This is a genomic window from Komagataeibacter saccharivorans, assembly GCF_004348195.1.
Classification (GTDB): domain Bacteria; phylum Pseudomonadota; class Alphaproteobacteria; order Acetobacterales; family Acetobacteraceae; genus Komagataeibacter; species Komagataeibacter saccharivorans.
In genome coordinates, this window is sequence record NZ_CP036404.1 from 2,955,001 (window position 1) to 3,012,230 (window position 57,230).

The following is a 57,230-nucleotide window of genomic DNA, read 5'->3' on the forward strand; positions in this document are numbered from 1 at the left end:
GGGTGAAAGGCCAATCAAACTCGGAAATAGCTGGTTCTCCGCGAAATCTATTGAGGTAGACCGTCGAGTATTACCCCGGGGGGTAGAGCACTGGATGGGCTAGGGGGGCCCAAAGCCTTACCAAACCTAACCAAACTCCGAATACCCGGAAGTATGAGCTCGGCAGACAGACAGTGGGTGCTAAGGTCCATTGTCGAGAGGGAAACAGCCCAGACCACCAGCTAAGGCCCCTAAATCGTGGCTAAGTGGGAAAGGATGTGGGGATTCCAAAACAACCAGGAGGTTGGCTTAGAAGCAGCCATCCTTTAAAGAAAGCGTAATAGCTCACTGGTCTAATAGAAACCCTGCGCCGAAAATGTAACGGGGCTCAAGCCACGTGCCGAAGCTGTGGGTGCATTCTTTGAATGCGCGGTAGCGGAGCGTTCCGTAGGTCTGTGAAGGAGACGGGGTGACCCTCTCTGGAGATATCGGAAGTGCGAATGCTGACATGAGTAGCGACAAACAGTGCGAGAAACACTGTCGCCGAAAGTCCAAGGGTTCCTGCGCAAGGTTAATCCGCGCAGGGTGAGCCGGCCCCTAAGGCGAGGGCGAAAGCCGTAGTCGATGGAAACCGGGCAAATATTCCCGGGCCTGCCAGAAGTGACGAATACAATATGTTGTCGGGTCTTATCGGATTGATCCGGCTTTTGGAGTATTCCAGGAAATAGCTCTGGCATATAGACCGTACCCGAAACCGACACAGGTGGACTGGTAGAGAATACCAAGGCGCTTGAGAGAACGATGCTGAAGGAACTAGGCAAATTACTTGCGTAACTTCGGGATAAGCAAGACCCGTCAGTGGGCAACCATCGGCGGGTGGCACAGACCAGGGGGTAGCGACTGTTTAGTAAAAACACAGGGCTGTGCGAAGTCGAGAGACGACGTATACGGCCTGACGCCTGCCCGGTGCCGGAAGGTTAAGAGGAGGTGTGCAAGCACCGAATTGAAGCCCCGGTAAACGGCGGCCGTAACTATAACGGTCCTAAGGTAGCGAAATTCCTTGTCGGGTAAGTTCCGACCTGCACGAATGGCGTAACGACTTCCCCGCTGTCTCCAGCATCGGCTCAGCGAAATTGAATTCCCCGTGAAGATGCGGGGTACCCGCGGTCAGACGGAAAGACCCTATGAACCTTTACTGCAGCTTTGCAGTGGCATCAGAGACATTCTGTGTAGGATAGGTGGGAGGCTTTGAAACCGGGGCGCCAGTTCCGGTGGAGCCATCCTTGAAATACCACCCTGACTGTTTCTGATGTCTAACCGAGGCCTGTTAGCCAGGTCCGGGACCCTGCATGGTGGGCAGTTTGACTGGGGCGGTCGCCTCCCAAAGTGTAACGGAGGCGCGCGATGGTGGGCTCAGGCCGGTCGGAAACCGGCTGTCGAGTGCAATGGCATAAGCCCGCCTGACTGTGAGAGTGACAGCTCGATCAGAGACGAAAGTCGGCCATAGTGATCCGGTGGTCCCGCGTGGAAGGGCCATCGCTCAACGGATAAAAGGTACTCTAGGGATAACAGGCTGATCTCCCCCAAGAGTCCACATCGACGGGGAGGTTTGGCACCTCGATGTCGGCTCATCACATCCTGGGGCTGGAGCAGGTCCCAAGGGTTCGGCTGTTCGCCGATTAAAGTGGTACGTGAGCTGGGTTTAGAACGTCGTGAGACAGTTCGGTCCCTATCTGCCGTGGGTGTTGGAGACTTGAGAGGATTTGTCCCTAGTACGAGAGGACCGGGATGAACATACCTCTGGTGCACCGGTTGTCGCGCCAGCGGCACAGCCGGGTAGCTAAGTGTGGACGGGATAACCGCTGAAAGCATCTAAGCGGGAAACCCACCTCAAAACAAGGTCTCCCCAAGGGCCGTGATAGACCATCACGTCAATAGGCCAGGTGTGGAAGCGCAGTAATGCGTGCAGCTAACTGGTCCTAATCGCCCAATAGGCTCATTCCATCGCCCCCTCAAAAGGGCAACACACATGCACAGCAGTCATCCACTCTTCAACACAATAACAAAAACGCACCAACCCATCACATCCTCTCCCCATACCGGGGAGACTGGATGACCTGGTGGCTATGGCGGGGAATGATCCACCCGATCCCATCCCGAACTCGGCCGTGAAATGCCCCAGCGCCTATGATACTGTGCCTTAAGGCACGGGAAAGTCGGTCGCCGCCAGGTCTTCCAGTCTCCCCAAACAACCGCGGGGTGGAGCAGCCCGGTAGCTCGTCAGGCTCATAACCTGAAGGTCATAGGTTCAAATCCTATCCCCGCAACCATACGTATCCGTCTGAAAAGACTAAAGAAAAGCCACCCTTACGGGTGGCTTTTTTTGTGCCTGAATCACTCCGCAGGATGCACATAGGATGCAAATGGGAGTGAAAGCGCAGCGTAGGTTGGGCTGATTTCACGTGTGCGTGAACGTGGGAGCGAGGTTCTTTAGGCGGTCCGGTCAGACTCGAACCGCAATGTCGTGAGCAAAGTTTTGGCCAAGAGCTTCAGTTGTGATCGACGCCATACGATATCCGTTCGCCGGGTTGCTCAGATAGGCAAGGTAGGCACCGGCACAGCCGCCATCGCTCCCATCAAGATCGGCGCGATCGCTCACGACGAGGCCTCGTTGTCTTAGACCCGGTTCGAGCAGGCGAAGGATATCCAGATAGAGCCCTTTCGAGGCATCAAGCAGGATCAGGTCGATTGGCTGCGGCACATCGCGGGCAAGCGTAATCATGGCATCTCCGATGCGGATATCGACCAGATCAGCCAGCCCGGCCTCGTGCAGATTGGCTGCTGCGCTTGCGGCTTTCTGTGCGACAAACTCTGTTGTCACCAGCCGCCCGCCGCCGTTATCTCTTAGGGCGGCTGCCAGGAAGAGTGTTGAAACCCCGAACGACGTGCCAAACTCAACAATATGTCGGACACCGCTGCTGCGTGCCAGCACATAAAGCAGGGCGCCAAACTCAGGTGTGACTGGCATTCTGGCCTCAGCCATGGCCTGATAAAATCCGTGTTCTCCATCATGGTTCAGTCCTGCGGACTGCGCTTCTGCACGTCGAAAGGGATCCTGTTCAATGGTCTCGGAATAGAGACGTTCAAGAACCCGCTGGATAGCTGGTGTGAATTGTGGACGAAAGAGGTGATCGGTCATGGTAACTCCACAGACAAGACTGGATGCAGATAAAAATAATCCGTCGTTTTGTGCTGGCGTTACTCGCATTTTCACTAAAGATACCGACCTCGCTCTGGCTCCACGGAAATGGCCGCGTCAGGCACGTTCGCGAGCGACGATGGACGCCATTCTGGAAGCGACTGCTCTGCTTCTGGAGGAAGGCAAATCCTGCAGCACTAACGCTATTGCGGAGCGTGCGGGTGTTGGAATTGCTACCCTCTACCAGTATTTCGATGGCAGGGACGGGGTCATCGCGGCGCTCAGCCGTCAGGTGCGGGCAAGGCTGGCGCACACTGTCACCTCAGCGTTGGAGACTGCGTGCGACCAGTCATTGCGCGAGGGAGTGCGCTCTCTGGTTCTCGCCGCAGTTCAGGCTGACCGGGAGCGTCCGCTTCTCGCCTCGCGCTTGGATGAAATTGAAGCGAAACTGCCTCTCGAGACAGACCATCGCCGTATCATGACTGAACTCTGTACAGCGATAACGACGTTTCTTGAGCACCAGAATGTTGCCTTTGGCGGGAGGGCACGAGCTCTTGCAATTGATCTCTGCGTCATTGCAGGCGCGCTCATCGACGTGGCTCGGAGACACACTGGGACGATAGAGGCAGATCAGTTGGCTCGTATCATAAGGCAGTTGATGGCGGTCATTCAGGCCGAGTAGCCGGACCAATAATCCCGATCACGGCTAAGCGCAGTAAGTCAGAGACAAGAACGTCTGCGAGCAGAAACCACAGAGAGCCACATTCGGAACTGGTCGACCGGAAAGAGCAAAAATCTCTGGCCCCGTTGATCGTGCGGGATGCCGTCGTCAGGAAAATCTGATGAGGCGGTGAAGGAAACTGGCGCTATGACGGACGACGAGTGAAGTAAAAATGGTGGCGTGTCGCGTCGGTCCAGATCTGAATATGGCATCCGACAAATCGGGGAGGCTCTGGCATCATGAAATCTTATCTGTTTCCGATCCTGGGCAGTATCGACGATATGGTCCAGCAAGAGAGGCAGATGCCTACACCTGCTTATGGGCAGGTTCTGGTCAGGATGCGCGCGGCATCGCTGAATTATCGGGATCTGACCGTCGCCAGAGGACGGTTGCCCCGTGCCAAAACAGTCGATCTCATGCCGCTTTCCGATGGTGCCGGAGAAGTTGTAGCTATTGGCGATGGCGTGACGCGACATGTGGTGGAAGATCGTGTGGCGGGCCTGTTTTTTCAGGGCTGGGTCGGCGGTGCGCTATCAGAACGGATGGCGGCCTCGGCGCTTGGTGGTCCGGTTGATGGGGTTCTGACGGAATATCGCCTGTTTGATGAGGATGGCCTGATCGAGATTCCAGGCCACCTGTCGATCTGCCCACTGTATTGGGCACGGTCAGCAGCAAATTCTCTTATGATCTTTTTCTCCGGTTCAGTCTCATGAACTTGACGCCCGATCAAATATCTGAAGTGCTGTCTGATCCTCAAAATCGTGAAAGAATTAAGGCGTTTCTGGATAGGTTCTCTCTGCTTATATCGGAAAGGGCAGGTGTTTTATGAGTATCGTGTGAAACACCGGAGCCGCCTTATTACGCTGTTATTTTTACATCAGTAAGGACAGAGACTTCCGACGGGTATGACGAAACTGCTCTGAAAATGATAAGACAGGCTGATAGTCCGGATACGACGTCTTTAGTTCTGCTCTATAACCCTGCGAATATTCCAGAGCATGCGACGGCGTAGCAATCCGCTGACGGGACGGATCAGAAACCAGTAAGGCGTAAAGCATCGTCTGGCCTTGTCACTGAGGCAGAGAACACGTGTTTTGGTTATGAGGCGACACCTGCTCCTGCTGATGGGCGCGACAGTAAAGCCAAGAACCAGTTTACAGATATCTCCCTGTTTTGTGGCTATGAAAGCATCGGCAGAGGGAAGGGAGGAAAGTCCATAATCAGCACGCCAGAATGCTCCCGCCAGACCATAGGCAAGTGTGTGTTCCGTACGGGCCAGAAGGGTAAAATCATCCAGATCCAGTGGTGGGGCTGACAGGTGCTTTAACAATCGTCCTGGAAGTTCTCGTAGGGAGATAACCTGGCGTATAAGCGGGTCATCCTGAACCCGATAGTCTGCGATGGTATTAAGAATATCAGAAGGCTGACCGTGAATGGTTATCGCGTGATGTTCGGAAAAATTGTAACGGGGGAGGAAATAATCAAAGACGTCTATCAGGACCTTATCATTGCCAGGTGATGATGTGGACATTCCAGAGGGCCTCTGTTCAGTGGAAATTGCGAGCTTTGATAAATATGTGCTCATCGCCAGACACTCTGCCACATCGTATGCCTGTGGAAGACCGGTTCCCGACGTCCGCCAGCAATATTGACAGATCGCTGATCTCCTTAGCCACGAGATGCACGACGTCTCCTTCTTTCTGCAGCATGCCTTTCACGGCCAGCATCTGCCCGCCCAGCACGACGCGCCGGTTGGCGTCGAACATGTCCGGCCAGATGATGACGTTCATGTTGGCCGTCTCATCCTCCAGCGTCATGAACACCACGCCTTCGGCGGAGCCGGGCCGCTGCCGGACCAGCACCAGTCCCGCCACGTTCACGCGTTTCCCATCCTTGGCATTCAGGGCATCCCGACAGGTTACGATGCCCTGTTCCCGTAACTCTTCACGCAGGAAGGTAACGGGATGGTCTCGTAGACTTAGGCCAAGCCGGTTGTAGTCCCGCACCACCTCTGCCCCATCGCGCATGGGCTGCAGAAGCACATCCGGTTCTTCGGCCTCCCGTGTCACCTGAGCTGCGGCAAACAGAGGGAGTGGTTCATCGCGCAGAGCTTTGATCGCCCACAGAGCCTCCCGGCGTGCCAGTCCGAGCGAGGGCCGGAAGGCGTCGGCCTCGGCCAGATGGGTGAGGGCTGCCGCTTTGACACCCGCCCGACGCCATAGATCATCGACCGATGTAAAGGGTCGGGAGGCTCGTGCGGCAACAATGCGGGCCGCATCGTCATTGGCCAGCCCCTTCACCAGACTCATGCCCAGCCGCACGGCGAGCATCCCATCGGGCCTTTCCGGTCCTTCCAGTGTGCTGTCCCAGCGCGAGGCATTGACGCAAACGGGCCGGATTTCCACGCCATGTTCCCGCGCATCGCGGACCAGTTGCGCCGGGGCATAGAATCCCATTGGCTGCGAGTTCAGAAGTGACGCCAGAAACACGTCCGGATGGGTGCATTTCATCCAGGACGACGAATAGGCCAGAATGGCGAAACTGGCCGCGTGGCTCTCGGGGAATCCGTAGGAGCCAAAGCCTTCGAGCTGTTGATAGATCCGTTCTGCAAATTCTTCCGGGTAACCGTTGGCGCGCATTCCTTCGATCAGACGTGTCTGGAACTGTGAGACGGTACCGGTATTTTTGAACGTCGCCATGGCCCGACGCAACTGATCGGCTTCGGCGGCGGTAAATCCGGCACAGATCATGGCTACCTGCATCGCCTGTTCCTGAAACAGCGGGATGCCAAGCGTTTTTTTCAGAACCTTTTCCAGTTCCGGGGTGGGATACTCTTCCGGCTCGATCCCCTCGCGGCGACGCAGATAGGGATGCACCATATCCCCCTGGATTGGTCCGGGCCTTACGATCGCGACTTCAATGACGAGATCATAAAAGACGCGCGGTTTGAGCCGTGGCAGCATGGACATCTGCGCCCGGCTCTCGATCTGGAACACGCCGATGGTATCGGCCTTGCGGATCATGGCGTAAGTGCGCGGATCTTCGGCCGGAATGCTCTGGAGCGTGAACTGCTGGCCCTTGTGTTCGGCCAGCAGGTCCAGCCCCTTTTTCATGCAGGTCAGCATGCCGAGCGCCAGGATATCGACCTTCATGAAGCGCAACGCGTCAATATCGTCCTTGTCCCACTCGATAATCTGGCGGGCCTCCATCGACGCAGGCTCAATGGGCACAAGCTCATCCAGCCGGTCATGCGTCAGCACAAATCCTCCGGGGTGCTGCGACAGATGGCGGGGCACGCCGATCAGGCAGCGGGCCAGATCCAGCGTCAGGCGGATGCGCCGGTCGGACAGATCAATGCCGCTGTCAGTCAGGGCGTCATCGTCCAGCTTGCGCCCCCAACCATGAATCTGGCCTGAGAGTGTGCGGATCAGGTCTTCCGGCAGACCCATGACCTTGCCGACATCGCGCAAGGCCCCTTTGGCGCGATAGCGGATCACCACGGCCGTCAGGGCCGCGCGGTCACGACCATAATGCTCATAGACCCACTGGATGACCTGCTCACGGCGTGCGTGTTCGAAATCCACATCGATATCCGGCGGTTCGCCCCGTTCCTCGGAGACGAAGCGTTCGAACAGCAGGGAGTTACGGGCCGGATCAATGGCGGTGATGCCGAGCACGTAGCAGACCGCACTGTTGGCAGCCGAGCCGCGTCCTTGGCAGAGAATGTTCTGACTACGGGCATAGCGGACGATGCTGTTCACCGTGAGGAAATAGGGCGCGTATTCCATGCGCCCGATCAGACCCAGTTCATGGTGCAGACTTTTGCGAACCTCGCCCGGAATCCCTTCGGGATAGGTGCAGGCTGCGGCCTCCCATGTCAGGGTTTCCAGAGCCTGCTGGGGCGTCTGACCGGGCACGGACACTTCATCGGGATACTGGTAGGCCAGATCGTCGAGTGAGAACTGGCAGCGCTCCACGATCTGCATGGTGCGGGCGACCGCTTCAGGGTAACGGCTGAACAGCCGGGCCATCTCCTGCGGTGGCTTGAGATAACGGTCGGCATGACGTTCGCGGACGAACCCGGCCTCGTCGATGGTCGTGTTGTGCCGGATGCAGGTGACGACATCCTGCAGGATACGCCGGTCATGGGTGTGGAACAGCACGTCATTGGTCACGACGGTTGGCACACGTGCCTGATGCGCCAGGTTGGCAAGCTCATACAATCGCATCTGGTCATTGGGACGGCGTAGCAGGGTGAGCGCCATGTAGGCCCTGTCGGCAAAGACGTCCTTCAGCTTGCGCAGATGCAGCGCGCAGGCCTCGTCCGCCGTGTCCGGGATCATGACGACAATCAGGCCTTCACCCCAGGCGACCAGATCCTCCCGGAGCAGATGGCATTTCCCTTTCCCGGCACGGGCCTTGCCGAGGGTCAGCAGGCGGCAAAGACGGCCATAGGCAGCCCGGTCCATTGGGTAGACCAGCACGGGCGGGAAATCCGCCAGATCGAGACGGCATCCCACAACAAGGCGGAGCCCGATCTCTTTTGCCGCGACATGGGCCTGCACCATCCCGGCCAGAGAGTTGCGGTCACAGATGCCCAGTGCCTCGATGCCAAGGGCCTTTGCCTGCGCAAACAGTTCGATCGGGGAAGACGCCCCGCGCAAAAACGAGAAATAGGTCGTCACCTGCAGTTCGGCGTAATGCGGTGCCGAGGTGCTCATCCGAAAATCCCGTGCAGAAACCAGCCCTGCGAGCCGGTCTCGCCGTGCTCACCATCACCGGCACGGTAAAGCCAGAAGCGCTCGCCGCTCGTGTCCTCCACCCGGAAGTAATCGCGGGCGATGGTCAGCTCGGCGTCATTTTTCCACCACTCGCCAAAGACCCGCTCAGGCCCGTCAGCGCATTTCACTTTCCGCTGTACGCCCCGCCAGATGAAGAACAAGGGCGGCTGGTCCGGCAGTTCCGCCATGGCCTGCACCGGTTCCGGTCGTGCCAGCAGCCGGGTGGGTCGAGGCCAGTGCTCCGGCCAGTCCTTTGTCTCCTCAGGGGCCAGGGCAGGCACGCGGCAGAAGGAGCGTTCGGGCAGATCGCTTTCCACCGGGGCAAAACGATACAGCGCCTGCATGCCGACACGGTTAGCCAGCGTGTCGATCAGGTCGGACACATCGGCTTCTTCCTCGGCGATGAGGGAGGAGACCGTCTGCCGTCGGTCCATGGGTTCTGCTAGGGACGCGATCAGCACCATGCGCTCGATGCCGAACCCCGGATCGATGGTCTCGATTTTCTCGCACAGCAGCCGCGTCAGGCGCTGCACGTCGCGTACCGGCATGGCCGTTGCTATGCGGATCGCCTCGGTGCGGCTGTCCACCCGATGCAGCAGCAGATCGAGGCGGCGCACACCCTGCCCACGTTTGTCCAGCCCCTGACAGAGCAGCGGCACCAGTTTGCCAATATAACGGGCGATGGTCTCGGCAGCGCCAATGGGTTCGGCAAAATTGCGGCTGACCTCGACTGGATCAACCGGGCGGACTGGCACGATGGCTTCTCCGATGCGCCCGAACGCCTGATCCAGCCTGCGGGCGATGTCGGGGCCAAACCGCAAGGCCAGCGGCGCACGGGGCATGGCGGCCAGCGGTCCGATGCGCGACACACCCAGTGTGGCCAGACCTTCGATAATGGTGGGTGGCAGGCGCAGCGCCTCAAGGGGAAGATCGGCCAATACAGAAGCGGTGTTACCCGGCGGCACGACGGCAATCGGTGCCCGGCCATAGCGGGCGATTGCGTGCGCAGCGCCCCAGGTGTCCGCCACCACGGCCTTTGCCCGGAACCCGGCTCCCGCCATGCGGTGGATCATATCCTTGAGCATGGGAAGTTCGCCACCATGCAGGTGATCTGTCCCGGTTGTGTCCAGAACCAGCCCGTCCGGCGCATCGACCGCTACAATGGGCGCGATCCGGTGCTGGAACCACAGGGCGAGTTTTTCCAGCCCTCGCCGGTCGCCCTCGGGATCGGCATCCATCAGCACCAGATCGGGATACAGTGCCTGAGCCTTGGCGACCGGCGTGCCGGGGCGGAGCCCCATCTTGCGGGCGGCCAGATCAACAGACAGCAGAACCCGGCGTCGTCCTTCCCGTCCGACAAGCGCCAGCGGCGTCTCAGGCGCGGGCGCGTCTGGCCCAAGTCGTTTCCTGATCCGGTCGGTCGGCCAGAGTGGCAGGTAAAGAGAGACGACCCTTGCCATCACAGGCCTCCACTTCAAAATCAGCACATTCGCCTGCGCGGGCGCGGATCAGTTCCAGCAGCCAGCGGGGACGGCCCACACCGGGCACCGGCAACGGTACGGAAGGCAGGACGGACACCCGCCAGCGGGTGACGGAAGCTGTGGGCTGGCCGAAATCCGCCGCATCCGTCTGCCGTCGCCAGCGGCGGATGGCGATGCCAAGCGAACCAGACGTCTCGGCGGCCAGTTGCAGACGGCGGGATGCGGTCATGGACAGGCGGGCGACCTCGGCGACAACGGCTCCGAGGCCGCCATGTCGCAGTCCTTCCTCGAAACTGGCCAGCACATCGACGTCCGAACTGGCCTCGACAAAAATGGTTCGCCGTGCCGACAGCCCGACCTGTTTCAGGGAGGGGGCGAACACATCCTGACGGGTGACGATCCAGAGCACCTTGCCGCGCGTGCGGGCCGCAATCCCGGCGCAGAAGTGGCCGGCCGCCGCACTGTGCAGGGCGTCATTGCCTCCGCCTGCCACTTCATGGAGGGCACCGAGCGCGAGACCGCCACCCGGCAGACGGGCGTCGATCTCGCGCACACCGAAAGGCAGCACCGTGCGACGCCGGTCGCTATGACCTTCGAGACGGCTGATCGCGGCCCGTAGCGTCTCCAGCCCAGGTTTTTTATGGCTTTCAGCGATCATGTCACGGCTCGACGTTCCTTGTGCAGGCAAATTTCCTGATTATATGTCCCCGTTTTGTTCCATTCATGCTACGCAAGTCAATGCAAATTCGCTCCGTATCCGGCATGCTGGTGTCCGATGTCGGATCAGTATCGTTGATGAAAGTGCGCTAAGGAATTGAATCCAGAACCTTCTCCCGCTTCGGGCAGCGACGGTTGTCCGTGTCCGCCATCCCGCCCGCAAGTCGGTCGATCCACAATCAGCCATCCGGATTGAGCATCACTTCGACAATCGACGGATTGTCGAGATGCCCGGCAATCGCTCGGACCGAGCGTGGTGCGCAGCATGCACTTGCCTCGGGTTACGGCTTCAGAACGGAAAGGAACGAGGGTCATCTAAACCCCGCGATTGGCCTCCCGAGGGAGGCGATGGCTCAGCGGGGTTGATTGGAAAGAGACATGAACACGGGAGCGCAACAAGTATCTGGGGATCGTAGGGCGCTGGGATAGAAGAACTTGCATAGGGGTATGTTGCCGTTTGGGCGGTGACGGGACGAAAGGGCGCTGCTAGGTTTTCTGGAATCGACCACCACACGGATCTGCGCCCGCATGAGCAAAGCCTTCATTGCCGCCGTTCTTCAGGACTCCCTCGACCGCACGGGCGTGGCCGCCACAAAGGCCGCCGATGACTTGGTTGGGGTCATCGTGAAGCAGGAGGGCGGGTTCACCCTACCGTCCTTCGGGAAGTTCACCATCCACAAGACCAAGGCCCGTAAGGCGCTCCTAAACACTGAAACGGATAAGCAGAGTTTAAAAGCGATTACAGCAGGAAAGCGAGCAGTTTGATTCCTGACACCGACCTCAAGAATATCGATCCCAAGATGCCGACTTGTGCTTCATCTGCTGCTCATGTTCACAGCGGCGTACCTATTCCCCCGGTTACCCGAGTCAAATTATTCAGCCCAGACGACTGGGAGGCGTTTGTCGAAGAGTGGGCAAATTCTCTCAAGGAAGAATATGTCAAGGTGCGGCGGTTGGGTGGATCGGGCGACTTAGGCGTGGACATTGTCGGTTTCGGCTCAGCAAAAGGTTTCGAAGGCGTTTGGGATAATTACCAATGCAAGAGATACGATCATCCGTTGAGGCCAAGCGATATCTGGGTTGAGATCGGTAAAATAATTTATTATTCGCACCAGGGAAAATATATACCTCCACGCCGCCATTATTTTGTTTCTTCGCAAGACATCGGAACTAGTCTCGAAAAGCTTTTAAACAAACCGACCGACCTGCAAGATCAGGCAGAAATAAATTGGGATAAGTATTGTAAAAAAGGGATTACGGCTACCTCTCCACTTCCATTGACCGGCATACTAAAGGAATATTTTGATTCCTTCGACTTTTCGATCTTCTCCTCTCGCTCACTTGTTGAGTTGATCGAAGCCCACAAAAAGACCGGCTTTCATGCCATTCGGTTTGGCGGAGGACTTCCGCAACGCCCCAATCCTGTGCGTCCACCAGAGAAGCATACATACAATGAAAGCCGATATATCCGGCAGCTTCTCGACGCTTATGGCGACCATATAGATGGTGGTATTACAAAAATTAAAAGCCCAGACGATCTGGATGCGCACGATATTCTTAAGCGAGACTACCTTCGTCAGCGTGAGAGATTCTATCACGCAGAATCCCTAAGAAATTTTGCCCGGGACACCGTCCCCGAAGGTACGTACGACGCTTTGCAAAACGAAATTTATCATGGGATCGTCGATGTCTGTGAAAGCGGCTATGACGATGGCTTCGAACGCATGAAGGCGACTGTTGCGCAAGCGTCAACAGTCGCTGCAACTTCAAATCCGTTGGTTTCGGCAGTCAAAACGCAGGATCGCCAAGGCATCTGTCACCAGCTTGCCAACGACGACCGCCTGACTTGGGTGCAAAAAAAATGAGCAGCCCGGTAACCCTGAACCCGTTTAACAGCGCACTTGAAACCGGTGTCCGTTCGCTCGCTATCCTTGTTGCCGCGTTTCCGGTCGCATTTGATCTGCAACGCCTTGTCGAGATGGACTACTTGGTTGTCCATTCTGGAGATGCAGACGGGCCTGAGAGCTTGCATGCGCCGCTACCGCTCCGAACTGGAGAACTTCTTATTCGAAGGAGCCTAATAGAAAAAGGCCTGATTCTGATGATAAGCCGAGGACTTGTAAGCCGCTTTCCGGCTGATGACGGCTTCAACTATATCGCAACGGAAACTGCAGGTCCGTTTGTCTCGTCACTTGCCGCAGATTATTCGCGTCAGCTTAGAGAAAGGGCCGAGTGGGTAGTGGAGCGATTCCAAGATGTTGGGACTGAAGAGATCCGGCGTATCACGCATCGCCTGTTCGAGCGGTGGTCAAGCCAGTTTCAACCCATTCAACAACTGGGACCTCGCTAATGGCTGACTGCTACCTTCAGCTTCGTAAAATCACGTTCAAAGGACCAAAGGCAGGTGTCAGCCTCGGTTTCACTTCCGGCGTAAATGTGGTCTGCGGTGCATCTGATACAGGGAAATCCTTCTTGGCCGAGTCAATCGATTTTATGCTCGGCGGTTCAAACCTACGTGAAATACCAGAGTGGTCAAGGTACGGAGAAATCGAGCTCGACTGCCATGTGACCGATGGCGAAAATTGGCGTTGGCGTCGATCAATATCTGGCGGAAACTTTAAGCTAATTGATCTTAACAATCCTGAATCAAGTGAGAAAAACTTAAATCAAAACCATTCTCACGGAAAAATCGACAACCTTTCCGGGTTTTTGCTCGAGAAGCTCGGCTTGCTTGATAAGCGTATCCTCAAGAGTAAAACTAAGGGGACCACCCAAAGTCTCAGCTTTCGGAATCTGGCACGTCTTATTATTGTCCAAGAGGGAGAAGTCCAGCAGCGAGGTTCTCCATTCTGGAGCGGCCAATACACGACAAAGACTGCCGAACTAGCAACGATCAAGCTGCTGCTCACTGGCGTAGATGATTCCGCGGTCGTTTCTTCCATGGATCCGGGCCCAGACAATACGAAACAGATCGCTCTTATCGAGGAGTTACTGACAGATCTCGCTACCGAGATAGCCGACCTTGACGAGGATCAAGAGGCGCTATCTTCTCAACTTGACCGACTTGAAGTTTCGATTGGAGCTCTCAATGAATCTTTAAATGCTGCGCAGCGCCAGCTGGATAATCTGGTAATCCAGCGGCGGAAGGCGTTTGAAGAACAGCATGCTATATGTGGACGCCGCGACGAAATTTCTGAATTGCTTGCCAGATTCAATTTGCTGCAGAAACACTATTTCGTGGACATTGATCGACTTACCGCTATTCATGAAAGCGGATCGATGTTCGCATATGTGGAGGCCATACCGTGCCCGCTTTGTGGTGCTGCTCCTGAGTCTCAGCATATGGACGAAACGTGCGATGGTGATGTTGAGGCCATTGTTGCAGCAGCTGCGGCTGAAATTGAGAAGATCGAACGACTGAAGAACGAACTTACTGCCACGGTAGAGGACTTGCGCCGCGAGGATGGGGATCTGAAAATCTTGTTGCTGAGCAAGGACACCGCTTACCAGGAACTAAACAAAACGATCCAAGAGAGCGTGGCCCCAGAAGTAAGCGGTACACGAACTTCATTTGCTGAGCTCGTGGAGGAACGCGCGAGCGTCCAGAGAGCAATCGATCTCTTCGCAAGACGAGAAAAACTGGAAGCGCGCCGACACACACTAATAGATGAAAGTAACACAGGTGTTGAAGAAATAGAGTTGACTTCTGGTATTCCAGAATCCGTTTCTCACTCATTCTCCAAGAAGATTTCGTCCATTCTTGAAGCATGGAATTTTCCAGGAGAATGTCTCGTCTATTTTGACAAACAGACCGCTGATTTTGTTATTGACGGCAAACCTCGAGGCAGCCGCGGCAAAGGACTGCGCGCCATAACACATGCAGCCGTTACAATTGCTCTTCTTGAATACTGCCAAGAGAACGGCCTCTCGCATCCGGGATTCGTCGTTATTGACTCACCCTTGCTCGCTTATTTCAAGCCTGAGGGTGACGATGATCTCGTATTGAGAGGAACCGATCTTAAGGAAAAATTTTACGAATATCTAGTTCAGCATCATAGTGCTGAAAGCCAAGTCATCGTTATTGAGAATTTGCACCCGCCAACTGAAATTCAGCCTTGTTTATCAATGACGGTATTTACTGGAAACCCAAAAGATGGCCGATACGGGTTTCTATAGAGCGATCTTTTCTCGCAATCGAACGGAGTTGGGCAGAGAAATTAATCGAGATCATCGGCGGAGAGCGGATTAATGTGCCCTGATATAATACTGTAAAATATCTTGGAGGTGCAAACCATCCTCAAGGCTGCAGTCGCCTTCATGTCGGTCATTTAATGCATAGATGCGTCAAATGGAGAGCGTACATCACTGGTAACCCTCCAAAGGATACCAGTTAGGATCACCCAAAAAATTACCTAAGTTTGCAGATTGTTCGTATTTCTAAAATTTTTGAGTGAACTCAATCTGGGATAGTATGGCGTCAATCATCTACAGATGCAAAACAGAGTCTTTGCGCTGAAATTTAGACGCCAGTATTAATTCATATTCGAATAATTTAATAATTATATTCATATACATTCTGAATGCTGCATCCAACATAACACAATTTATTGAAAATATAGATATGCTAAATGGGGCAAAGGACTCAATTTAAAGAATTGATAATTTGAAAAAAATGCAGGATAATTAAAGAGAGGTAGCTCTACTTTGCCATTCATGGGGGATGCCGATTTACGGTAGAGGAGATTTACGGGTTGTCACGTCTTAATGATTTTTTGAAAAAAAATAATATTGCTGTTAGCTCGGAGCTTCCAATAGTTCACACCACTCAAGGATTTAACCTTCAAAGTATTATGGGTTCTTCCGAACTTGCTCCAACACCATGCAATATCTTCGAAGGCGAAGATTTAAATTATTTTTTTTATGGAAAGCCATCATATAAATCTGCGGGGGACTTTGGACAATCTAAGCAGTGGGAAATGCCTATTTGCTTTCTCCTATCGCCTTCAGCGATCTCCAATATAAAACGCATCTACCCCTTTGATAGTGGTGCTTTTTTATCGGGTCGTCACCCAGATTATATTCGAAAGATGGGTATATCAGACTTTGAGGCAGCTCCATCTCCTGATACTCCGCGTAGAATTATTGGAGCATTTTTTGATAGTATTGATGATTTTTTTCGCCTAAAGCCGAAGGATGAGGATAAATTTAAAACAGAGTTCTCGTTAAGTCTTTTGGATGCTCAGGTTTTGGCGCTACGTGAGTTGGCTGGAGATACATCTTTGGCGACAATAGACGATAGACGTTTCGCTGTTGAGATTCAGAGTGATCAAAAATTAACTTTGAATGCTAGTTCGGTCGAGGCGGTTGTTATCTCTGATAGTTACTTCAGCATCGAAGAAGTGCGTAATTATATTACTGATATTCTGCAAGCCGAAATCATCATGTATTCCACTTACAGTTTGGCCGCGGCAGATCATACAGCACTAATTTACGACAAGGTTTGCCAATACCTATCTCATAAGGACGTTCTATGACGGTTTGGAAGTGTATCGGCGCTTTAAGCGTTACCAATAATCTCACTGCATTTAGCACGCCTATCTTTTTTTCCGGTGATGATGAGTTGCCTCACGCGCAGAGTGTAGATGAAAATGGAAACATCAAGAATATGTTTCCAATTCCTGCAGGCTACCTTAACACCATGAAGAAGCTTCCATGTGAAAAAGAACTGACCATCTCGGTCGGTGGTGAGGAAATTTTTGGATTTTTTATAGAACCTGACTGTCCGTTTTTTGGATCCGGTCAAGACTTAGAGGATTTCCTACTTAGCAACATTGAGGTCATCAAGCAATCACCCGTGGCATATCTCTCGGCGGTTCGATTTCTGGGACTCGGGGTTGAAGATGAAATTCATGCAATATGTGAAGTGGGGAATCTAATTAATAATGGGTATGTAAGAAAAGCTTTTATCAGTTTTGAACAATTCTGCGTCGGAAAATCAGAACAGACGAAGAATATTGAGAGTCTTATCGAGCAACTTTCCCAGAGTGGTAACTTTGCCACTACGCACACTATTATTGAAAAATTAATGAATCTGCAGGAATCGTTCGAGAGTCGCCATTTTAAGCAGGCATTACGTGCGTGCTTAAGTAATAATCAAGTGCATTGGATAGCTGGAGATGCAGATGTTAAGACATTTGTTAACTTTATTATAAATAATGGTCGGCTTAAGTTAACTGAGTCTGCACGCTCGACACTCTTTGATTAGATGGCATGAGGTTATAATCATTTTTGTGTCGGATAATTATCTATTTCCTCGTCCACTTACTCGAGGAAAAACACATGTGGATTTTTATAACGATTTTCATACTCGGAGAAGGCTTGTTTGACGCTCCTGCCTAGCCGTAGGTGTTTATGGTAAAAGATGTGGCACATAAGTGCGGCATTGTAAAATGAAGGGTCTTTGATCGGAGAAATATAATAATCGCATCGTGTGGCAGCTTTAAATTCTTTGCGCGGTGTCTTTTGACCTGAGAGGCAAGCCGTTGAGACAACGGTCTTTCCAGAGAGATTAAGACCAGCCGAAGCAATTTCTTCCATCGTTATGTGTTTCTCGTCAGGCGTCCAGAACCCAATAAATTTTTTTCGTTTCTTGTTAGGGCGTGTCGTCAGTTAAGCAGGATGATGATTGAGGCGAACTGCACGGCTGCGAGGAAGGTCGATTTCAGTTTATCGTAGCGGGTTGCGATAGCGCGAAACTGCTTGAGTTTATTGAAGAACCTCTCAACAAGGTTCCGTTCGCGGTAGAGAGAAAAATCGGTTTCCCGTCGTGTCGTTCTGTTGCGTTTTGGCGGGATGACCGGGGTAATCCCGCGCTGTATCAGCCGATCGATCAACCTGTCCGCGTCATACGCCCTGTCAGCAAGGAAAGCATCTGGGTCGATGTTTTCCAGAAGCGGTTCCGCCTGGGTGATATCGGCATCCTGTCCCGGTGTGATGTCGAGTTCCACCGGATTACCCAGAGCGTCGCAGATGGCATGGATCTTTGTAGTCAACCCGCCTCGTGATCGTCCGATGGCCTGATCCGTGCCCCTTTTTTGAGAGCTCCGGCACTATGCTGATGCGCCCGGACAATTGTGCTGTCGATCATCATGTATTCGTTGTCGTGATCAGCGGCCAGATAATGAAATATCCGTTCGATGACGCCGCTTTCACACCAGCGGCGCAGACGCCGGTGCACGTTTTTCCAGTCCCCGAAACGGGCAGGAAGGTCGCGCCATGGAATGCCCGCGCGATAGCGATACAGCACCGCCTCCACGAACAGACGGTTGTCCGCCGCAGTGCCGCCGACATAGCCTTCTCGACCGGGAAGAAGATCCTTTATCCGCTCCCACTGGTCATCGCGTAAACTATAGCGCCGCATCTGTCTGTCTCCCCCAAAAAAACGGGAAAACAGTCAACACACGCAGACACAAAGTACAACCCTCACGTGCCACACTCAGGGCTTAACTGACGACACGCCGTAGGGGGCTTTCTTAGGTACCCATGTGTCGCAATGTGAACTACATCGGCGACTGTGGGCACCGACGATAGCAGTTCCAGAAACTGCGTTTTTGTGCGCACAGAATGATAGTGGTTCGCAACGCCCATAAGGTTGAGCATATGACGGATAAATTTTCCTTCAGAGCCAGGGTCTTCCCCTTTGTCTTGGCAATCGATAATCAACACCGAACGCCTCGCCTCTTGCTGTTTCTGTCCGGACATATTCAATTCCTTATGGGCGTTTAAAATGAAGCCGCGCTCAGGTGCTTGTATATTAAACACGGCGGTCCTGATTTGAAAACCGGTCGAAAATGTTCGGCAGTCCTGCGCGCCAACAGGCTGTCCAATACTGTCTTCGATGGCATCGGGCACATCTTTGACGTAATATGCCATCTGTTCCACCTGAAACAATCTTACTGCCCCATAACACCATCCGTTCCATCGGTCTCATTAAGATGGGACCCTGTATATAAGTATACATGTTCATTACTATAAGTAATAAAGTAATTCCGGCGCTCTGAATGTCGACATATGAAAGTATATTATTAATACATACCGAGATGTCAAAAACATAGCCGTGCCGCATGAGTTTCTTGAACATGGACCATAATGTAAATGGTGGCTTTTCTTATCTCGGCGTTTGAAAACTGACCTTCCGCCCCCTCCTAATTGTCGACATTTTCTACCGGAAAAGCGGGGGCGGGTTTGTCTCGGTGTAGCTGTCAGAGTCAGAGGGCTGCGCGGAATTTCGTGACGGGTTGAGAGGGTAGGGGAAAGTCTCCTGTCCGCCCGTCATGGAGTTTTTCGCCATGGCGACCGCCATTCCCAAAATTACCCTGAGTTCCTCTCGTGATATCCCGTTCAACCGGCTGGTCCTGTCCCAGTCCAACGTGCGGCGGGTAAAGGCCGGCCTGTCGATTGAGGAACTGGCCCGCGACATCGAGCGCCGTGGGCTGTTGCAGAGCCTGAACGTCCGTCCCGTTCTCGACGACACCGGGGCCGAGACCGGCACTTACGAAGTCCCTGCCGGCGGACGGCGCTTTCGCGCGCTCGAACTGCTGGTGAAGCAGAAGAAACTGGCGAAGACCGCCCCCGTGCCCTGCGTCGTGCGCGAGGCCGGATCGGCCATTCTTGCCGAGGACGACTCTCTGGCCGAGAACGTCCAGCGCGTGGCCCTGCATCCGCTGGACCAGTTCCGCGCCTTTCGCGACATGCTGGAGAAGGGCATGTCCGAGGAGGAAATCGCAGCAGCGTTCTTCGTGGCGCCCGCCGTGGTCAAACAGCGCCTGCGCCTCATGACCGTGTCCGACAAACTGCTTGAGATATACGAACAGGATGGGATGCGGCTGGAACAGTTGATGGCCTTTTCCATCAGTGACGACCATGCACGGCAGGAACAGGTCTGGGAGATCGTGGCCCAGAGCCATAACCGTGAACCTTATGTCATCCGCCGCATGCTGACGGAGAAAACCGTGCGGGCCTCGGATCGTCGCGTGCGCTTCGTCGGACTGGACACCTATATTGCGGCCGGTGGTCCTATCATGCGCGACCTGTTCGAAGCGGATGACGGTGGGTGGCTGCAGGATCCCGCCATTCTGGACCGGCTGGTCATGGAAAAACTGCAGGCTGCTGCGGAGGACATCCGTGCCGAGGGCTGGAAATGGGTCGAGACCGCCCTGTCATTCCCATGGGGCCACACACGACATTTCGCGGAGATCAATGGCACTGAAGTGCCACTGACCGATGAGGAGACGGCCCAGCTTGACGCCCTGCGTGCCGAGCAGGAAACCATCGAGGCTGAATATGCCCAGGCCGATGAATATCCAGACGAGGTGGATGCAAGGCTGGGCGAGATCGAACAGGCCATCCTTGCCCTGGAGGAACGGCCTCTGGCGTTCGATCCTGCCGACATGGCGCGGGCCGGCGCGTTCGTCAGCCTCGACAGTAATGGCACATTGCAGGTTGAGCGGGGCTTCGTGCTGCCCGAGGACATGCCGACCGAGCCAGAGGAGGTCGATGACGCCGGCGGTGCCGATGGATACGATTATGCTGCGTATGACGGACAGGATGAACGTCTTGCTGATGATGGCGGCGACGGGGGCGGGGAGGGCAACAGCATTTCTCCCGACTTTGAGCCCGAGGAGGAAGACGGGATCAAGCCGCTGCCTGACCGGCTTCTCACCGAACTGACGGCGTGGCGCACGCTGGCCCTGCGGGATGCGGTCGCCAGCAATCCGCATATCGCCCTGACCGAATTCCTGCATACGCTGGTGCGTAATGTTTACTGGCAGACACCGGGTGCCGACTGCTTGGAAGCCTATGTCCGCGAAATCGCGCTGCGGGTTCATTCCTCCGACATGCCCGGCAGCCTGCCGGCCCATGCCCTTCGCCAGCGCAATGAGGGCTGGAAGCACGATCTGCCGGAAGACGAGGACGCGCTGTGGCACTGGATCGACGGGCTGGACAACACCAGTCGCATGGCCCTGCTGGCCCATTGCCTGTCCTTCGGCATCAACGCCTTGCATGAATCGTCTTATGGTCCGTCTCTGGCACGCAGCGTCCGGGAGCGGCTGGTCCGCGCCAACCGGCTTGCCACTGCGCTCAGGCTCGACCTGGTTGAGGCGGGCTGGCAGCCCACGGTCGAGAACTATCTCGGTCGGGTGACCAAGGCCCGCATCCTGCAGGCGGTGCGGGAAGCACGCGGCGATGAAGCGGCCGCGCGTATTGCGCATCTGAAAAAGCCCGAGATGGCGCGCGAGGCCGAGCGGCTGCTGGAAGGATCTGGCTGGCTGCCCGAGGCGTTGCGCACGGTGGGTGGCGCAGGGCAGACGCCTGTTGAAACAGTGACGGCAGGCGAGGGCGTGGAGGCTATCGCCGCTGAGTAAACTTCATGGGATTAGGAACTTTGAGACAGCGGCTTCCGGTGCCCGGAAGCCGCTTTTTTTCATGTCCGACATCCCGGAAAGAGGGAGAGGGCGGCTTCGCCTTCTGTGCCGAATAACCGGCATAGAGGAGAGTTTTCCATGACCACGACCACCATCCTGCCCCCTGCGTCGGGAGTGTCCTGAAGTCTGTGTATCTGGCCTGGCCCATGAGTTTTCAGATACTCAAGCGGCGAAGCGCTCGCCAAACATTATGGCGAACTGGTTGCGGGCTGCAAACCATTCCCGCACATTCCGCCCGTCTTTCTCAAAGTTGCGGATCGCCAGGTAGATCAGCTTTGCTGCGGCATCGTCAGTCGGGAACGAACCGCGCGTCTTGATCGATTTGCGGATGACCCGGTTCAGGCTTTCGATGGCGTTCGTCGTATATATGATCTTGCGGATCGCCGGATCGAAGGCAAAAAACGGGATCACTTCGGCCCATGCCCGGCGCCATGCCGGGGCGATTGACGCGTATTTCCCGGCCCATTTCTCCTCGAACTCATCGAGCTCTGCGGCTGCCAGGTCAGCGGTTGCGGCCCCGTAGATCCGGCGCAGGTCGGCAGCCACGGCCTTGCGGTCCTTCCATGAGCAGAAGTTCAGGCTGTGGCGGACCAGGTGGACTATGCAGGTCTGAACCATCGCCTCGGGAAAGGCGGCGGTGATGGCCTCGGGAAAGCCTTTCAGCCCGTCCACGACCGTGATCAGGATGTCCTGGATGCCCCGGTTTTTCAACTCGTTCATGACCGAAAGCCAGAATTTGGCGCCTTCATTCTCGGCGATCCAGAGCCCCAGAACCTCGCGCACCCCCTCGCGGGTGACACCGAGGGCGACGTAAACCGCCTTGTTTTTAACGGTCCGGCTGTCAGCATCGCGGATCTTTACCCGAAGGGCATCGAAGATCACGATGGGATACATCCGATCCAGCGCCCGGCCCTGCCACTCCCGGACCTCGTCCAGCACGGCATCGGTGACGCGACTGATCAGGTCAGGAGAGACCTTCAGGCCATAAAGATCAAGCAGATGGGTCTGAATGTCCCGGACAGTCAGACCGGCGGCATAGAGACCGATGATCCTGTCATCGATCCCGTCAATTCGGGTCTGGCCCTTCTTTACAAGCTCTGGTTCGAAGCTGCTGTCGCGGTCGCGCGGCACCGTCAAAGGCAAGGCACCGTCCTGGCCTTTGAGCACTTTGGTCGTGGAGCCATTCCGCCGGTTCGACTGGCCCGGCGGGGCAGCCTTGCCTTCCTCATAACCCAGATGCGCGGTCAACTCCGCACCCAGCATACGCTCCATGAGCCGAATTTTCAGCTCCTTCAGCAGACCGGCATCGCCGAGCAGGTCTTCAGGACGCTCCACGTCCGTCAGCAGTGCGTCCAGGATTTCTCTCGAGATGGTCATTCATGCTTCCTTTCGGGACAGCATGGACCAGATCAGTCATACACAGAAGATCGGACACTCTCCCTGCGTCCCGTGGCGCCGCGTCCGGCGGCTTCCGGATTGATCCCTCCCGTGGCAAGCGCAATGCTCGTGTATCGTCCGAATGGTTCTTGCGCCTCGATGATGAGCGCTACCTGTCGCTGTCCGACCTGCATGCCGCGACCCTGGCGCGGGCAGACCGCGCCACGGCCCGCACTGTGGAAAGCCGCGCCATTCGCGTCGAGGCATCCCGCGACAATGCCGAACGCCTGACTTTGACCGTGCCGGGGCAAAGCGAGCAGGTTTCACCGACACACTGGTCGTTCGGCCAGATGTGCAGCCTTGTTGGCGCACCGTCGTCCTACCTGCGCAATCTTCCCGCTCCACTGGCGGCGATCAACCTGCAGCACGGCCTGCTGTCGCACCGGGCCGAACTGATCAAAACACTGGAGACCGAGGGCGGCCGGGTTGAACTCCGGGCCGTGACCGGTCCAGATTATGGTCGCATCTGGGACCATGAACTGGTTGGTGCGGTGCGCAAGATCGCTGGGGATGGCACAGGCGATACAAACTGGAAGGTGCCCGGTGTGATTGACTGGGCGACCATGACCCATAATCCGTACGTGGACATCACCAAGGAAACCACGACGCTCTACGCATCTGATCGCGACGTGTTCCTGTTCCTTGTGGACGATACGCATCCGATCGAGGCTGGACGGCTGCCCAACGGCGACCCCGATCTCTATTTCCGGGGTTTCTATGCGTGGAATTCCGAAGTTGGCAGTAAAAGTCTTGGTATTGCGTCATTCTATCTGCGCGGGGTGTGTCAAAATAGAATGCTCTGGGGCGTGGAAAATTTCGAACAGATCACGATCCGGCACAGCAAGTTTGCGGCCTCGCGTTTCGTGCATCAGGCCACGCCAGCGCTACGGAATTTCGCCACGGCCAGCCCGGCCTCGTTCATCTCTGGCATTCAGGCCTCGCGCCGGACACTCGTTGCAAAAACAGACGATGACCGTGAAAGTTTCCTGCGTCGTCGTGGGTTCTCCAAACCGGAAACTACAAAGATCATCGAAACCGTGCTGCACGAGGAAGGGCGCAAGCCCGAGAGCGTGTTTGACTTCGTGCAGGGGATAACGGCACTGGCGCGGACGAAGACCAACCAGGACACACGGCTCGATCTTGAGGGCAGGGCGCGCAAGCTGATGGAGAAGGTCGGATGAAGCCGGCCATCATCAGAAACCGGCGTGGTGGGGAAGGGGCGGCGGACAAGGTCCGCCGCCTTTTGCCCGTCGGCAGGTCAGTCGTTCAGGCTGTCCTTCAGCGCCTTGGCAGGGGTGAAGGCCAGCTTGCGCGAAGCCGCGATCTGGATGGTCGCCCCCGTGGCCGGGTTGCGGCCTTCACGGGCGGCGACCTCTTTTACCTTGAACTTGCCGAAGTTCGGCAGGGTGATTTCATCACCCGCTTTCGCAGCTTCGGTCATCGCCTCGATCAGGGCGTCCAGCACCTTGCGGGTATCGGTCTTGCTCGTGTCGGTGGTGGTGGCGATATGATCGACCAGGTCGGCAATCTTCATGATGATGTCCTTCGTCCTCTGTCGGGCCTGTGCCCGTTGCCTGTGCCGTTACGGGGGAATCATGGCGGCATCAAGCCTGCAGGGAGGGTGCAATGACAGACGCGCATGCATGGGACGCTGGCGATCTGGCCCGCAGGCTGGCTGAAAACGCCGAGGCGGTGTGTCGTCATTATCTCTCGACCGGGCGACGGCACGGCAATTACTGGCTGGTCGGCGACGTTCATAACACTCCCGGCCGCTCACTTTATGTCCGCCTGCATGGGGGACCGGACGGGCGCGGGGCCGCCGGGCGCTGGACGGATGCCAGTACCGGTGCGTTCGGCGATCTGCTTGACATCATCCGCGATTGCCTCGGGCTTCTTGATTTCCGTGATGTCGCGGACGAGGCCCGTCGTTTCCTCAGCCTGCCACAACCGGCACCACGACTGGCCTCTGACCGTGGCCGTTCCCATGCGTTTGGCCACGATGCTGCCCCGCAGGCATCAGGAACCGCTGATTCCGCACGACGGCTCTGGGCCATGTCTCGTCCGATTGCCGGCACACTGGCGGAAATCTGGCTGCACCATCGTGACCTTACCCGCCTGACGGACCTGCCCTCGCTGCGTTTCCACCCAGACTGCTACTACCGCGCCGATGCCGACAGTCCGCCCGAGACCTGGCCCGCGATGATCGCCGCCGTTACCGACCTTGATGGCACTTTGACCGGCATGCATCGCACCTGGCTGGCGGCGGACGGGCGCGGTAAGGCACCGGTCGAACATCCGCGTCGCGCCCTGGGCGGGTTGCTCGGCCATGCCGTGCGCTTCGGGGTGGCGTCCGATGTGCTCGCTGCCGGGGAAGGCATCGAGACGGTCCTGTCGCTGCGGCAGGTTCTGCCCGATCTGCCACTGGCCGCCTGCCTGTCCTCGGCGCATCTCGCCGCCATGGTGTTTCCGTCCATGCTGCGTCGCCTCTACGTGCTGCGCGATGATGATCCCGCCGGAGACCATGCGGTAGCCACCCTGGTGGCCCGGACGCAGGAGGCCGGGATCGAGTGCCTCGTGCTGTCACCGCGTCTGGCGGATTTCAACGATGATCTGCGTTATCTCGGGCGTGGCGCGATGCGGGCGATCCTGCATCCGCAGCTTGCCCCGCAGGACGTGGCGCGGTTTCTGCATCCGGTCACGCACTGAGGCGGGCCGGGAAGGGAGCGTGCGGGTCATCGTCGTTTCCTGCCGTGGGGGGCTGTCCTGTTTCCGGATGAGGCGCGCCCGCGGCCTTTTCTGGAGGGGAGCGGGCGTCAGCCAGGCTGGGCCTGCAATGGCGGAGCCGGCTATTTTCCGCCGCGCGTGCCGCGCTTTGCATCGCGAAGCAAAATAGCCGTCTCCCTGCCATCCTCCACTGCGTTCCGGCCGCGCATTGCGCGGTTCCGGTCCGGCCTTCGTCTGCCGCTTTCCGCCCCCGGAAAGGCCGCGAGGGGCGCGGCCAGAACCGGAGGACAGACTCATGACCCGCACACAGGATGATTTCGAACCCGCCCACGCCACCTCTTCCACCGCCCATGTGCTGGCGGAACTCCAGCTCTACGGCCACCGTCCGTTTGAGGACGAGCCAGACGCGAGGCCGCTGCCCGACGCCAGCCAGATCGGGGGCGCGGTGGCTGACATCTTCGATGCCCTGTCAGCCACTCTGACCGACACCCGGCTGGAACCCGATCTCGAACCGCTGCTCTGGTCCACCGTCAACGTCTTTCACCGCATGGTCGGGCAGGTGGAGCGCGATCTCGACCGCAACGAGGCGGCGCAGAAACGCAGCCAGCAGGAACAGGATGGCAGCGAGATCCGTTCGGTGGAACTGGAACGCCTCATTGCCGAGGGGCTGACCCTGCTGGAGCGACGCAACGCGTACGAGATCTTCCGCGACCTCGCCTGCGACCAGTTCGAACGCCTGACGATGTCGCCCTGGCGCCCGCGTTCAGGCTCGCTGGTCAGTCGCAGCACCCTGACGGCGTCGATGATCGACAGCCGCGATTTCCTCAACGCCCGCCGCAAGGCCGAAACCGAACTGCTTGTGCCTCCCGGACCAAAGGTCGCGGTCACCGGCGGGCTCGATTTCGAGGACCATCACCTGATCTGGAGCCGGCTGGACAAGGTGCGCGAGAAGCACCCCGACATGGTGCTGCTGCATGGTGGTTCACCGAAGGGGGCGGAATTCATCGCCTCCCGCTGGGCCGATCATCGCGAGGTCGCGCAGATCGCCTTCAGGCCCGACTGGAACCGGCATGGCAAGGCGGCCCCGTTCCGGCGGAACGACGCCCTGCTGAAAGTCCTGCCCGTCGGGGTCATGGTGTTTCCGGGATCGGGCATTCAGGACAATCTGGCTGACAAGGCCAAACAGATGGGCATCCCGGTCTGGAGGTTCCACAGGGAGGCTGGCGCGTGAGCGCCAGCCGGATTGTCCATGACGGCGATGGTGTCAGCCCGGAAGACGGGTTGGCGCACTTTCCGTTTTCAGGCCGCCAGTTCCGTCCCGGCGCTGGCCGTCTCCGCAAGGGCATGGCGCACAATCTGTGTCCCGCCATGCAGGCCCAGTCCTCCCATGATGAAGGCCACGATGATATCGGGCCATCCCGTGCCGGTGCCAAAAACACCCAGTGCCGCCAGCAGTACCGCCAGATTGCCGATGGCGTCATTGCGCGAGCAGATCCAAACTGAGCGCATGTTCGCGTCCCCACTGCGGAAGCGGTACAGCATCAGGGCGACACCCCCATTGGCCAGCAGCGCCAGGCCGCCGATCAGGCCCATGGTTTCGGCATGTGGCAACGTACCTGACCAGGCGTGCCACAGCGTGTTGCCCAGCACCCAGAGGGCGAAGACCAGCATGGTGGCGCCTTTGAGCATTGCTGCCCGGCTGCGCCACGCCAGCGCCATGCCCGTGACGGTGAGGCTGATGGCGTAATTGGCGGTGTCTCCGAAGAAGTCGAGCGCATCCGCCTGCAGGGAGGCGGAACCCGCCATGACGCCGGCGACGATCTCGGTCAGGAAAAATCCGCCATTGACGATCAGGGCGATCCAGAGTGCTCGGTGCCAGCGACGGGCATCGTGACCGGTCGAGGGAGAGACGGAACTCGGGCAGCAGGAGTCATGACAGCAGGGCATGGCGACACTCTCGCAAAAGACGACGAGCACCCCATATCCACCCTGTAGTCACTACAGGGTCAAGAACTTCATGACGCAGACATATACGATCGGGGAACTTGGACGCCTGACGGACACGAAGGTCGAGACCGTCCGGTATTATGAACGTGTCGGACTGCTGCCGCATCCACCCCGAAGCAGTGGCAATTACCGCGTTTACGATGACGCGCATCTGGGGCGTCTCGGCTTTATCCGTCGGGCGCGTGAACTTGGGTTTTCACTGGACCAGGTGCGGGAACTGCTGGATCTGGCCGGGCAGACAACCCGGTCCTGTGAAGAGGTGGACGAGATTGTTCAGGCGCACGTCACGGATATAGAGCGCAGGATTCATGATTTGCAGACACTCCGGCAGGAACTGACACAACTCCTTGCGCAATGCCAGCATGGGAAAGTCGCCGAATGCCGGATTATCGGGGCGCTGCAGCCTTATGCGGACAGGCCGACGGCTGGGTAACGCCGAACTCCCCCCATCCAGCGCGTCTCACTGGTGGAAATTACATCCTTTATCACCCGGTAGGCCCCGACCGGAGAGACTGACGGGATGGGTTCAGGTGTTGTCTCCGTGCGCCTGCGGGTTTGGTCCAGTGGGAATGAAAATACCCTGCTTTCGTCATCGGTGACATGGCCGGGACATCCATGGCGAAAGAGGGATCGTCCAGACGGCTTCGATGGAGCGCACATGTGCTGGGGGCGGGGCCATGCGACGCGGCGCGAACGTGCCCATAAACAGGCGCGGATGATGGGCATCATGCCGGATTGGCTGTGGAAACGACCAGCAGCTTTTGCAGAACCCTTTAGCGGGCAGAGACAATTTCGCTCCAGACAGCACGGTCCCACCTTCATGGACCGGTCATGCCGGCATCGTATCTCCATGGGGCTGGCGGGTCCGCATACCATGGCCTCTGTCGGATGGCTGATCTAGCCGAAGACCGGCTGCGCCTCGATCGGCTGGCCGCAACGGCGTGCCAAAACTTTCTTCCCCTGACGGCTGCGCCGTCATTCCTCGCGAGCCAAGGAAGTTCCGGCCCTGCCGTCCTCCGCTGCGCTGCGGCCCCTGCGGGGTGCTCTGCCGCTCGCCTCCGGCTGGTCGATCGCCATCGAGGCCACGGTGGTCGCGGCCCGATAACAGCATGGAGATACGACAATGGCTAACATCGGTTCCTTCAAGAAGGTGGGCGAAGGCTTCGAAGGCGAAATCGTCACCCTGGCCCTGCAGGCCCGCAACGTCCGTCTGGTGGCGGAAACCAGCCGGGCCAACGACAACGCCCCCAACTACCGCGTCTACCTCGGACGGGTTGAACTCGGCGCCGCATGGACCCGTCGCTCCAGCGAAGGCCGCACCTATCTGAGCCTGAAGCTGGACGATCCTTCCTTCGCCGCCCCGATCTTCGCGAACCTGTTCACCGACGAGGAAGGGGAAGGCTACACCCTCATCTGGACCCGGCCCCGCAGCCGGAACGGGGAGTAAGCTCCTCACCATCAACCCCGCCCGGTCTCCCCGGGCGGGGCCTTCCGGCGCTTCTTTTCCCACGTGCTCTTTCGGGGCGCGGCGGCAGCGCTGGTCGCCCGACGTGGAAGGCAGGAGGAACAGGGGCTTTCCCTCAGCCTTCCCATTGTACCATGCGCGAGGGCGAACCGCGTCAAGGACGCGTGGTCCCCCCAATTTTGCCCGACGCACCCTTCGGGCGCGCCGAACAAAATCGGCTCCCCCACGCGCCGGCGAGCCGGTCGCCTGCGGCGATCCCTGACCCGGTCCGCCCCGGCATGAGCCCTCCGTCCTGTCTTCGAGAAACGAAAGGAACAGGACGATGACCACGCGACACGACCATATCCAGATGCTGCGCGCCGAACTGACCAGCTTTCACCTCAGCCGTCGCGAGCGGCAGCAGATCGAGCGCGAACTCAAAGAAGCGCTTGCCCGATGCGATGCCGAGCCCCCCGTCAGACGGGGGGCTTCCGGTTTTCGGGGCCAGACCTGTCGGTCAGCCGGAACGGGCATGATCATGCATCACGACCCTGTCAGAATGCACTGGTGCGGTGTGGTACCGACCTTTTTGGCGATACGGTCTCGTTGAGCCCCGTACTCCTTTTTCATCGCGATAACCGCAGCCATCGCCGAGGCTCCCATGCCCCGGAAGGCAGCGTTATGCGTCATTTCTGTTGCGGTTGTGCATCGTAATGCCAATGCACCGCCTTCCTCGCGGTATCTCCCTCCGTCTCTCGCCAGGCCGGTAATTCTGCCTACAGATGGGAGGAGTCCGTCATGGTCGAGCATCCGGAATGGCACGATCCGCAGTTCCGCGAGAATCTGCGTCTCCTTGATGGCCCCGGACTGGCGCAGGAACTGCTGCGACATATCCCTGTTTATGTGACCGGATACCGCCATATTCGCCAGCGGCTCGATACACTCACGGATCTCCGGGCACGCTATGAACTGGTGGGCAGTTTCGCTCGCCACTGGGGGTTATCCTGTTCCGGCTGATCCGGATGTTCCCGCATGGATTCAGCCCGCATTATGGAGCCCCGAAGCCTATCCAGGTGTGACAATTCTTGTCGAAGCCCCGGAGGGTTTTCATGTTCGCACGATCCCCGCGCGCTTTCTTCACGGGCTATCCCCGGCGGAGCAGTCGCCCGGCATCCTTGTCGTTGTCGTCTCTCCCGATGACGGTGGCCATCATCTGCAGATACGGGGGCGCGCGGCCTCTGCCCGTCCGGCCGCGCTCATTCCTCTGGATGGAGCCGAGGAAATTCGTATTGCGCAGCTACGGCGTTTTCTGAAACGCCTCACCGGCACATCTGTTCCCGGACTGCCGCGCTCGCTCTCGCTGCCGCCTTACCACGTCTGGCGGATGGCCGATGTCATCTGCGCGTATGCCGGGCGTATGGCCGGGGCCTCGCAGCGTGAGATCGGTCGGGTTCTGGATCCGTCTGTCCGCACCATGAATGCCCGACAGTGGGATACATCGTCCCAGCGTGCGCGTGTCGGACGCCTGCTGAAGCGGGCTGCACGTCTCGCTGACCGACGCGAATATGTTTCCCTCCTGCGACCGGACCGTTTCCGCCTGCGGGCCTGACCCCCACCTGTTCTGACACCGCGACAGGACCGTACGCGCATAGGGGCGATCGTTTTTCGCACGTCTCCCTCACGACAATTATTGCCGAAGCTTCGCGTGGTTACGCCCGAAATGACGGAGGCCGACATGACGCTCTCACATCCACGTCAGGACAGTTTCCTGCGCGAGCAGCTCCTCACCACACCGCAGGCAGCCCATAAGCTTAACATCTCGCCACGTACGCTGGAACGCTATCGGTGTCGTGGCAGCGGCCCGATCTTTCGCAAGATGGGCGGGCGCGTGCTCTACCACGTCGATGATATCCGCGTGTGGGTCGAGAATGTGGCCTGCCGTTCCACGTCCGAGACGGCCTACGAGGTCGCCCGGATGCTTGGCAGCCGCAAGCACGGGAGGGGGCCATGATGTCCTTTCCCGTATCGCGGGCCGTTACGCCATGCCTGCTGATCGACCTTATGTCGTGGCCGTTCTTCAGCCTCAGCAAATCGCCGCGGCATGTGCCGGTCAGCTTTCGCATGGGCCACGTTACCATGCACGTGACCGGGCGGGATGACAGTCCCATGGCGACGATCTGGGATGCGGACATCCTGATCTGGGCCGTCTCGACCCTAGTGGCAGCCCGGCGCCGGGGACAGCCTCTGTCGCCGCACGTCCGGGGCAGCATGCGCGATGTCCTGCGCTTTCTCGACCGGGGCGAGACGTCTGCTCGGTACGCACGGCTGCGGGCGGGACTGGAACGGCTGGCTGGAACCCGTGTCACGACATCCCTGCGCCAGACCCGCGAAGGCGCGCTCGGGTTTTCGTGGGTTGTCGCCTGGCAGGAACGACGGGGCAACCTCGATCTCGTCCTCCCGCAATGGTTGTGCGATGCGGTCGGCCGCCGCGCGGTTCTGGACCTCGATCCGCGCTATTTCGCGCTGACCGGTGGCTTCGAGCGCTGGCTCTACCTTCTCGTGCGACGGCATGCCGGTCGCCAGAAAGATGGCTGGGCCTTTGACCTGCCACATCTGCACGAGAAATCGGCCTCGCGCTCACCTTATCCCCGCTTCGTCTTCGAGATCCGTCGCCTTGTTACCGCCGACAGTCTGCCTGGCTATCGGCTGCGGCTGGAGGCGTCGTCGGGGGACGTTCCGGTGCTCCATTTCGTGCCTGCCTCAGAAACTTATCCACATGATCTTGTGGATAACCATGTGGAGGACTCGTGATGCCATTCGGCCTATCAGGAATCGATTTCCCGGCCTATCGGGAATGGGATGTTGCTCTAATCAATTGTTATAAAAGGGGAAAATCGCGCTCTCTAAGAGTGCTAAATAGTATAACTATTCAGTACTTGTACACCGCGCCGGGGCGCGCGCGTGAGTTCTCGATTACCACAAAAAGCGACGGATTTAGCTCGACATTTCCCGACAGTCCTGCGCCGCGTCCCGACTTTTTGCGAGCAGGCGCTCTGCTCGGGAAGAGACGCGCGTGTGGCGGCAGGCGGTTCATCGTGATGCAGCGGGACTGCTGTCAGAGCGCAACCACCATCCATCCTCCTGTCGCGGGAGAATGCCCATGAACCACGCATCTCGCGAGGTGATGACACATCTCGAACTGACCTGGCTGGAGAAGCGGATCGAACAGTGGCTGCGTTTCGGTCATGCGCTGGAAACGCAACCGATCGATCGGTATCGCCGCCGTCTGTGTTTCGCGCCGGGCACGGTGTTCGCCCTGCTGCGCTGGACACAGGCGGATTGCGGGGCGGCAGCCTGTTGCATCGATATCGTGCGGGCACCTTATGCGGGTGAGCCACGGGAACGCCTGCCGTTCGTGCCGACGGGTGCGGACCGTCTGCTGCATCGTAGCGGCTGGGCGCAGGTGCGGACCGTCCTTGCCGTCATCGACGCGCTGGAACGGCGCCGGATCAATCCCGTGCATGTCTGTCCATCCTACTGGCAGCAGCTTGCCAACGGTCTGCAGGAACGCGGCATCGTGCCGTCCTACACGACCGCACGGCATGAAGCCTAGCTATGTGGGAGGACCACGCCATGACGCGTCGGGGCTGGTTTTTTACCACGTATTTCGCAGCGCTGGGCATCGGGTTGTCGATGGCGCTGCATCCGGCACCACGCCTGATCTGGAATGCCACGGCCAGTGTGCCGGTAGGTCTGTATCGCCTGCACCCCGAGCGCAGGGTGCATGTCGGGGAACTGGTGGCGCTCCGTCTGCCCGAACGCGATGCGGACAGGCTGGCCCGTGGTGGTTATCTGCCGCGCGGCGTGCCGCTGCTCAAACCGGTGGCAGCGACTGGCGGTCAGACGGTCTGTCGCACGGGAAGCCATATCACGGTCGATGGACTGGGGGCCGGTGAGGCGCTGACCATTGATCATCGCGGGCGTCCACTGCCTGTCTGGCAGGGCTGTCACCGTCTCGGTGTGCAGGAAATCTTTGTCATGAATGCGCGTGAACCCCGCAGTCTGGACAGCCGGTATTTCGGTCCCCTGTCGGTCAGCAGCGTCATCGGGCGCGCGACACCGCTATGGGTTGCCGCAGATTCCATGTCTGCCACGGGCTTTTCTCCTCCACGTTTTTCGCAGGATCACTGACATGGCCCAGATCGGACTCTTCACGCGCACGGCTGAAGGTTTTTCCGGACGCCTGCGCACGCTTTCGCTGGATGCCGAACTGACACTGGTACGCATCGAGACGCCGGAGGGTGGTAACGCGCCCGATTATCGTATCCATCTCGGTGATGGTAGCGACGGCCCGGAAGTCGGTGCAGGCTGGACACGTACCGGCGAGCGGGCTGGCGAATACATCGTCGTGGTCCTTGATGACCCGTCTCTGGCACAGGGCGTACGCGCGACCCTGTTTCAGTCGGGCCGGGGCGGACGGGTCTGGCAACTCGTCTGGAGCCGCCCGCAGAAACGTCAGGGAGCACGCGAATGATGCGTCTGACTGCACGAACAGGGCGAAAGCGCGGCCACTCCAGAGGGCGATTTCGTTCCACGCTGCTCCGGCTGTGCCGCACGGGACTGGGGGCGTCGCTGGTGTTTCTGGTGCGCCCCGCCTGTGCGCAGGATATCGACGGGCTGATCCGGCAGGCCGCCCTGCGTGTCGCCCTGCCGCCGGAATGGATCCGTGCGGTGATGCAGGTGGAAAGCGGCCGGGATATCCATGTGATTTCAGCAAAGGGCGCGATGGGTCTCATGCAGATCATGCCCGCGACATGGCAGGGGCTGCGGCGTGATCTTGGCCTCGGAACTGATCCTTTCGATCCCCACGACAACATCCTTGCCGGTGCCAGTTATCTTCGAATGCTGCACGACCATTATGGGGATGTAGGTTTTCTGGCCGCATACAATGCCGGTCCAGGGCGCTACGAGGCCCATCTTGCGACGGGTCAGCCCCTGCCACGGGAGACACGGGATTACGTCGCGTCTGTCGTGCGACTGCTGGATGGGCGCACGTTTCCTGCGGCAGTCCCGCACGATACCGGCGTGACCGTTGCGCGGGATCAACCGGACAACACACTGTTTGCCGGGCACATCATATGGCGTGCGTCCGGGCCTTTCCCGCATGCCCCGGACGCACTGGCAGACACATCGCAGGCGTTGTTCGTCCCTGTCTCGATGGAGCGGGCACCATGACCGGATACATGCGTGATCCGGTGCAGCGGAGGCATGAGAAGGCAGGGAAACGGCGATTGTCCTGGGGATCGGGTCTCTGGGGTTTAGCGCAAGATAAAAGCCGCAAGGTGCGGCATGGTTGGGGAGGGCGGTTTTTTAGGGTTTTTCACAAGGTCATTTTGCCGCCCCAAGGTTTCAGGCGGTCGGATTGTCCTGTTTTCAATATGTTAGCGCAAGGTGCGGTTCGTCTTGGCCCGTGATGACGATTTTCGGGTCCGGCCTGGCCGCATCCGCTCGCCCCGTGCCCGTCAGGGACGGTCTTTCATCGGGCGCGTGCTGGCCGCGACCAATCGGGCCGGGGGCATGGGGCGTCCGGGATCAGCACATGGACGCAAGGGGCCATCCACCTTCGGGCGGGGTAGGGGAGCGGCCGCCCGCGCCAACCGCCTCCTGTCGCGGCGCACCCGGCTTGCCATCGTCAAGGCGCGGGTGGTCCGCCATGGCGCACGGGCCACGCTGCGTGCCCATCTGTCCTATCTCCAGCGCGAAGGGGTGACGAAGGATGGCGAGAAGGCCCGGCTGTTCGGGGGCGAGCGCGATCATGTGCCTGTGCGCGAATTCGCCGAGCGGTGCCAGGATGACCGGCACCATTTCCGCTTCATCGTTGGACCCGAGGATGCGGTGGACATGGCGGACCTGAAAACCTTCACGCGGGAACTGATGACGCAGGCCGAGCAGGATCTCGGCACGCGTCTAGACTGGGTGGCGGTCAGTCACTGGAATACCGACAACCCGCATGTCCATGTCATCGTGCGCGGCAAGGATCAGGCGGGCGAGGATCTGGTCATCTCGAAGGATTATATCCGCGAAGGTTTACGTGCCCGTGCCCAGAACCTTGTCACGCTCGAACTCGGGCCGCGCACTGAAAATGAAATCCGCCGGAACGTGGAGCGCCAGGTCGAGGCAGAACGCTGGACCCAACTGGACCGGCAGTTGCAGCAGGATGCCGATCAGCGGGGCATCATCGATCTGGCGCCGTCTCCCGACCGGCAGCCTGACGCGTTCGCGGTCATGAAAGTCGGACGGCTACGGCGTCTGGAGCGCATGGGCCTCGCCCATGAGGTCCGTGCCGGACAATGGCGGCTGGATGAGACGGCGGAGGTCACCTTGCGCGTGATGGGCCAGCGCAATGACATCATCAAACGCATCCATCGCGGTCTGAGTGAGCAGGGGATCGAACGGGCCTCGGCGTCATGGGTTCTGGCCGGGGAGGAACTGACTGAGCCCGTGATCGGGCGTCTGGTGGCGCGCGGTCTGGATGATGAGTTGAAAGGGAACGCCTATGCCGTAATCGATGGCGTGGACGGACGCACGCATCATGTCCATCTGCCGTCGCTGGAGGCTGCCGGGGATGTCCCGCCCGGTGGTCTGGTTGAATTACGGAACTATGAGGATGGCAAGGGTCATCGCCGGACCACGCTCGCGGCGCGTTCGGACCTGTCGATCAGCGAACAGATGCAGGCTCGTGGCGCAACATGGCTGGACCGACAACTTGTCGCCCGTGATCCGGTGGCACTGGGTGAGGCGGGTTTTGGGGCGGAGGTCCGCGACGCCCTGCGCCAGCGCAGTGCCCATCTGGTCAAGCAGGGACTGGCGCGACGTGACGGCGAGAAGATCATCTATCCGCGCGGGATGATTGCCACGCTCCGGGAAAGGGAGGTCGGTGAACTGGCCCAGCGGCTAAGAGCGGAGCAGGGGCTTGCCCATCAGCCGTCCGGTGCTGGCGAGTATGTATCAGGGATCTATCGCCAGCGTTTCGTAATGGCATCCGGTCGGATGGCAATGATCGATAACGGACTTGGCTTTCAGCTGGTGTCGTGGACGCCTTCGCTGGAAAAACAGCGGGGCAGGGAAGTCTCGGGGATCGCCCGTGATGATGGCGGTGTCGACTGGTCGTTCGGGAAACGGCGGGATCAGGGGCTGGAAATCTGACGCCACCTGCTTGCGGGAGCGGACGCTCAGGTTCGATCTGTCCGGACCCATCGCAGTTTCGGGCGCTGCAGGTGATCGGCACACCGTGCCACCAGCAGATAAAGCGCCGGGGTCGTGAACATGGTCTGGGCCTGACTGACCAACAGACCGCCAATGAGAGCTATGCCCAGCGGCTGGCGCAGTTCCATGCCATAGCCGCCCATCAGCACCAGCGGCAGCGCGCCGAAGGCCGCGGCAAAGGTGGTCATGACAATCGGGCGTAGCCGGAGCAGGCAGGCCTCGCGGATGGCGTCCCGTGGCGTCATGCCTCGCTCACGTTCGGCATGGATGGCGAAATCCACCAGCAGGATGGCGTTCTTGAGCGAGATGCCGGTGAGCAGCAGCATGGCGATCACCGCCATGCCCGAGAACGGCAGGCCGAACAGGTCGAGCGCCATGACCGCCCCGATCCCGGCCGAGGGGATGGTGGAGAGAATGGTGAGCGGGTGCCACACGCTTTCATAGAGCATGCCCAGTGTCAGATAGACGGCCATCACCGCGCCGACGATCAGGATCTCGCTGTCATGGGTGCTTTTGCCGACGTCTCCTTCATCACTCTGCAGTTCGCCGTTGATGGTCTCCGGCAGATGCAGGCTGCGCCATTCCTGATCGATGATCGCCTGCGCCTGTGACAGGCTGACGCCGGGCGCCAGTTCCAGCGCCAGCGAGGCGGAACTGGCATAGCCGATATGGGTGACCGCCACCGGGTCGAGGCTGGGGGTGATCCGGGCCACGACGGACAGTGGCACCAGCGTTTCCACCCCCGTCGCCACGGCCGAGCCCGTGGAAGCATTGGCCCCGCCGGCCAACGAATTGGCGATCTGGTTTCGAAACGCCGTCGCACTCGTCGACGCCGTGGTGCTGGCCGCAGCCGATGTCACCACCCGGATGGTGTTGGACGCCGAACTGCCCGAGGCGGAGCCTCCCGAGGGGCTGACCCAGAACTGCTTCAGGATTTCGGGATCACGCTGGAAGCGGTGTTCCACGGTCAGCACCACGTTGTACTGCCCATGCGTGGTATAGACGACCGAGGCCGTGGTCTGGCCGAGCGCGTCGGACAGGGTATTGCCGATGACCTGTGGCGTGACTCCGACACGGGCAGCGGTATCGCGGTCGATGGCCAGCGTGATCCCCTGTCCGGGCGGATCGACATCCGGGTCCACATCCGTGAACTCCGGGTGGTGACGCAGGGCTTTTGCCAGCCTGCGTGTCGCCGGTCCGAGCAGACGGTCATCCTCGCTGCGCAGGATGTAGCTGACCCCGCTGCTGTTCGACCCCACCCGCATCATGATGTTGCCCGGCGCCTGCGCGTGGTATTCGGCGTGAATGTCTTTCCCCATCCGGGCCACGACGCGGGCGGCCACGTCTGTTCCCGAGGCCCGCCCGGTGGATAGGTCGCGCAGGGTTGCGAACACCATGCCGTGGCTGGAGCCTTCGCCGGTATCGAGATAGGCGATGACGTGGCTGACGGCGGGATCCTCCAGCAGCACCCTGCTGAACCGCTCCAGCCGGGTTTTCGTCTGCGCCAGTGAACTGCCGCTGCCACGCGATCCGCCCGAGACGATGCCGATATCCTGACGCGGGAACACGACCTTGGGCATACGGGTGAACAGGATACCCGTGACAAGCAGGGTCAGCGGCAGCAGCAACACGGCTTTGCCGGGATGGCTCAGGCAGACTCCCAGGGTGCGCCGATACAGGCTGCCTCTGTGTTTTTCATGATCCAGAAAATCGGCGGCATCAGCATGATGAGACGTGACAGCAACATCTCCCGATCCTCCGATATCGCCTGTTGCAAACTTTGGTTTTCTTCCCTCGGCAAAGCGCATGCACAGCGCCGTCAGACACGGTGTCACCACACAGGACAGGACCAGCGACACCGTCACGGCGATCCCGACCGTCCCGGCAAACTCCCGGAACAGCCGTCCCGTCAGGCCCGAGGCCAGCCCGATCGGAAGAAACACCGCCAGCACCGAGACGGTGATGGAGAGCAGCGTGAACGCCACCTCGCTGGCCCCGGCAATGGCGGCCTCGTCAACGGACAGACCGCGCTCACGCATGCGGATGATGTTCTCGATCATCACGATGGCGTCATCCACCACCAGCCCCGTCACCACCGTCAGCGCCATGAGCGAAAGATTGTCGAGCCCAAACCCTGCCAGATGCACCGGTCCAAGACTGGCGATCAGGCAGCACGGCACGATGATCGCGGCTGCAATGGAGGCGGTCCACGAGCGCAGGAACACCCAGACCACGGCCAGCGCCAGAATGCAGGCGGCCAGCAGCGTCACCAGCGTGTGGTGCAGGGAGGACCGGATCACTGCCGAGCCGTCCCGCGCCACCGCAATATCCGCCCCCGGCGGCATGAGCGTGCGCAACTGCGGCAGGCGGGCCTTCACGGCATCGACAATGCCGACCAGATTGGCTCCCGGCTGGGCGCGCACCATCAGGGTCAGGGCCGGTTTGCCGTCAAAGAACGCGGCAGCGTTCACGTCCTGCATGCTGTCGGTGACGGTCGCGACATCACGGAGCCGGATCGGGCGTCCGCTTTTGTAGGCGATGACCAGATCCCGGTAGGCGTCGGCATGTTCCGCCTGGTCGTTGACCGCCAGCTGCCAGCGTCGGTCGCCCGTGTCGATCACGCCCTTCGGTGTATGCGCGTTGGCCGACGCCAGGGCGGCGCGCAGGTCTTCAAAGCCGATCCCGTATTTGAAGAACAGCAGCGGGTTCATCTCCACCCGCACGGCGGGCGCGGAACTGCCCATGAGCGTCACATCGCCCACACCCGGCACCTGCAGCAGCATCGGCCGCAGGGTGGTGTTCACCAGATCATACAGGCGAGGCATGGGCTGCATGCCCGGTGTCACGGCAAGGATCAGCACCGGCGTCGCATTGGGGTTGGCGCGGCGATATTGCGGGTCCGATCCCGGCGTAGTCGGCAGGTCGTGCCGGGCAGCGCGGATCGCCGCTTCCACGTCACGCGCCGCGCCGTTGAGATCACGGCCCAGTTCAAACCCCAGCGAGATGGATGTCTCGCCCCGCGTGGAAGTGGACTGCATCTGCGTCACACCTGCGATATTGCCCAGATGGCGTTCCAGCGGGGCAGCCACCGTGCGGGCCATGACCTCGGGCGAGCCGCCTGCGTTGGACGCCGAAACCGAAATCACCGGCAGGTCGACGTCGGGCAGGTCCGAGACCGGGAGATGGGGCAGCGCCATCAGTCCGGACAGCACGGCGGAGAGCAGCAGCAGCGTTGTCGCCACCGGGCGATGGACAAACCAGGCGATGAATTTCAAGGAAGATGTCCCGTCCCTGCGGGAGGGCTCTGTCTATAAAGACGATCGGCCGCCATGTTTTTTCAGCGGCCGGATAAAAAAAATGCGTCAGCGCTCAGCGGATGTCCGCGTCACCCGCGGCCGGGACCGGTGTTACGGTGATGGCGGCGGCCTGCACGGCCAGTCCGTGTTCGGCAGCGGCCCGGCGCAGGAGGGCGGCGACTTCCGGCATCCGGCAGGGAATCTTCCGCCCCGTGCCCGCCTCGACAAAGGTGACGGCCAGCCTGCCCCTGCGTTCGGGTGCGATGCTGTAATGCCACAGCCGGTCGGGCGAGACGTCACGGCGCAGGATGTCGCGGGCGACGAGCAGGTTCAGGTTACGCTGGATCGAACCCTGTGACGGGGCGTGCCCATGCTCCATGATCCGGCACAGCGTTTTCCAGATTTCCACTGCCGTCACGCGTGGTCCGGCTTCCAGAAGACCGTGAAACAGGATGCGCCGCAGATCGGTCATCTTGATGCCCACCTCCTCGCTCCGTTCTTCCAGCCTGCGCACGGCGCTGCGGCTGGCGCCCATGCCGGGGCGGATCTGGTTCAGGGCGGGCGGAGAACGGCGATGTTCGGAGAAGGCGAGCATGGTTTGATCCTGTCACGATCAGAGAAAGGGAAACGGCGAAAACCTCAGTTTCCACCGGCATGGATGTAGAACTCGACGGGGACCGTCAGGGTGATGGGATCCCCCGCGACGCTGTCCGGCGGAATGGGCAGCGGCTGGGCGCGTCTGGGCAGGGCGATGGCTTCCTGATCCAGCAGCGCATGGCCGGAAGAGCTGGCCAGTGTGACCGAAAGCACATGCCCCTTCCGGTCCATGGAGAAGGTTACGGTGGGCACACCTTCCTGATGATCGGCCATGGCGTCGGACGGATAGCGCTTGAACTTCTCAAGCTGCGCCAGCAACGCGCCCTGCCAGGTGACCGGATCATGCGATGCCTTGGAAGACGAGGCACCGGGAGCCGGAGCCGCCTGTGCGGGTGCTGGGGGCGCTTCCGAGGATGGCGGTGCGGTCGTGGCCTCGGCCGGTGGTGTCCTGTCCGGGATCGGCTTCTTGAGGTTCGGAACCGGCTTGCTCTTTTTGACGATCTTGCGTGGCTTTTCCGGCTTGGGCACCGGGATTGGCGGATTGGGCGCAGGTGACGGTGGAGCCGTGATCTTGGGCGGCTCGACCGGCGCAGGATCGGGGATGGACTGGGTCTGTTTGGGTCCGATCGGTGCGTCTGTCGGTGGGGTCGGCGTCGAGACCGGTTCCGGGGCCATGTCGATGGCAATCGCGGCCGGTGGCGGTTCCGGCACGGCCATCACCGGTGGTGGCAGGCGCATGATCCACCAGACCGCCCCGCCACTGACCGCCAGCACGGCGAGCAAGGACAGGCCCCAGCGCATGGCTTCATCACGCTGCGCACGGCGAAGCTGCTCACGCTGCCAGTCTGCAAAGGCGAGCGGAACATCCCCGATGGCCGTGTCCACCGTATGCGCCACATCCGCCGCGCCGCTCATGGTGTCGCTCCAGATGTGGGCGTGGCAGGAGCCGCATTGCCAGGCGGCGCTAACGTCGTTCCGACCTCGCTGCCCTCTTCCTGTCCCTGCAGGTTGACGAGCGCCACCTTGAGGTATCCGGCGGAGCGCAACTTATCCATCACCCCCATCAACGTGCCATAATCCACCGTCTTGTCAGCCCGCAGGAAGATCCGCTCGTCCTTGTTGCCCTTGGTGGCCTTTTCCATGGCCGAGGGCAGCGCATCGGCGCCGATATCGTCCTCCCCCAGCGCCAGACCATGATCGGCCTTCACCGTCAGAAACACCGGATCATCCGGGCGCGGTGTCGGCTTCTCCGTCGAGGACGGCAGATCCACCGGCACGTTCACCGTGGTCAGCGGCGCGGTGACCATGAAGATCACCAGCAGCACCAGCATCACGTCGATGAACGGGGTGACGTTGATCTCGCTGGCTTCGTGCGGGCTCTCATCGGTATGGCGCATGCGGATCATGACGGATCACTCCCCGGCCGCCGTGCGGACATCACGCGCCTGCGGACCAAGCCGCACGATATTGCCCTGCGCCATCAGCATCTGCGTGCGCCCCAGATCGCGCGAAACCAGCCGCATCACCAGTGCGGTGAGGTCCGCCACCTGCGCGCGGCACGAGGCGGTCTGGCGGGCGAGATGGTTGTAAATCACCACCGCCGGGATGGCGGCCACCAGACCCAACGCCGTCGCCAGCAGGGCCTCGGCGATGCCGGGAGCCACCACAGCGAGGCTGGTGGCCTTGCTCGCCGCGATGCCGGTAAACGAGGTCATGATGCCCCAGACCGTGCCGAACAGGCCGATGAAGGGCGATGTCGCGCCAATGGTCGCCAGCACGCCGGTGCCGCGCAGCAACCTGCGGCCCTCGGCCGCTTCAAGGCGTTCGAGATGAAGGACGATGCGCTCCTTCAGCCCCTCGCCGTCATCGGGAATGTCGGCAGAGCGCCTGCGCTCGGTCTCGGCGGCCACGACCAGCGTATGGGCGATGGAGGAATTGCCGCGCGTCCATTCCTCGCCAAGGTCCAGCGTGTTGGCTTCTTCCAGCGACTTTTCGGCTTTCCGGAGCTTGAGGCGCACGCGCAGCAGTTCGACCGACTTCGCGATGAAGATGGTCTAGGTCAGCAGCGAAGCCACGGCCAGCAGGATCATCACGCAGCGGACCACGGGACCGGCGTTGAGGAACATATCCCAGGGGGAGAAAGAAATCGGGGTCATGACTGACCTCCTTTGACAGACGGCGTACGGCGCTAGGCCCGGAGCAGGCAGGCAACCGTGACGATGAGGGGAATGGAAAGGGCGGCCCAGGACAGGGCCAGCCACACACCGTGCTGGCCCAGCAGGGCGGACAGCAGGCCGAAGATGGTGAGCAGGCCCAGTGCGATCGGCCACGGCCACACGGCAACGGACGGACGTGATTCCAAAACAGGCCGGGATGGCACGGGGATTTCGGGAGAGACGGCGTTCATCATGCGCGCTCCGCCAAAGCAGGCACGCCGTCCGTATCGTCCAGATCGTAACCCAGAGCCCGCAGTCGGGTGTCGGTGGCGATCTTCCGCTTGCCCGCCCACAGCACAAGACCGCTGACCAGCACCCCGATCACCACCACATCGAGCAGCGCCCACAGGATGCGCAGCGGCATACCGCCATAATCACCGAAATGCAGGGGACGGGAGATTTCAAGGAAGCGCAGATACCAGGGCATGGGATAGGCCCCGGTCAGCTCGCCCGTGCGGGCATCGACCAGAACCGGGGTGAACAGCCGGGCGCGCAACGGTGTCGCACCTCGTGTCCAGAGCACGTAATGCACCGGGCTGCCGAAGGACGCGCCGGGGAAGGACAGGCCGGTCACCTCATTGCCCGGTGCCGCCTTTGCCGCCGTATCGAACGCGGCCTGCACGGAGGACAGATGGTCCTGCGATGGCACCGGTAAGTTGGCGTAGGGACGCAAAATCTGCCGCACATCGGTCACGCGCCACAGGCCGAACAGCGGCGTCTGAAGTTCGTTGACCAGCCCCGTAAAGCCCACCACCGTCGCCCAGACCAGCGTAGCAGCCCCCAGCAGGTTATGCAGGTCCAGCCATGTCAGGCGCGAGGCCCGGTCACGCCGAACGGAACCGAACGGCAGGCGCTTCATGAACCGACCATACAGAACCGTGCCGGAGATCAGCGAGACCACGAACACCCCGCCCATAAGACCAAGAAACAGGCGACCGGGCAGTCCCGCAAAGAGGCTGGTGTGAAGCCGGTTGCAGGTGCTCATGATGATACCGGTCCAGGTGCGCGGTTCCTTTGGGGCATCTGCCGGATGTGACTGTTCCAGCACCTTCGCCGTGCGGGCGTCGAATTTGATCCAGTGGCCGGAATGCCGGTCAGGGTATTTGTCGTCGTCCTTCAGCGCCTGCCAGCTTGGGGCCATGGAGACCAGAACAGCCGGTTCATCGTCGTCCGGATTGACGCCGGTGATGATCTGGCCGGGATACAGCGCCCGCGCTTTTTCCACGATGACATCGAGGCTGGCGTTGGGCGTGCCGGGCGGGAGAACCTCATAAGGCGGATCATCATCACCGACGAATGTGTCCCATATCTGCTCGGAAAACAGCAGCGGCAGGCCCGTCACGCACACGATCAGCAGGAATAGCGTGCAGACCAGGCTCGTCCATTTATGGACCACAAACCAGCGGCGGAGCGTTCGGGTCGTCATGGCACAAATGCGCCGACGGATACCGCTGGTCTGCTACTCTTGAGGGAATAAGAATAACACTGAATCGCAACTGTATGGCGGAAAGGCGGGCAACCGTGCTGCATATGAACTCTCCCTGCGTGCCCGGAACACGCAGTCGACGACGGCGTCCGGAATGAAAACGGGGCGAACCCCTGCTGGGAGTATGGATGCTTGGCGATGCCGTTTTTTCAGAAAAAAGAGCGATGAATGACAGACACGTGATATGCGGTTTTCGAGGGACTTGCGTCTTACCCGCAGAAAACAGCCTTTCTTCGAGCGCAGGTATCCCGTTCATCGGTCATCGCTGAACCACGGCGAAACCGGCAGTCTGTTGCAAAATCTTGCGGAAAGCCGGGCCATGTGCCATCACAATTGCGAATCCTTCTTAATTTCTGAATGCTGGCGTCGTGATGGCATCGGGAACCACCTGTCTTGAAGTCCAAACATCCGTCTCTTGAGCTTTACGAGGCTCATCGTCCCGGCCTTCTGTCCTACGCACGCCAACTGTCGGGCGACAGTGTGCTGGCGGAAGACATCGTGCAGGATGCGTGGGTGCTTTTTGCACGGCAGTCAGCGAGCACGATTGCCTCGCCCGGCAGTTACCTGCGGACCATCGTTCGCAACCTTCTGATGACCCGTGCCCGCCGGACAAAAATCGAGCGGATGAGCGAGGCGGATTTTGACGTCGTCACAGCGACCGTCCCCGATGATGCGGCATCACCCGAAGAAACCGTAGCGGCCCGTGAAACGATGATGCGTGTGATGGATGCGCTGGATGCCATGCCCGAGCGACAGGCGGAGGCCATTCGCATGTATCATTTTGAAGGGATGAAATTGCGGGAAGTCGCTGCCGTGCTGGGTGTGTCCATTCCGATGGTGCATGGCCTGATCACCGAAGGGCTGGCAATCTGCAACCGGATACGCAAGGAAGGGCAGTAGGCCTCGGTGGATTTGAATTATTTTCTGAAAAACCGGGGATGCCGCGCATCTTATCGGTATGACCCTGCGATCCTGCCTGCTGCGTTCCTCCCAGCTTGTCTCTCCGATTCCGGGACGGGAGAGGCGCGGCATGACTGAGTCCCGCAGTCCCGATGAGGCAGCCGCAGGCTGGCATATCTATCTTCGTGAGGAGCCGGACGATCCCGAACTGCGCCGACAGTTCGAGGCATGGCTCCAGAAAAGCCCGTTGCACCGGCAGGCCTGGGCAGAAATCAACGAGACGCTGGGCGTGCTCGATTTAGCCCCACCGGAGCGTAAAAGGCGGAGCAGCACCCGCAGAAGGTTCCGGGGTATGCCGGCGAACGATCGTACTGGCCAACGAAAGGCAAAGATCGCCGCATTTGCAGGTGTGGCCATGGCCGCCTGTCTGGCTGCCTTCATGTTCGTGCCCGACCTGTCCCTGCGCCTGCGGGCGGACCATTACACGCAGGCAGGCGCGACGCAGGACATTCATCTGGCTGACGGCAGTGATATCATTCTGGCGCCGCGTTCCGCGCTTGCCGTGCACATGACGGCTCATGAGCGTCGGATCAATCTGCTGCGCGGCGAAGCGTATTTCGTGGTGCATCATGATGCCAGTCGGCCGTTTACCGTAATTGCTGGACCGGTGACGACGACGGATATTGGCACGATGTTCGATGCCCGGACGGATGGCGACGAGACATCCGTGGCCGTGCGGGAAGGGGCCGTGCATGTGTCCGCAAAGGGAGATATCGGCCTGGAGCGCGACCTTCATGCCGGGGATCGTGTCGATGTCAGAGGCACTCACGTCATATCCGACACGCAGGCACCCGAGACCATCGGGCTCTGGCGTGACGGCATGCTGGTGGCACAGGACAATACCATCGCTGACATGGTGGCAGCGCTCCAGCCCTGGACCAGCACGCGGATCATCGTCGCGCATGACACGCTGGCAGCACGTAAGGTCAGCGGCTCCTACGACCTGCATCATCCGGAAACGTCGCTGCAACTGATCGTGCATCCCTATGGTGGGAAGATCATTTCCGTAACGCCCTGGTTTGCACTCGTGACGGGGCGCTGAGGCCGTCTGGCGATCAGGCTTTTCGTCGCTCGTAAGGCACTCTCACAGATATTCATTTAGATCCGCAGAGACGGCAGGAGCGTGACACGCTTCTGATCGCCAGCAAATCTTCGCTGCGGGAGGATAGCTCTGGCTGGGAGCGTGTGCCGGGGTGCGGGGGCTGACGTCAGAAAAATGGAAACCTCTGGAAAATAAAAAACTATTATAAAACAGAATGATAACGAGCATCGCGGAAAAAAATAAAAAAATCTGAAATTTTTTCCGAAAAAACGACCCTCCCGTGCATCTCACTTACCATGCCCATTGAATGCAAATGAATTGCATTAAAAACTGAGATGACAGGAAGAGCCGCGCCCATGCATTCGTCAGGATTTCTGAGGAGACCGATTGCCGCATCGGTCCTGATGCTCGCCACCACCACCGCGCTGACATCCTTTGTCCCGACAGGCGCACGGGCAGAAACGGCACAGACCCAGCCGAAGTTCAGCTTCAACATTCCCGCTGGGTCGCTGTCCAGTGCGCTGGTGTCGTTCAGTGCCCAGTCCCATATTCAGGTGACATCGCAGGCACCGACATTGGCGGGTCACACGACCACTAGGCTACGCGGGCAGTTTACGTCCAGCGAAGCGCTTGCCCATCTTCTGCAGGGAAGTGGCTTGTCATACCAGTCGTTGGGAGAGCGGGCTTTCCAGATCGTTCCTGCACAGAAAGCGGCCAATATCACGCTTGGCCCCGTTCGTGTTGGGGGCAGTTTTAACGCTCACGCGGCAGCTATAGGGCCTGGGAACGGCTACGTTGCAACCTATACTGACGCAGGCACAAAGACCGATACGCCCTTATGGGAAATTCCCAGCTCTGTTTACGTAATCACCAAGCAGGAAATTCAGGACCAGCAGGCACAAAATATTCGAGAGACGCTTCGGTACATGCCGGGTATTTACTCTGAGAAAACGGGAACTGCAAGCAACGGAAACGCAGGGACATCTGGCGGAGGATTCATGCAACGTGGCTTTCAATCCACGCAGTACATTGACGGTATTCAATCCAATTCTAGGTCGGCCGGAGAAACAGCATTTGTAGAGCGCGTGGAGGCCCTCAATGGCCCTGCATCAGTTATGTATGGGCAGACGGGGCCAGGAGGTATCATAGCAACACGCTTGAAACAGCCGACGGATACACCGATTAGAAATGTATCCGTCGGTTTCGGTAACTGGGGTCGTTACGAAGCCACTTTTGACGTCAGTGATAAAATCACAAAATCAGGAAGTTTAAAGTATAGAATTGCCGGTATTGGTGATACGCAAGGAACACAAACCGACTATGTGAATTATAAGAGAGTTGGGATCCTTCCTTCTGTCAAATGGGATATCGATAATAAGACAAGCCTTACGTTGGTAGGAAGTTACATGTATACGCCGGATGCAGGTATGTATGGTACCGGCTATCCCCTCATAGGTACGCTGATTCGTAGTAAAGAAGGATATCTTCCACGTAGCCGTTTTCTTGGAGAGCAGAGGTGGCCCCATTTGTTCGGACAGATTTGCGGGTTGAATAAGCTATCGCCCGATGTTGCTATGCCGCCAATTTCTCGGTGTCGGAGCGGATCCATGATACGCCTCATCGGGCGTGCGTCCAGCGAGCGCCGAGTGTGGGCGCCGCGAATTATAATGACCAATCCATTTCGCCAGGCCGGCACGAAGTTCCGAGCCGGTCTCGAAAGCGTGGAGATACACGCATTCATATTTCAATGACCGCCAGAGCCGTTCGATGAAGACATTGTCCATCCAGCGGCCGCGCCCGTCCATGCTGATGCGGATCTGCCGGCCCTGCAGCACTTCGGTGAAGCGCGGCGTGGTGAATTGGCTGCCCTGATCCGTGTTGAAAATCTCCGGCGTCCCGTAGCGGGCCAACGCCTCCTACAAGGCCTCGATGCAGAAGTCCGCATCCATGGTATTGGACAGGCGCCAGGCCAGAACCTTGCGCGTCGCCCAGTCCATGATCGCCGTCAGATACAGAAAACCCCGGCGCATCGGAATGTAGGTGATATCCGAACACCAGACCTGGTTGGGCCTGTCGATCGTCAGGTCCCGCAGGAGATAAGGATATGTGCGATGCTCCGGGTGGGGCACCGTCGTCCTGGGTTTCTGGTAGATCGCAACAGCCCCATCCGGGCCATCAGCCGTCCGATCCGCTTGCGGCCTACCTCATGGCCCAGACGGCGAAGGTGCCGCGCCATCTGCCGGGCGCCATAATACGGCGTTTCCATGAACTGTTCGTCGATCAACCGCATCAGCATCAGGTTGAACGCGTTTTCGGGCGCAGGCTGATAATATACCCCAGATCGGTTGAGCCTCAGCAAGGTGCATTGCCTGACAATCGGCAAGCGGGGACGTTGCGGGTCGATCATTTCCCGCCTCTGGTCACGCCCAAGCGAACAGAGGCATCCCGCAAAAAATCCCGTTCCACCAAAAGCTGGCCGATCTTCGCATGAAGCTTCTCAACCTCGGCCGCACTCGTCGCAGGCTCCGCAACGGCCTTGCCCGAAAAGGTCGCTGCCATGCCCTCGATCGCCTGACGCTTCCACTGGGCAATCATCGTCTGATGCACACCGTGCTTCGACGCCAGTTCCGACAACGTCTGCTCGCCACGGATCGCCTCAAGAGCCACACGAGACTTGAACTCACACGAATACCGTTTCCTCGTAACCTTGCCCATCAGTCCCTGTCCTTATCCAGGCCGGGGATAGCTTATCACCCTGTCCGATTTTCCGGGGCCTCCTCTATCTTGAACATTCGTCGTAGAGGTCGTCTTTAAATAGGCTTAAGAACATATCCTCGAATAATTGTCTTATGACATTTAATTTTTTCAATAATATTTCCTAGAACCTCCAGATCCTCACTTGTCGATATGATTATTTGCTGACCATCTTTCTGATGGTGAGCTGACCGTTCAAGGAGTTTTCCGAAACTAACCCGAGATGAGGACTGCTGACGCGGTTCATCAAACAGGAGCATGCCTGGATGATTGGTTGGTAGTTTATCGCCCAACTCAAGCAGACCTAGAGGGTGTTATGCACTTTGGGCGAGCAGTTGAGCGGCATTTCTGAGCATGAAGCCAGCGAAGGCGATGGTGTGCATTGCGGCGAGGGTTGAGGCGCAGCGCTCGTAGTCTTTTACGAGCCTTCTGCACCGTGTCGCCCATGCGAACGATCTCTCCACGATCCATCGTCGGGGCAGCAGCACAAAACCCCGCTTTGCCTGAGGCAGCCTGACGATTTCGAGGGTGATATCCTGCTCTCTGGCAGCTTTCGCCGGTTTTGATCCGGTATAGCCCTGATCAGCCCATGCCAGTTCAACGCTACCGTCTGTTGCCTGCTGAATGGCTTGCGCGAGCGGAGCGACTTCTGCCCGATCATCTCTGTCTGCCGGGGTGACGTGCAGGGCCAGAAGATGCCCTAGGGTGTCGACCGCCATGTGCAGCTTCGATCCCTTTTTTCTTTTCGCGCCATCATACCCGGCGCGTGAACCACTCTCAGGGGTTGAGCGCAGTGTCCGGCTGTCGATAATCGCCGTTGTCGGCTCGGCCTGCTTTCCTGCAGCCAGACGCAGCACGGCCCGGAGATCGTGGACGACAACCTCGAAACATCCTGCGTCCATCCAGCGCCGGGATTGCTGATAAACCGCAGTCCACGGTGGCAGATCGTTCGGCATCGCGCGCCATGCTATACCGTAACGGATCACATACCGCAGGCCGTTGAACAACTCTCTCAGATCATGATGTCGCTGCTCTGCATCCTCTTTCATCAGAAGGAGATAGGGAACAATCAGAGACCACTCTTCGTCACTGATATCAGACGGATACGGTTTGCGAGCAGTATTCATCCACATATTCTGCAACAATTACACAAAAAAGTACATAACACCCTCTAGCCGGGATCTGGATTTATGGGCGTATCGGAAGGGCATCGTGCTCGATTTTCCCGCCCAAACAACTGCAATACTGGCCAGCCTTGATGCATATCGTTGATATGTACCTACCGGGCAATAGGCGGGGCATTCAATATCAATGCCCCGAAAACAGGAATCTGAAATAAGTTATGGATTAAGGAGGAAATGTTTGGGATCTGCCTGTTGCGGGACGGGATGAAACGGATCAGCCGCCACGCCGATCCATCTTGATGGGGGAACGCACCAGAAGAACGGACAGCAGTGCCGCACAGACCAGTGCTGCCGCACACATGTACCAGGCCATGTCGAAGCTGCCGGTATAGAATACGATGTATCCGGTTAGAATGGGGGCAAGTAGTCCGAGGGAGTTGCTGCATGTGAGCGTGACACCCGTTATCGTGCCGATTTTCTGTCCGTCTTCCACCAGATCTGTCAGTAGTGCTGTATTGGCGCCATTAGCCGCAATCAGGCAGGCCAGAGAGACGGAAAGCACGACAAGGATCGGGGCCATGGTATGGAAATGGGGCAGCAGTCCGATTGTCGCGGCCCCGGCAAGGCAGGTCGCGACAATATAACGCCTGCGCGGCGGGTAGATGCCACGGCGGAAAACAACATGTTCAAATATCCGGCCAATGATGACCGCGCCGAATGCAGCGGCAAGATAGCATAAAGCGGTCCGTGTGCCGGTTCCGGTCGTATCGATGTGCAGTTCATGAATGAGATAGAGCGGCATCCATGACATGACCAGAAAGTTAAGGTAATTCTGGGTACACTGCACGGCAAGTATGCCGAGGAACGAAGATGACCGGAACAGGCTTCTTATTTCCGGGACAGAGACCGGCGCTCTGCGTGCTGTAACGGTTTTTTCTGTTGGATTGCGATAAACCAGCCACCATACAACGGCCCACAGGATGCCGATGCAGCCAAGGGCCATGAATTCGAAACGCCAGCCGAACAGGGTAATGAGGTAGGCCCCGGCAATCGTACCGCCTGCAAGGCCCAGTTGCATTCCCGTCAGCAGCACGGTCATGACGGAGCCACGTTCCTTTGGCAGTGCCCAGTTACGGACGACCGTAGCCCCGACACCGAAGGTCGGAGCCTCACCCACGCCCAGAAGGACGCGGGTCAGCAGGAACTGGGAAATGTTCTGCACCATGCCGCCCAGCAGCATCGCAAATGACCACAGCCCTACGGCAAGGCTGCCGATAAGGCGGCCACCCACCATGTCCAGCACAATGGTTGAAGGCAGGTTGAGCAGGAAATACGACCACAGGAAACTGGATGAAACCCAGCCCATCTGCACGGGTGTCAGGGAAAACTCTTTTCCCATTGTCGGCAGCGCGATGGAAAGTGCTGCACGGTCACCATAGCTAATGACATACATGAGGAACACGAGGAAGAAGAACACATAGCGGGAAGGAATGGTATGCCTGCTTCGTGTGCCGATAGCGGATTCACCTGTTGTCACGCTGTAGGACTCCTGAAGAAGTACCGTGGATTCAAGAAAAAAGCGACCAGTCATGGTGCAGGCCTGTGTGCCGTTACGGTTGCGTGCCCGAAGCCGTGTCCATCGTTCCGGCCACCACGGCGGGGCGTTTTGCGGGGCGGTCATGACGGAGCATCCAGACACCTGACCCGATGATCAGCAGCCCACCCAGCACCATGGCAGCGCCCGGCACCTCACCAAACCCGAACCATCCGATCAGTGCGGCCCAGAGCAGGCCCGAATAGGCAAAGGGACCGATGGCCGACACCTGAGCGGAGGCAAAGGCTTCCGTCTGCAACACCTGCGCAATGCCAGCAAAGGCTCCGACGGCGACAAGACAGGCGGCAGCGGTCAGCGATGGTGTCGTCCAGATGAAGGGCAGGGGAAGTGCGGTCATGGCTGTCATCAGGATTGCCTGCCACAGGGCGATCGTGGTGCTGGCCTCCGTTGCGGAAAGCTGCCGGATCTGCATGGTCGTCAATGCGCCCACCGCGCCCTGGGCCAGGGCCACGGCATAGGCCCAGTTGGGCACGGATGTGGCGCTGCCATGCAGCAGCCCCTTGCCAAGGGCTACGACAATAACGCCCGAAAACCCGATTGAAACCGCAATCCAGCGCTGTAGCGACGGTCTTTCGTGCAGCAGCGGAATGGACAGCAGGACCAGAAACAGGGGTTGCGTATAGGAAAGCACCTGCTGTTCCGCCAGCGGCAGCCGCGTTACGGTGACCACCACCATGATCATGCTGATAAGTCCCACCACGGAGCGTAGCAGATGACCGCCGAAGTGATGGGTTTTCAGTACTATCGTGGTGCGCGCTGCTATCATGAGGACAAACGGCAGCGAAAACAGATTGCGGAAGAAGATGATTTCAAGGGCTGGCAGGTCTGATCCCGTCAGCTTCTGCAGGGCATTGAGGGCGGCTGTGAAAAAAGTCGCCGATGCAAGAAGTAACGCACCGCGTTTCAGGTCATGCTTCATTTTATTCGTACCTCGATGCACGACATGGTCGCGGATGCGCCGCATGCAGGATCAATAGTCGCAACAGCCCTTTTTCTTTTCATGTTACGTTAACGTAACGCAGCATGCGCATTCCGGGTCATAGCAGTTTGTTTCGTCGTAATAAGGAATTCTTATGGGTGGAGGCCGGGATCAGTCCCTGATCTGGTGCGCCGGGGTCATGACGCCGCCACTGGCTTCGATTTCCGCCCGGATCGCGCGCGCAAGTTCCAGGGAGCCGGGCGTGTCGCTATGCACCAGAATGGACTGCGCCTTCACCGGCAGGCGTGCCCCGTCAATGGTCGTGACGGATGCATCTTCCAGAAACTGGCGCACGCGGGCGCGGACTGCATCAAGGTCGTGAATGACGGCGCCGGGCTGGCCGCGGGGGACCAGCGTGCCCGCTGTTGTATAGGCGCGATCGGCCAGAAACAGCGTCTGGGCGCGTAACCCGGCCTTTTCCGCCGCGCGTTCGGTCAGTTGGCCGGACATGCAAAAGACGGTCAGATCCCGATCCAGCGCCGCGATGGCGCGTGTGAGCCGCAATGCCAGACCTTCATCCGCATTGGCCATGTTGCCAAAGGCGGCATGGTAGCTGACATGAGTCACGCGATGGCCGTGGCGCGCGGCAATGCCCTGTAGCGCCCCGATCTGGTAGGTCATCATGGCTTCCATATCCGCATCGGATACGGCCATTGCCCGTCGTCCAAATCCGATCAGGTCCGGCAGTCCGGGATGCGCGCCGATACCAACCCCTTTTTCCTTCGCAAGCCGCACGGTGCGATCCATTATCGCATAGTCACCCGCATGAAAGCCGCAGGCGATGTTTGCCGATGTGACGGTATCCATCAGGCCGTCATCATCAGCTATGCGCCAGCGCCCGAAGCCTTCGCCCATATCGGAATTGAGATCGATCTTCATGCCTTGTCTCCGGGCTTGGCGCCATTGCGGTGCTGGGCGGATTTGCGATAGTGGGTCACCATCATGCGCAGGTTATCCAGATAGGACCGGATCGGATCCATGGCGGCTACGCCCTGCTGATGGCTGCACTCATGGAAGCGGATGCGTGCGCCGATGCGCGCCTGCCCCAGTCGCCACAGGTCTGCTTCGATGACCGTGGCGATGCGGGGATATCCACCCGCCGTATTGGCATCGGCAAGCTGCACAATGGGTTCGCCCGCAGGCGGAACCTGCACGATGCCGGGAACAATACCGTATGAACGCAGTTCGATCGGGTGGTGCAACCGCAGCGCCTCACCGCTCAGGCGGTATCCGACGCGATTGCTCTGTGGCGTGATGCGCCACTCGGCCGTCCACAGCCGTTCATGGGATTCGGGTGTGAAAAGGGCATAATCGGTGGCGGGAATGGCGCGCAGGTTGATGACGCGCCCGTCGGAACTGTCCCCTACATCATCCATAATGGCGGAAGGAGGACAGGCACCATACCCGGATACGAGAGTACTATCGGCTGTGATCGTGAGTGTATCGCCCGCTTCAAGCGGCCGACCGTCCATCCCGCCAAATCCGCCTCGTAGCTGGGTGCTGCGTGATCCCAGCACCACGGGCACGTCAATCCCGCCGGCAACGCAGACATAACCGCGCGCGCCTTTTCGGGGCGGTCCAACCCGCACGACCTGACCCGCTGCCGCCGTTTCAACGGACCATGGCAGGATGGGGCGGCCATCCAGTGTGATATCCGCGTCAATACCCGTGACGGTAAAGCTGGTGGCGGTTTCGAACCGCAGGACGAACGGATAGGTCTGGAGTTCAATACAGGCATCGCCGGGCTGGTTTGCCAGCAGGATATTGCCGACCTGCAGCGCCACGGGGTCCATGACCCCGGATGAACCAACGCCAAGGTTGCGGTAGCCCGGTCGGCCCAGATCCTGCACCGTGTTCAGTGCTGATGTTTCAAGGATCGTAATCACAGTTCTATGCTTTCCGGATAAAAGCGGATGCGATCGCCGATCGCGAACAGGGCAGGGGGCGTGCGGTGCGGGTCGAACTGGCAGATTTCGGTATAGCCGATGGAATTCCAGCCATTCGGCCCCGTCAGCGCGGAAATACCCGCCTGCGCGCCGCCGATGGTAACCGTCCCGGCCAGCATCCTGAGCGATGGCACGGCCTTGCGCGGCGTGGCAATGCGTGGGTCCAGCCCATGCAGATAGCCAAAACCGGGCGCGCTGCCGATGGCGCATACCGTGTATTCGCTATCGTGATGGATGGAAATCACGTCCTGCGCGGATAGGCCGGCATGGGCTGCTACGGCAGCCAGATCTTCCCCCAGCGCGCCGCCATAGCGGACGCCGATTTCAAACAGGCGGCCTTCAATATGGCGTTCGGGCAATGTTTCCCACGCATGGCGCAGCCAGTCGGCCACCGCCTGCGGCTGCTCCGGCGGCTGGGAAAATACCAGCATGAGGTTGGTGACGCCGGGGATCAGTTCCTGCACGTCTGGCCGGGCTTGTGCCGCTTCCATCAGCGCCCATATCCGGCGCTGCTGCGCCATGGTGAATTCGCCGGGGGCTTCGAACAGCATGGCGCGCGTGCCGATCATGCTGATGGTGGGGGCAATGCCTGCACTGCGCTTGGTTTCGCGCGTTAAATCCGTGTTCAAAATACACAGTCCTTGGAACAGTGCTGCTCACACCTTGGGAAGGTACGACCGGGCGTTAAGACCACAACCGTAACGATAAAGGATTCGCGGCATCCGGGGCCTGCGCCGAAGTATGGTCGTTTCAGTAACGATATCCAGACCAATTATGGCTGTGAGGCTATCGGATAATCTTATAGGTCAAGGCGGTAATCGCTGGTATCGTATTATGTTATGGCGTAAGAACGAACTGCTCTTGGCGCCTGAATTGTGCCTCCGCTACCGTGAAATAATACTCAGCGCCCGATTTTTTCAGTATGGGTCGGGCCGTATTTTTTTCACTGTTGCAGGATCGGGTTTCATTACCATGAGCAATCAGCCGTATCGTACCGCTCTCGTCACAGGCGCATCCTCCGGTATTGGTGCCGCAATCGTCCGGCGGCTGAGCGAAGCCGGGATCGAGGTGCATGCCCTCGCGCGTGACGCGAAGCGGCTGGCGCAGCTGGCGGAAGAGACCGGCTGCATTCCTCATGCCCTCAGCGTATCCGATGTGGCTGGTATTGAAGCCCTGATGAACGAGATCGAGGTCGATGTTCTGGTAAACAATGCCGGACAGTCGCGCACGGGTAACATCACCAATACCACGGTTGATGACATTGACGCGCTGGTGGATGTGAACCTGCGTGCCGTCCTGCAACTGACCCGTCTGGTCGTGCCGGGCATGATCGCGCGTGATCGCGGGCATATTGTCAATATCAGCTCGATTGCCGGTCATTATGCCTTCGCTGGGGGGAACACCGTCTATCATGCCACCAAGGCGGGCGTGCATTCGCTGTCGCAGCAGTTGCGCTGCGATCTGTATGGGCGTCATGTGCGTGTGACCGAGGTTTCGCCCGCCCGCGTGGAAACCGAAGTCTTTGGTCGCCTGATCGGTAATATGGAAGAAGCGAAGAAGCGTTTCTTCGATGAATATGAATCCCTGCTGCCGGAAGATATCGCCAATTCCGTGGCCTTTGCCGTTCTCGCCCCGCAGCGCATGAATGTGAGCTTCATGGAAGTGCTGCCGACCATGCAGGTCGTGGGTGGCCTGAACTTTGCCAAGAAGTCGGCAGACCCGGCGTAACGTCTGTGGACATCGCCCAGATCAAGCGCCTGATAGACCTTCTGGCCCATGCCCCCATCGCGGAGCTTGAAGCCGAGGAGGGGGGGCGGAAAATCCGCATTACCCGTGGTGCGGCGCAGCCGGTAACGGCTGCCGCCGTCCGCGCACCCGCAACACGGCCGGTGGACGCAGGCGCGGGCGCATCACCCCGCCCACAGTCCGCACCCATGCCCGAACCGGTGCAGGAACGGGTGATTGCTGCGCCGTCCTACGGTGTTCTTCACCTCTCCCCCGCACCGGGCGCACCGCCTTATGTAACGGTGGGGCAGGAGGTGAAACCCGGTCAGGAAGTCGGACTGGTGGAGGCCATGAAGGTGTTCAACGCGGTCAAATCGACACAGGCCGGCCAGATTGCCGCGATCCTTGTCGAAGACGGTACGGAAGTGGAGGCAGGGACGCCCCTGTTTCGTCTGGCATGAATGATATTCCGCGTTTCAAACGGGTCCTGATCGCCAATCGTGGCGAAATCGCCCTTCGTATCCAGCGCGCATGCCGCCAGCTCGGGCTTGAAACGGTCGCGGTCCATTCGGATGCCGATGCGGAAAGCCGCCATGTGCGTGAGGCTGATATCGCCCTGTGCATTGGTCCCGCATCTGCCGCGCGCAGCTATCTTGACCCCGACGGGCTTCTGCTGGCCGCGCGGATGACGGGGGCCACGGCCATTCATCCCGGTTACGGCTTCCTGTCGGAAAATGCCGATTTTGCCGATGCCGTCGAAGCGGCTGGCCTGACCTTCATTGGTCCGACCGGCGCATCCATACGGATGATGGGCGACAAGATCACGGCCAAGCGCGCCATGCGTGATGCCGGTGTGCCATGCGTGCCGGGTTCGGATGGACCGCTGCCTGCTTCCATGGAGGAAGTACACGCGGTCGCGCGTGAGGTCGGGTTCCCGGTCATCGTCAAGGCTTCGGGCGGTGGCGGTGGGCGCGGCATGCGCGTTGTGACGGATGCTGCCGACCTGACCCAGGCGGTCACGCTGACGGCCAAGGAAGCCCAGCAGGCATTTGGCAACCCGACCCTGTATCTGGAGCGCTTCATGCAGAAGCCGCGCCATATCGAGATACAGGTCCTGTGCGACACGCACGGGACGGCGCTCTGGCTGGGTGCGCGTGACTGTTCGCTTCAGCGCCGTCACCAGAAGGTGCTGGAAGAAGCGCCCCCGCCGGGCATAGCACCCGATGTCATTGCCGAAATTGGCGAACGCT

General features: G+C 59.2%; 53 protein-coding genes, 1 tRNA gene, 2 rRNA genes and 3 pseudogenes (2 of these 59 only partly in view). 33 read left to right on the forward strand and 26 right to left on the reverse strand.

Features of this window, described 5'->3' with window-relative positions:
- The 3 genes from KSAC_RS13590 to KSAC_RS13600 all read left to right on the forward strand — a co-directional run.
- Positions 1-1,982, forward strand: a 23S ribosomal RNA gene (locus KSAC_RS13590); it begins 757 nt to the left of the window's first position.
- A 113-nt stretch (positions 1,983-2,095) separates the two neighbouring features.
- Positions 2,096-2,211: ribosomal RNA gene (rrf, locus tag KSAC_RS13595) — 5S ribosomal RNA — on the forward strand.
- Between the two features lie 21 nt (positions 2,212-2,232).
- A tRNA-Met gene (locus tag KSAC_RS13600) sits at positions 2,233-2,309 on the forward strand.
- Between the two features lie 173 nt (positions 2,310-2,482).
- Here KSAC_RS13600 and KSAC_RS13605 read toward each other — a convergent pair.
- On the reverse strand, positions 2,483-3,178 hold the full coding sequence (locus KSAC_RS13605; protein ID WP_132303468.1) for an O-methyltransferase: 696 nt from the start codon (positions 3,176-3,178) through the stop codon (positions 2,483-2,485).
- Between KSAC_RS13605 and KSAC_RS13610 the strand changes: the two genes are divergently transcribed.
- Together KSAC_RS13610 and KSAC_RS13615 are read left to right on the forward strand one after the other, a co-directional pair.
- Positions 3,177-3,860 carry a TetR/AcrR family transcriptional regulator gene (locus KSAC_RS13610; protein ID WP_132305832.1) on the forward strand — a complete coding sequence of 228 codons (684 nt, stop codon included), beginning with the start codon at positions 3,177-3,179 and terminating at the stop codon, positions 3,858-3,860. The two genes, KSAC_RS13605 and KSAC_RS13610, sit on opposite strands and share 2 nt — an antisense overlap.
- Positions 3,861-4,138: 278 nt before the next feature.
- The gene (locus KSAC_RS13615) at positions 4,139-4,612 is read left to right on the forward strand and encodes an alcohol dehydrogenase catalytic domain-containing protein (protein ID WP_132305834.1); all 474 of its coding nucleotides are present in this window, start codon (positions 4,139-4,141) and stop codon (positions 4,610-4,612) included.
- A gap of 248 nt (positions 4,613-4,860) precedes the next feature.
- On the opposite strand, the gene KSAC_RS13620 is transcribed toward KSAC_RS13615, so the two are convergent.
- The 5 genes and pseudogenes from KSAC_RS13620 to KSAC_RS17565 form a co-directional block, all read right to left on the reverse strand.
- Entirely contained in the window at positions 4,861-5,430 is a 570-nt protein-coding gene (locus tag KSAC_RS13620) for a hypothetical protein (protein WP_243705229.1), read from the reverse strand.
- 16 nt (positions 5,431-5,446) lie between these two features.
- A complete protein-coding gene (locus KSAC_RS13625) occupies positions 5,447-8,620 on the reverse strand; it encodes an error-prone DNA polymerase (protein ID WP_132305836.1) in 3,174 nt (1,057 codons plus the stop codon).
- Positions 8,617-10,140 (reverse strand): Y-family DNA polymerase, encoded by a 1,524-nt coding sequence (locus KSAC_RS13630; RefSeq protein ID WP_165927327.1) that lies wholly within the window; start codon positions 10,138-10,140, stop codon positions 8,617-8,619. Before KSAC_RS13630 ends, KSAC_RS13625 begins: the two co-directional genes overlap by 4 nt.
- Positions 10,055-10,819, reverse strand: coding sequence for an ImuA family protein (locus KSAC_RS13635; RefSeq protein WP_132306297.1), 765 nt, complete (start codon positions 10,817-10,819; stop codon positions 10,055-10,057). Before KSAC_RS13635 ends, KSAC_RS13630 begins: the two co-directional genes overlap by 86 nt.
- A 241-nt stretch (positions 10,820-11,060) precedes the next feature.
- A pseudogene (locus tag KSAC_RS17565) lies at positions 11,061-11,193 on the reverse strand (P-type conjugative transfer ATPase TrbB); the annotation flags it as partial.
- Between the two features lie 213 nt (positions 11,194-11,406).
- Between KSAC_RS17565 and KSAC_RS13645 the strand changes: the two are divergent.
- The 6 genes from KSAC_RS13645 (at position 11,407) to KSAC_RS13670 (ending at position 17,143) form a co-directional block, all read left to right on the forward strand.
- The gene (locus tag KSAC_RS13645; RefSeq protein ID WP_243705230.1) at positions 11,407-11,643 is read left to right on the forward strand and encodes an HU family DNA-binding protein; all 237 of its coding nucleotides are present in this window, start codon (positions 11,407-11,409) and stop codon (positions 11,641-11,643) included.
- The gene (locus KSAC_RS13650; protein WP_132305838.1) at positions 11,640-12,743 is read left to right on the forward strand and encodes an ABC-three component system protein; all 1,104 of its coding nucleotides are present in this window, start codon (positions 11,640-11,642) and stop codon (positions 12,741-12,743) included. Before KSAC_RS13645 ends, KSAC_RS13650 begins: the two co-directional genes overlap by 4 nt.
- Positions 12,740-13,228, forward strand: coding sequence for an ABC-three component system middle component 2 (locus tag KSAC_RS13655; RefSeq protein ID WP_132305840.1), 489 nt, complete (start codon positions 12,740-12,742; stop codon positions 13,226-13,228). Before KSAC_RS13650 ends, KSAC_RS13655 begins: the two co-directional genes overlap by 4 nt.
- A complete protein-coding gene (locus KSAC_RS13660) occupies positions 13,228-15,054 on the forward strand; it encodes a hypothetical protein (protein WP_132305842.1) in 1,827 nt (608 codons plus the stop codon). Before KSAC_RS13655 ends, KSAC_RS13660 begins: the two co-directional genes overlap by 1 nt.
- Positions 15,055-15,629: 575 nt before the next feature.
- The gene (locus tag KSAC_RS13665; protein ID WP_132305844.1) at positions 15,630-16,412 is read left to right on the forward strand and encodes a hypothetical protein; all 783 of its coding nucleotides are present in this window, start codon (positions 15,630-15,632) and stop codon (positions 16,410-16,412) included.
- Entirely contained in the window at positions 16,409-17,143 is a 735-nt protein-coding gene (locus tag KSAC_RS13670; RefSeq protein ID WP_132305846.1) for a hypothetical protein, read from the forward strand. Before KSAC_RS13665 ends, KSAC_RS13670 begins: the two co-directional genes overlap by 4 nt.
- 400 nt (positions 17,144-17,543) lie before the next feature.
- Here the strand turns inward: KSAC_RS13670 and KSAC_RS13675 are convergent.
- Positions 17,544-18,298, reverse strand: a protein-coding gene (locus KSAC_RS13675; protein WP_132305848.1) for an IS5 family transposase whose coding sequence is annotated in 2 segments (ribosomal slippage) — positions 17,544-17,959 and positions 17,959-18,298 — 756 coding nt in all. Because the reading frame shifts where the segments join, the coding sequence is not laid out codon by codon here.
- A 62-nt stretch (positions 18,299-18,360) separates the two neighbouring features.
- Positions 18,361-18,819, reverse strand: a complete 459-nt coding sequence (locus KSAC_RS17855) for a hypothetical protein (protein WP_165927328.1) — start codon at positions 18,817-18,819, stop codon at positions 18,361-18,363.
- Positions 18,820-19,226: 407 nt separating this feature from the next.
- Between KSAC_RS17855 and KSAC_RS13685 the strand changes: the two genes are divergently transcribed.
- On the forward strand, positions 19,227-21,302 hold the full coding sequence (locus KSAC_RS13685; protein WP_132306299.1) for a ParB/RepB/Spo0J family partition protein: 2,076 nt from the start codon (positions 19,227-19,229) through the stop codon (positions 21,300-21,302).
- Between the two features lie 222 nt (positions 21,303-21,524).
- Here the strand turns inward: KSAC_RS13685 and KSAC_RS13690 are convergent, their stop codons facing one another.
- Entirely contained in the window at positions 21,525-22,739 is a 1,215-nt protein-coding gene (locus tag KSAC_RS13690) for an IS256 family transposase (RefSeq protein WP_132304347.1), read from the reverse strand.
- 2 nt (positions 22,740-22,741) lie between these two features.
- Between KSAC_RS13690 and KSAC_RS13695 the strand changes: the two genes are divergently transcribed.
- Positions 22,742-23,980 (forward strand): DUF932 domain-containing protein, encoded by a 1,239-nt coding sequence (locus tag KSAC_RS13695; protein WP_132305852.1) that lies wholly within the window; start codon positions 22,742-22,744, stop codon positions 23,978-23,980.
- A 77-nt stretch (positions 23,981-24,057) separates the two neighbouring features.
- On the opposite strand, the gene KSAC_RS13700 is transcribed toward KSAC_RS13695, so the two are convergent.
- Positions 24,058-24,333, reverse strand: coding sequence for an HU family DNA-binding protein (locus KSAC_RS13700; protein ID WP_132305854.1), 276 nt, complete (start codon positions 24,331-24,333; stop codon positions 24,058-24,060).
- A 92-nt stretch (positions 24,334-24,425) separates the two neighbouring features.
- Between KSAC_RS13700 and KSAC_RS13705 the strand changes: the two genes are divergently transcribed.
- Positions 24,426-25,505 carry a DUF7146 domain-containing protein gene (locus KSAC_RS13705; protein WP_132305856.1) on the forward strand — a complete coding sequence of 360 codons (1,080 nt, stop codon included), beginning with the start codon at positions 24,426-24,428 and terminating at the stop codon, positions 25,503-25,505.
- A gap of 313 nt (positions 25,506-25,818) precedes the next feature.
- Complete coding sequence (locus tag KSAC_RS13710; protein ID WP_132305858.1) at positions 25,819-26,754, forward strand: DUF2493 domain-containing protein; 936 nt, start codon at positions 25,819-25,821, stop codon at positions 26,752-26,754.
- A gap of 68 nt (positions 26,755-26,822) precedes the next feature.
- Here KSAC_RS13710 and KSAC_RS13715 read toward each other — a convergent pair whose 3' ends face one another.
- Positions 26,823-27,500, reverse strand: a complete 678-nt coding sequence (locus KSAC_RS13715; protein ID WP_456305939.1) for a cation transporter — start codon at positions 27,498-27,500, stop codon at positions 26,823-26,825.
- A 40-nt stretch (positions 27,501-27,540) separates the two neighbouring features.
- Here KSAC_RS13715 and KSAC_RS13720 point away from each other — a divergent pair, with 40 nt between their 5' ends.
- The 12 genes from KSAC_RS13720 to KSAC_RS13785 all read left to right on the forward strand — a co-directional run bounded on the left by KSAC_RS13720 (position 27,541) and on the right by KSAC_RS13785 (position 36,180).
- The gene (locus tag KSAC_RS13720) at positions 27,541-27,963 is read left to right on the forward strand and encodes a MerR family transcriptional regulator (protein ID WP_132305860.1); all 423 of its coding nucleotides are present in this window, start codon (positions 27,541-27,543) and stop codon (positions 27,961-27,963) included.
- Between the two features lie 690 nt (positions 27,964-28,653).
- A complete protein-coding gene (locus KSAC_RS13730) occupies positions 28,654-28,977 on the forward strand; it encodes a DUF736 domain-containing protein (protein ID WP_132305862.1) in 324 nt (107 codons plus the stop codon).
- Between the two features lie 340 nt (positions 28,978-29,317).
- Positions 29,318-29,584, forward strand: a complete 267-nt coding sequence (locus KSAC_RS13740; RefSeq protein WP_132305864.1) for a hypothetical protein — start codon at positions 29,318-29,320, stop codon at positions 29,582-29,584.
- Positions 29,585-29,772: 188 nt separating this feature from the next.
- Positions 29,773-29,991, forward strand: coding sequence for a transcriptional regulator domain-containing protein (locus tag KSAC_RS13745; protein ID WP_132305866.1), 219 nt, complete (start codon positions 29,773-29,775; stop codon positions 29,989-29,991).
- A gap of 58 nt (positions 29,992-30,049) precedes the next feature.
- A complete protein-coding gene (locus KSAC_RS13750) occupies positions 30,050-30,583 on the forward strand; it encodes a DUF2285 domain-containing protein (RefSeq protein WP_165927329.1) in 534 nt (177 codons plus the stop codon).
- Between the two features lie 126 nt (positions 30,584-30,709).
- On the forward strand, positions 30,710-30,985 hold the full coding sequence (locus tag KSAC_RS13755; protein ID WP_110548184.1) for a helix-turn-helix transcriptional regulator: 276 nt from the start codon (positions 30,710-30,712) through the stop codon (positions 30,983-30,985).
- Positions 30,982-31,785 (forward strand): replication initiator protein A, encoded by an 804-nt coding sequence (locus KSAC_RS13760; protein WP_243705231.1) that lies wholly within the window; start codon positions 30,982-30,984, stop codon positions 31,783-31,785. The genes KSAC_RS13755 and KSAC_RS13760 overlap by 4 nt, the downstream gene beginning before the upstream one ends.
- 349 nt (positions 31,786-32,134) lie before the next feature.
- Positions 32,135-32,587, forward strand: a complete 453-nt coding sequence (locus KSAC_RS13765; protein ID WP_132305870.1) for a DUF2840 domain-containing protein — start codon at positions 32,135-32,137, stop codon at positions 32,585-32,587.
- Positions 32,588-32,607: 20 nt separating this feature from the next.
- A complete protein-coding gene (locus KSAC_RS13770) occupies positions 32,608-33,165 on the forward strand; it encodes a S26 family signal peptidase (protein WP_132305872.1) in 558 nt (185 codons plus the stop codon).
- Position 33,166: 1 nt separating this feature from the next.
- The gene (locus KSAC_RS13775) at positions 33,167-33,508 is read left to right on the forward strand and encodes a DUF736 domain-containing protein (RefSeq protein WP_110548182.1); all 342 of its coding nucleotides are present in this window, start codon (positions 33,167-33,169) and stop codon (positions 33,506-33,508) included.
- Positions 33,505-34,209 (forward strand): lytic transglycosylase domain-containing protein, encoded by a 705-nt coding sequence (locus KSAC_RS13780; RefSeq protein ID WP_132305874.1) that lies wholly within the window; start codon positions 33,505-33,507, stop codon positions 34,207-34,209. The genes KSAC_RS13775 and KSAC_RS13780 overlap by 4 nt, the downstream gene beginning before the upstream one ends.
- 228 nt (positions 34,210-34,437) lie before the next feature.
- Positions 34,438-36,180 carry a relaxase/mobilization nuclease domain-containing protein gene (locus tag KSAC_RS13785; RefSeq protein ID WP_132305876.1) on the forward strand — a complete coding sequence of 581 codons (1,743 nt, stop codon included), beginning with the start codon at positions 34,438-34,440 and terminating at the stop codon, positions 36,178-36,180.
- A 26-nt stretch (positions 36,181-36,206) separates the two neighbouring features.
- Here the strand turns inward: KSAC_RS13785 and KSAC_RS13790 are convergent, their stop codons facing one another.
- The 7 genes from KSAC_RS13790 to KSAC_RS13820 form a co-directional block, all read right to left on the reverse strand.
- Positions 36,207-39,515, reverse strand: a complete 3,309-nt coding sequence (locus tag KSAC_RS13790; protein ID WP_132305878.1) for an efflux RND transporter permease subunit — start codon at positions 39,513-39,515, stop codon at positions 36,207-36,209.
- Positions 39,516-39,609: 94 nt separating this feature from the next.
- Entirely contained in the window at positions 39,610-40,131 is a 522-nt protein-coding gene (locus KSAC_RS13795; RefSeq protein WP_132305880.1) for a Fur family transcriptional regulator, read from the reverse strand.
- A 44-nt stretch (positions 40,132-40,175) separates the two neighbouring features.
- Positions 40,176-41,048, reverse strand: coding sequence for a TonB family protein (locus KSAC_RS13800; protein ID WP_132305882.1), 873 nt, complete (start codon positions 41,046-41,048; stop codon positions 40,176-40,178).
- Complete coding sequence (exbD, locus tag KSAC_RS13805; protein WP_132305884.1) at positions 41,045-41,539, reverse strand: TonB system transport protein ExbD; 495 nt, start codon at positions 41,537-41,539, stop codon at positions 41,045-41,047. Before exbD ends, KSAC_RS13800 begins: the two co-directional genes overlap by 4 nt.
- Before the next feature lie 6 nt (positions 41,540-41,545).
- The gene (gene exbB, locus KSAC_RS13810; RefSeq protein WP_243705380.1) at positions 41,546-42,184 is read right to left on the reverse strand and encodes a tonB-system energizer ExbB; all 639 of its coding nucleotides are present in this window, start codon (positions 42,182-42,184) and stop codon (positions 41,546-41,548) included.
- Positions 42,185-42,321: 137 nt separating this feature from the next.
- Entirely contained in the window at positions 42,322-42,540 is a 219-nt protein-coding gene (locus tag KSAC_RS13815; RefSeq protein WP_132306305.1) for a hypothetical protein, read from the reverse strand.
- Positions 42,540-43,775, reverse strand: coding sequence for a PepSY-associated TM helix domain-containing protein (locus KSAC_RS13820; RefSeq protein WP_132305886.1), 1,236 nt, complete (start codon positions 43,773-43,775; stop codon positions 42,540-42,542). Before KSAC_RS13820 ends, KSAC_RS13815 begins: the two co-directional genes overlap by 1 nt.
- Before the next feature lie 453 nt (positions 43,776-44,228).
- Here KSAC_RS13820 and KSAC_RS13825 point away from each other — a divergent pair, with 453 nt between their 5' ends.
- Positions 44,229-44,735, forward strand: a complete 507-nt coding sequence (locus KSAC_RS13825) for an RNA polymerase sigma factor (protein WP_132305888.1) — start codon at positions 44,229-44,231, stop codon at positions 44,733-44,735.
- Positions 44,736-44,865: 130 nt separating this feature from the next.
- Complete coding sequence (locus KSAC_RS13830) at positions 44,866-45,837, forward strand: FecR family protein (protein WP_165927330.1); 972 nt, start codon at positions 44,866-44,868, stop codon at positions 45,835-45,837.
- A 202-nt stretch (positions 45,838-46,039) separates the two neighbouring features.
- On the opposite strand, the gene KSAC_RS17575 is transcribed toward KSAC_RS13830, so the two are convergent.
- Positions 46,040-46,333 carry a hypothetical protein gene (locus tag KSAC_RS17575; protein WP_243705385.1) on the reverse strand — a complete coding sequence of 98 codons (294 nt, stop codon included), beginning with the start codon at positions 46,331-46,333 and terminating at the stop codon, positions 46,040-46,042.
- Between KSAC_RS17575 and KSAC_RS17580 the strand changes: the two are divergent.
- Positions 46,242-46,970, forward strand: a pseudogene (locus tag KSAC_RS17580) (TonB-dependent receptor plug domain-containing protein); the annotation flags it as partial. The gene KSAC_RS17575 and the pseudogene KSAC_RS17580 sit on opposite strands and share 92 nt — an antisense overlap.
- Before the next feature lie 423 nt (positions 46,971-47,393).
- Here KSAC_RS17580 and KSAC_RS13840 read toward each other — a convergent pair.
- The 7 genes and pseudogenes from KSAC_RS13840 to pxpB all read right to left on the reverse strand — a co-directional run bounded on the left by KSAC_RS13840 (position 47,394) and on the right by pxpB (position 54,824).
- Positions 47,394-48,552, reverse strand: a pseudogene (locus KSAC_RS13840) (IS3 family transposase).
- Positions 48,553-48,905: 353 nt separating this feature from the next.
- A complete protein-coding gene (locus tag KSAC_RS13850; RefSeq protein ID WP_132303502.1) occupies positions 48,906-49,718 on the reverse strand; it encodes an IS5 family transposase in 813 nt (270 codons plus the stop codon).
- A 271-nt stretch (positions 49,719-49,989) separates the two neighbouring features.
- On the reverse strand, positions 49,990-51,168 hold the full coding sequence (locus tag KSAC_RS13855; RefSeq protein ID WP_243705381.1) for an MFS transporter: 1,179 nt from the start codon (positions 51,166-51,168) through the stop codon (positions 49,990-49,992).
- A gap of 157 nt (positions 51,169-51,325) precedes the next feature.
- Entirely contained in the window at positions 51,326-52,249 is a 924-nt protein-coding gene (locus tag KSAC_RS13860; RefSeq protein WP_102324803.1) for a DMT family transporter, read from the reverse strand.
- 171 nt (positions 52,250-52,420) lie between these two features.
- A complete protein-coding gene (locus KSAC_RS13865) occupies positions 52,421-53,188 on the reverse strand; it encodes a LamB/YcsF family protein (protein WP_102324407.1) in 768 nt (255 codons plus the stop codon).
- On the reverse strand, positions 53,185-54,195 hold the full coding sequence (locus KSAC_RS13870) for a 5-oxoprolinase subunit C family protein (RefSeq protein ID WP_132305894.1): 1,011 nt from the start codon (positions 54,193-54,195) through the stop codon (positions 53,185-53,187). Before KSAC_RS13870 ends, KSAC_RS13865 begins: the two co-directional genes overlap by 4 nt.
- The gene (pxpB, locus tag KSAC_RS13875; protein ID WP_132306307.1) at positions 54,192-54,824 is read right to left on the reverse strand and encodes a 5-oxoprolinase subunit PxpB; all 633 of its coding nucleotides are present in this window, start codon (positions 54,822-54,824) and stop codon (positions 54,192-54,194) included. Before pxpB ends, KSAC_RS13870 begins: the two co-directional genes overlap by 4 nt.
- A gap of 403 nt (positions 54,825-55,227) precedes the next feature.
- Here pxpB and KSAC_RS13880 point away from each other — a divergent pair, with 403 nt between their 5' ends.
- The 3 genes in view from KSAC_RS13880 to accC are tightly spaced (at most 5 nt apart) and all read left to right on the forward strand, a layout consistent with a single transcriptional unit that may run on beyond the window.
- Positions 55,228-55,983 carry an SDR family oxidoreductase gene (locus tag KSAC_RS13880; RefSeq protein ID WP_102324405.1) on the forward strand — a complete coding sequence of 252 codons (756 nt, stop codon included), beginning with the start codon at positions 55,228-55,230 and terminating at the stop codon, positions 55,981-55,983.
- Positions 55,984-55,988: 5 nt separating this feature from the next.
- Entirely contained in the window at positions 55,989-56,441 is a 453-nt protein-coding gene (locus tag KSAC_RS13885) for an acetyl-CoA carboxylase biotin carboxyl carrier protein (protein ID WP_110547165.1), read from the forward strand.
- A protein-coding gene (gene accC / locus KSAC_RS13890; protein ID WP_132305896.1) for an acetyl-CoA carboxylase biotin carboxylase subunit crosses the window boundary here: on the forward strand, positions 56,438-57,230 show its 5' portion. Its footprint extends 575 nt past the window's final position; 793 of the gene's 1,368 nt are visible here — the first part of the coding sequence; it begins with the start codon at positions 56,438-56,440; its stop codon lies off the right edge, out of view. The genes KSAC_RS13885 and accC overlap by 4 nt, the downstream gene beginning before the upstream one ends.

Excerpts from the sequence above, each read along its gene's own strand:
- KSAC_RS13760 (WP_243705231.1), top strand. The coding sequence starts at position 30,982 with ATGATGTCCTTTCCCGTATCGCGGGCCGTTACGCCATGCCTGCTGATC.
- KSAC_RS13730 (WP_132305862.1), top strand. The coding sequence starts at position 28,654 with ATGGCTAACATCGGTTCCTTCAAGAAGGTGGGCGAAGGCTTCGAAGGC.
- KSAC_RS13655 (WP_132305840.1), top strand. The coding sequence starts at position 12,740 with ATGAGCAGCCCGGTAACCCTGAACCCGTTTAACAGCGCACTTGAAACC.
- KSAC_RS13635 (WP_132306297.1), bottom strand. The coding sequence starts at position 10,819 with ATGATCGCTGAAAGCCATAAAAAACCTGGGCTGGAGACGCTACGGGCC.
- KSAC_RS13820 (WP_132305886.1), bottom strand. The coding sequence starts at position 43,775 with ATGACGACCCGAACGCTCCGCCGCTGGTTTGTGGTCCATAAATGGACG.
- KSAC_RS13625 (WP_132305836.1), bottom strand. The coding sequence starts at position 8,620 with ATGAGCACCTCGGCACCGCATTACGCCGAACTGCAGGTGACGACCTAT.
- KSAC_RS13685 (WP_132306299.1), top strand. The coding sequence starts at position 19,227 with ATGGCGACCGCCATTCCCAAAATTACCCTGAGTTCCTCTCGTGATATC.
- KSAC_RS13765 (WP_132305870.1), top strand. The coding sequence starts at position 32,135 with ATGAACCACGCATCTCGCGAGGTGATGACACATCTCGAACTGACCTGG.
- KSAC_RS13855 (WP_243705381.1), bottom strand. The coding sequence starts at position 51,168 with ATGTATGTCATTAGCTATGGTGACCGTGCAGCACTTTCCATCGCGCTG.
- KSAC_RS13670 (WP_132305846.1), top strand. The coding sequence starts at position 16,409 with ATGACGGTTTGGAAGTGTATCGGCGCTTTAAGCGTTACCAATAATCTC.
- KSAC_RS13865 (WP_102324407.1), bottom strand. The coding sequence starts at position 53,188 with ATGAAGATCGATCTCAATTCCGATATGGGCGAAGGCTTCGGGCGCTGG.
- KSAC_RS13815 (WP_132306305.1), bottom strand. The coding sequence starts at position 42,540 with ATGAACGCCGTCTCTCCCGAAATCCCCGTGCCATCCCGGCCTGTTTTG.
- KSAC_RS13695 (WP_132305852.1), top strand. The coding sequence starts at position 22,742 with ATGCTTCCTTTCGGGACAGCATGGACCAGATCAGTCATACACAGAAGA.
- KSAC_RS13645 (WP_243705230.1), top strand. The coding sequence starts at position 11,407 with ATGAGCAAAGCCTTCATTGCCGCCGTTCTTCAGGACTCCCTCGACCGC.
- exbD (WP_132305884.1), bottom strand. The coding sequence starts at position 41,539 with ATGATCCGCATGCGCCATACCGATGAGAGCCCGCACGAAGCCAGCGAG.
- pxpB (WP_132306307.1), bottom strand. The coding sequence starts at position 54,824 with ATGATCGGCACGCGCGCCATGCTGTTCGAAGCCCCCGGCGAATTCACC.
- KSAC_RS13860 (WP_102324803.1), bottom strand. The coding sequence starts at position 52,249 with ATGAAGCATGACCTGAAACGCGGTGCGTTACTTCTTGCATCGGCGACT.
- KSAC_RS13830 (WP_165927330.1), top strand. The coding sequence starts at position 44,866 with ATGACTGAGTCCCGCAGTCCCGATGAGGCAGCCGCAGGCTGGCATATC.
- KSAC_RS13720 (WP_132305860.1), top strand. The coding sequence starts at position 27,541 with ATGACGCAGACATATACGATCGGGGAACTTGGACGCCTGACGGACACG.
- KSAC_RS13850 (WP_132303502.1), bottom strand. The coding sequence starts at position 49,718 with ATGAATACTGCTCGCAAACCGTATCCGTCTGATATCAGTGACGAAGAG.
- KSAC_RS13705 (WP_132305856.1), top strand. The coding sequence starts at position 24,426 with ATGACAGACGCGCATGCATGGGACGCTGGCGATCTGGCCCGCAGGCTG.
- KSAC_RS13620 (WP_243705229.1), bottom strand. The coding sequence starts at position 5,430 with ATGTCCACATCATCACCTGGCAATGATAAGGTCCTGATAGACGTCTTT.
- KSAC_RS13795 (WP_132305880.1), bottom strand. The coding sequence starts at position 40,131 with ATGCTCGCCTTCTCCGAACATCGCCGTTCTCCGCCCGCCCTGAACCAG.
- KSAC_RS13615 (WP_132305834.1), top strand. The coding sequence starts at position 4,139 with ATGAAATCTTATCTGTTTCCGATCCTGGGCAGTATCGACGATATGGTC.
- KSAC_RS13690 (WP_132304347.1), bottom strand. The coding sequence starts at position 22,739 with ATGACCATCTCGAGAGAAATCCTGGACGCACTGCTGACGGACGTGGAG.
- KSAC_RS13880 (WP_102324405.1), top strand. The coding sequence starts at position 55,228 with ATGAGCAATCAGCCGTATCGTACCGCTCTCGTCACAGGCGCATCCTCC.
- KSAC_RS17575 (WP_243705385.1), bottom strand. The coding sequence starts at position 46,333 with ATGTTGAAGCTGAACTTCGGCTGGGTCTGTGCCGTTTCTGCCCGTGCG.
- KSAC_RS13740 (WP_132305864.1), top strand. The coding sequence starts at position 29,318 with ATGACCACGCGACACGACCATATCCAGATGCTGCGCGCCGAACTGACC.
- KSAC_RS13700 (WP_132305854.1), bottom strand. The coding sequence starts at position 24,333 with ATGAAGATTGCCGACCTGGTCGATCATATCGCCACCACCACCGACACG.
- KSAC_RS13610 (WP_132305832.1), top strand. The coding sequence starts at position 3,177 with ATGGTAACTCCACAGACAAGACTGGATGCAGATAAAAATAATCCGTCG.
- KSAC_RS13745 (WP_132305866.1), top strand. The coding sequence starts at position 29,773 with ATGGTCGAGCATCCGGAATGGCACGATCCGCAGTTCCGCGAGAATCTG.
- KSAC_RS13780 (WP_132305874.1), top strand. The coding sequence starts at position 33,505 with ATGATGCGTCTGACTGCACGAACAGGGCGAAAGCGCGGCCACTCCAGA.
- KSAC_RS13710 (WP_132305858.1), top strand. The coding sequence starts at position 25,819 with ATGACCCGCACACAGGATGATTTCGAACCCGCCCACGCCACCTCTTCC.
- KSAC_RS13605 (WP_132303468.1), bottom strand. The coding sequence starts at position 3,178 with ATGACCGATCACCTCTTTCGTCCACAATTCACACCAGCTATCCAGCGG.
- KSAC_RS13800 (WP_132305882.1), bottom strand. The coding sequence starts at position 41,048 with ATGAGCGGCGCGGCGGATGTGGCGCATACGGTGGACACGGCCATCGGG.
- KSAC_RS13660 (WP_132305842.1), top strand. The coding sequence starts at position 13,228 with ATGGCTGACTGCTACCTTCAGCTTCGTAAAATCACGTTCAAAGGACCA.
- KSAC_RS13775 (WP_110548182.1), top strand. The coding sequence starts at position 33,167 with ATGGCCCAGATCGGACTCTTCACGCGCACGGCTGAAGGTTTTTCCGGA.
- KSAC_RS13755 (WP_110548184.1), top strand. The coding sequence starts at position 30,710 with ATGACGCTCTCACATCCACGTCAGGACAGTTTCCTGCGCGAGCAGCTC.
- KSAC_RS13630 (WP_165927327.1), bottom strand. The coding sequence starts at position 10,140 with ATGGCAAGGGTCGTCTCTCTTTACCTGCCACTCTGGCCGACCGACCGG.
- KSAC_RS13770 (WP_132305872.1), top strand. The coding sequence starts at position 32,608 with ATGACGCGTCGGGGCTGGTTTTTTACCACGTATTTCGCAGCGCTGGGC.